Origin of the sequence: Streptomyces sp. NPDC048504, from assembly GCF_043200035.1 — a bacterium.
Classification (GTDB): domain Bacteria; phylum Actinomycetota; class Actinomycetes; order Streptomycetales; family Streptomycetaceae; genus Streptomyces.
The window spans coordinates 136,140-192,973 of record NZ_JBICXA010000011.1; the positions used below are offsets into that span (position 1 = coordinate 136,140).

Sequence of the window (56,834 nt, forward strand, 5' to 3'; positions counted from 1 at the left end):
AGGTCGTCGGTGATCTGCTGGACGCGCGGCCGCAGTTCCTCGACCCGGCGTGCGGTGAACGAGCGGCTGATCAGGCCGCGCAGCCGGGTGTGCTGCGGTGGGTCGGCGGACAGCAGGTGTTTGCCGATCAGCTCTTCGTCGAGGAACGTCACCCCGATCCTGCTGCCGTCCTTGGCCAACCGCGGGTCGGTGAGCGCCGAGCGTGCCTCCTCGTGCCCCACGATCAGCCAGGTCTCGTGGCCCTGGTCCGACGCCGGCATCCGCACGCGGTGCACCGGGCCCCGCTCCCGCAGCATGGCGTACACCGGATACGGGTCCCGCCGGAACTCCTCGCCGAACTCCCCCAGATCGACCACTTCGGCCATGCCTGCCCCTCCCGGACGATCCCCCGAGGTCTCCCAGTGCAGTGAGAACGCGCGGCACCGCCGGCTAGTGCCCGCTCTCCCCGTCCCCTTCGAGCAGACCCGCGTCGTACGCCAACAGGGCGATCTGCACACGGTTGTTGAGGTCGAGCTTGGCCAGGATGCGGGAGACGTGGGTCTTGACGGTGGCGACGCTCATGAAGAGGCCGGTGGCGATCTCGGCGTTGGCGAGGCCCTGGCCGACGGCCACGGCGACCTCGCGTTCGCGGTCCCCCAGGGCGGCGATGCGTTCACGCGCGCGTGCCCGACGGGTGTCCGTGGCGGTGCCCGCCGCGTGCTCCATCAACTGGCGGGTGACCACGGGCGACAGCACGGGATCGCCGGCCGCGACCCGGCGTACGGCGTCGAGGATCTCGGCGGGCGGGGTGTCCTTGAGGACGAAGCCGGCGGCGCCCGCGCGGAGGGCCCGTAGCACCTGTTCGTCGGCGTGGAAGGTGGTGAGGACGACGATCTGGGGCGCGTCGCCCCGGGCACGCAACCGCTCCGTCGCCGTCAGCCCGTCGACCGACGGCATACGGATGTCCATGAGGACGACGTCCGGGTGGACGCGGTCGACGAGTTCCTCGACCTCGCTGCCGTCGGCGGCCTCGCCGACGATCTCGATGTCGGCGGCGCCGCCCAGCATGAAGGACAGCCCGGCCCGCACCAGCGGGTCGTCGTCGACAAGGAGCAGTCTGATCGCAGTCATGGGGCTACGTAACCACGGCTCCGGGGCGGGTGGTGGCGCGGTCCGCGGTGCCGGGTCGGGTGGCGCCCAAGGCCCGAGCGGACCGGGCCACGCGGCGCGCACTCCCTCACCGCACTCCCCCCGTCACACCCCCTGTTCGCAGGCCGCCGACGTACACAGGAGCGGTGGCTTCCGGGAGCGACTCCCATCCTCCTTGCGCAGTAAGGGAGTTACCCGTGGCGCCGAACGGGACTCACCCCCAGGGCAGCCACGCCCGCACCCGGAATCCGCCGCTCTCCTCCGGCCCGTGTTCCAGTCGTCCGCCCGCCAGCGTCGCCCGCTCGGTCAGCCCGATCAACCCCTGGCCGGAGCCGGGAACATGGGGCACCTCGCCCTCCGGGGGCGGGTTACGCACGGCGATCACCAGGCCGTCGCCCGGGGTGCCGGTGACCGTCACGGTGACCTCCGTGCCCGGGGCGTGTTTGCGGGCGTTGGTGAGGGCCTCCTGGGCGATGCGGTAGGCGGTGCGGCCGACCGAGGCCGGGACCGCGGCGGGGTCGGTGACCCGGTTGGCGAGGGTGACCTTCATGCCGGCCTCGCGGGACTCGGTGACCAGCGCGTCCAGGGCGCCGAGCGTGGGCTGCGGACGGCCCGTGTCGTCGGGCTCGCCCGCGCGCAGGACGCCGATGATCTCGCGCAGGTCCTGCAGCGCCTCGTGGGCGCTCTCGCGGATGACTCCGGCCGCCCGCGCGACCTCCTCGCGGGGCGCGTCAGGACGGAACTCCAGCGCGCCCGCGTGCACGCTCAGCAGGGTCAGCCGGTGCGCGAGCACGTCGTGCATCTCGCGCGCGATGGCCTCACGGGCGAGCCGCTGGGCCTGCTCGGCCCGCAGCTCCGCCTCCGTCTCGGCGCGCCGGGCGCGGTCGCGCAGGCTCAGCATGAGCTGCCGCTTGGAGCGGACGAACATGCCCCAGCCGATGACGGTGAGGGTGAGCAGTTCGGTGAACACGACCGCGCCGGCGTACGGCAGGTCGGGGTCCGGGCGCAGCCAGAAGAACAGCGGGGCCAGGGCGAGTTGGACGCCGCCGATCCAGGCGACGTAGCGGAAGGGGCGGTGCACGGCGAGGGTGAACACGGCGACCATGGCGGCGCCGCCCGCCGTGTTCGACACGAAGCCGACGGGGACCATCGCGACCGCGAGGCCGAGCGGCCAGCGGCGGCGCAGCCACACCGCGCCGCAGGCGAGGACCCCGAAGAACTGGTCCACGACGGCGAGGGAGTGCGGGGTCCCGGTGTCGCTGTCGAGGGTCTGCGCGGCGGCGAGTCCGATGCCGACGGCCAGCAGGAAGCAGCAGGTGTCGACGACCCAGTCGCGTGCGGTACGGCGGGGCCGTCCGCGCCGTTCGACGGCGGGATCGAGTTCGTCGGCCACCGCGGACGGCAGCAGCCATCGGCGCCCCACGAACGCCTGCGGTACCTGCGCGGTCCTGTCACCTGTCACAGTCGACAAATCTATGCGGCACCGGGTCCGGTCACCCACCCCGTGCGGGGGAACGGCGACCAAAGTCGCGCGATCACAGACTTTCGGCGGACACGGCGCGGACCTGCCTCGGCCCGTAGATGTGGAGGAGGTGGGGCAAGGGGCGGCCCGACGTTAACTTCACGAAAACTCATCGGACTTGACGGGAAAATCTTCAGAGTTGTCATTGACATGCCACTGTCTACGCGCGTCATCATATGGCCATGAGATTCCCCCCACGCGCAACACGAATCGGCACCACGGTCGCCCTCCTGTCCGCCCTCGCCGTGGGCGGCACCGTCACGGCGACCACGGCGAACGCCGCCGTCGGCAGCATCTGCTACACCAAGCTGCCCTCGCAGGCGTACGACACGCTCGACCTGATCGAGTCCGACGGCCCCTTCCCGTACTCGCAGGACGGAGTCGTCTTCCAGAACCGGGAAGGCGTCCTGCCCAGTCAGTCCACGGGCTACTACCACGAGTACACGGTCATCACCCCGGGCTCCTCGACACGTGGCGCCAAGCGCATCGTCACCGGCGAGAAGACCGACGAGGACTACTACACCGCGGACCACTACGTCACCTTCAACCTGATCAACTTCGGCTGCTGATCCGAAGGTGATCCCGTCCAGGTAGCCGAGTCACCGCACGAACCCCCACCCGTGCGGCCGATCGGCGAGTTGACCACAACGGCGCGACCTCGCCCCGCAGTCCCCCCACGTTCACCGGCTGCGGGGCGAGCCACCTGACCCGGCGCATTAAAATGGAATGGCGCATTCCGCCGATACGGCAGGGCAATTCCGAGAATTCACGCGACATCGTCGCCCCGGAAAAAATCAGCCCCCATCCTGTTCAGCCGTTTTCAGAACCCATTCCGCGAAACCATTCGGCGCGGTACCCTCTGACGCATGTCAACGCGGATTCCGTCCGGCGGGCGGGGACAGAACCCCTGGCTGGGACGCCTTTCCCGGGGTATGCAGGTGCTCCTTCTCGTGTGTTCCCTCCTGGTTTCCCTGGTGACCATCTGGGGCGGTACTCGGCTGCCGGGCGGATGGCGTGACGGCGCCAACGCGATCGGCCTCGGAATCCTGGTGTCCGCGGTGTTCGGAATGGCGCAATCGGTGATCACGGACCCCATTTCGAAGGAGATCCTGCGCCAGTCGATCACCGAGGAGGTCCGGGCGGCCCTGACGGATCTGCACACCTCGTACATCCCCACGAACGAGTTCCCCGCGAGCGACCAGCCCGGCATCGGCTTCAACGCGCTCATGTCGCAGGACATGCAGAACTCCGACACCTACTGGTTCCGCGGTATCCACACCAAGTTCTGCGCGGCCCGGTTCTCCATGATGCGCAGTTCGAATGTCCAGGCATATCTGATCCTGCCGGATCCGACCGTCCCGCATTCGCTGGACGCCCGGCTGGAATACCGTGCGACCCAGGCGGCCGGCGACCGGACGTCGATCCCCGAACTGCGGGAGAAGACCCTCCGCTCCATCCACGCCGGGCTCGTCGGGCTTTTTCTCGCGCGGAACAAGTGCGGTTCGATCGAGGTCCTGCTCGTCTCGACGCCCGCCCTGGACCGGTTCGAGATATTCCAGCACAGTGTGTGGATCTCGCTCTTCAGCGATATGGACCAGGGCACTCTCTTTCCCCGGGCCATGCGGTTCTCCAAGGCCTCGCTGCTCCACCGCATGCAGGGAGCGGAGTGTCTGGCCATCCGTCGCTCGCCAGCGACCAGGAGGTTCGAGATCAGCCGGACGACCACCGAGGAGGATTTCGTCGCACTGTTCCGCGACATGACCGGGAAGGAGCTGACACCGGAGCTCCTCACCGACCTGACAGCGGACGTCGAGGGCACCGCCGGCCGGTTCCGGACCGCGATCCGGGCGGACGGTCCGGCCTGGCGGCGCTGATCCGCGGCCCGTGGCCCGCGCGCACGGGTGCGACCCCCCTCGCCCCTCCCTCACCGCCGCTCCCACCTCATTCCGCCCGGTACCAGGCAGCCGCGGCCGGGTCCAGAGCCACGGTGGACCGGCCCGAGCCGCCGCCGGCGGAGGACACGACACCGGCCGCCGCGGCCGAGAGCACCCGGACCGTGGTCCCGTGCAGGTCGAGCCCGCTGCGCCGGCCGTCCGCGGCCAGGAAGTCCCGGAAGATCTCCTCCCTGGCCCGGTTGTTGAGGCTGTCGCCGCGCGGCTCGGCCCCGTCGTCCGCCGGACGCACCCGGACGCGGCTGACCCGCTCGCCCCCGATGAGTCCGTTGTTGCGGTAGACCACCACGTCGAAGGGGCTCTCCCGGTCGGGCCCGCCGTCCTGGTAGGAGTGGACCTGGATCGTCATGAGCGGCCCCACCTGGAGCGTCACCCGCTCGTGCCGCACCCGCCCGTTCCCCCGGTAGGTGTCCTCCGGGAGCTCCAGCCAGGACCGGCCGGAGAAAGAGGACTGGAGGAGCGACAGCACGGCCGTGGTGACCACGTCCCGGCCGCTCAGCGACCGCACCAGCAGCACCACGTCCGTCTCGCCCCACGCCTGGTCCGGGACCGAGGCCGGCCGGGGCAGCGCACCGAACCGGCGCCAGCGTTCGGCACCGAACAGCCGTTCGTACGCCACGTCGGTCAACTGGGCGTCGATCCGCCGGGCGTCCACCGCGCTCACCTCGATGCCGAACCGGTCCGGTGGCCGCGCGGAGGCCCGGTTCACCTCGCTCAGCCAGCAGAAGAGATCGACGAAGTGATAGCCGGAGTGCAGCAGCTTTCCATAGCCGTACTTGTACGGGTGCCCCTCGCGCGAGACGAATTCCCATGGCATGTTCCAGGTGCCGTCGGAATGGTGAACATCCACATAGGTGACGGGAATTCCGTATTCGGCCACGACGTCACCGAGGATGTCCTTTACCAGGCGATAGCCAGGATGCGCCCGGCGTTGTGCCTGGACGACCACGGTGACGCCCTTCGCCGCGGCGAGTTCGGTCAGGAACCGATGATCGTCCACCAGTCGTAACGCCTCGGCCGCACCTTCACCGCGCAAGTCTCGTGCCGTCACCGGCTTTTCCAGGAGTACGTTCATCCCCTGCCGGATCGCCCATTCCGCATAGGCGCGATGGGCTCGCGGTTCGGTCGCGACGACACAGCCCCAGGCTGGTTCGTCCCGAAGGGGATCATCTCTCGCGAGAGCTGCTTTCAGGCCGCCCTGGTCGAGGCCTTTCTCCAGAAATACCGTACGGCGGGGCTGAATCGATCGGCCCGCCAGATACTTTTCCGTCAACGTCCTTTGCGAGGCCAGCTCGACAACCGTGTCTATGGTGAGAGCGCCGGTCGACTGGTACCTTTCGAGGAGCGGATAGTACAGCGTCCGGGCATAGGGCCCGAGCCCGGCCAGCACAATTCTCGGGGCGAGCACATCGGGCATGACTCTCTTCCTTCGCGCATGACAGGAACACGAATCCGTACGAGTCCTGGGCCGTATGAGACGGAAAGGGATCGAATTCATGGAGCGCAATCCCGGCCGGCCTCCCGCCGAGTTGTCCGTCATGCCGATCACCGGATATTTCGGGGCAGAGGTCCTCGGTGTCCGGCTGGCCGCGCCCCTGGCACCCGGAGTGCTCACGGCCCTGCGCCGGGCCCTTCAGGAGTACCGGGTGCTCATCTTCCGTCGTCAGTTCCTGACGCACGGTCAGCAGACCCGGCTGGCACGGCGGTTCGGCCCGCTGGCACCGCCCCACCCCTGGCGGCCGCCCGCCCCGCGGTACCCGTTCGTGCACACCCTCAGCACCGGAGGAGCCGGTGCGGGAAGGAAGCCCGAGACCGCGGAGGAGCGCCACCGGGCCGCATGGCGCTCCCCCGACTACCTCTCCGGCTGGCACGCCGACGTCACCGCCGCGGTGAACCCGCCGTCCATGAGCGTGCTCCGGGCCGCCCGGGTGACGTCCCGGGGCGGCGACACGACCTGGGCCGACCTCGTCACCGCGTACGCCCGTCTGTCCGCTCCGTTGCGCCGCTTCCTCGACGAACTCACCGCGGAGCACCGCTACTTGGTGGGTTACGTGCCGTTCGGTGTCGAGGACCGCGCCTCCCGCGAGGCTCTGGGGGCCGGGCTCGTCGCGCACCATCCGGTGGTCCGGGTGCTGCCGGAGAGCGGACTGCGGGCCCTCTTCGTGAACCCGGCCTTCACCAGCCACATCAACGAACTGTCCCCGCCGGAGAGCAGGAACGTCCTCGGCCTGCTCTTCGCCCACATGGTCCGCCCGGAGTTCTGCGTCCGGCATCGCTGGGAGGCCGGTGACGTGGCGATCTGGGACAACCGCGCCACCGTGCACATCGCACCGGAGGACCATGAACACCTGGGCGAGGAACGGGAGATGCACCGCGTCTTCGTCGCCGGACCACTCCCGGTGGGCCCCGGCGGACGGGAGTCGGTCGCCGTCTCCGGGGCGCCCTACCAGGCGGCGGACCAGCCGGACGAGGACTGACGAGCGCCGGTCCGCCGCTGGCGCGGTGCCCCTCACCGCGGCAGCTGTACCGGCCGCACCGGCCAGTCCGGGCCGTACGACGGGATGAGCAGCAGGTGTCCGATGTCCGCCGGTGCCGGACGGGCCGTGAACTCGACCGTGTCCCCGTCACGGCAGAAGCCGAACGCCTTGGAGTGACTCACGACGGTCGCCGTCCCGTACCGCGCACCCGACTCGCCCACCACGTCCGTCACCTGGAACACCGCGGGCAGGTCGAGGTGTCCGGGCGGCCCTTCCTCGACGAAGACCCCGCGCATCCGGTCCCTGGGCCCGGGCTCCCGCAGCGGCACCGGGGCCGTCGGGAAGCGTTCGGCCCGGCTCCGCGAGTGGTAGGAGATCGAGACGCGCACCCCCCGGTAGCGCAGATTGAACCGGTTCCGCCGGCCCGCTTCGAAGGCGGTGAACATCGCGTGCGGCGGCGTGGTCGCGTAGGCCGCCCGCCATACGTAGTACAGGTTGGTCTGCTCGTCCGGCGGCCAGCGTCTGGTCCAGCCGGAGCGGGGCGCGGTCAGCAGCCGGGGGATCGCGCGGCTCGTCGCGGCCACCGCGTCCGCGCCGTAGACGTCGAGGTCGACGTCCGAGCCGTCGCGGGACAGACCGCAGGCGTACGAGCCGTTGAGCCCGATGTGCGCCAGGTCCGTGCCCGCGGCCTCGGTGAGCGAGCCGATCAGCTTCGCGACCAGGCGTTCGCGGCCGGAGCCGGGGTGTGCGACCACCCGGCGGGCGGCCTCCTCCGGCACGATCGCGGCGGCCACGTCCGCGGGCCGGAGCAGTTCGAAGCGCCGTGCGTACAGCGGCACGTCGACGAAAGGGTGACGTCGTCGCACAGGTGTGCCGTCCGGCCAGCGGTGGTCGCGGACCTTGACGTGTCCGTCGCGTTGTTCGCAGTCGTCGCGCGGGGCGTCGCACAGGGGCGCCCAGTCCGGCACGGCCAGAACGCCGTTCTCCGGGTGCAGGTCGCCCACCGCCTTGTACACCCAGCCGTCACGGGTCCAGAACTTGTCGGCGTACCGCACTCCCCGGTCGGCGTACCCGCCGAGGGCGGCCACCGGTGCCTCCTGCTCCCAGACGGGCATGTCAACGGTCCACGGCTCGGCCATCGGACACCTCCAGAAGCGCGGGCAGGTCCACGAAGACCAGGCGGGAATTGTCGAAGTCGCTGAGCACGACGGTCCGTTCGTCGGCGTCGACGGCGACATGGCGGGGGAAGAACAGGCTGCCGACCAGCCGGTCCAGCACGGGTGACAGTGAGCGGACCCGGCCGTCCGGGCGGACGAGGAGGACGCGGTGTCCACCCGTGTCGACGACGAGCAGGGCACCGCTCTTCAGCCGGGCCATCGCGCGGGGCTGCCGCATCGGTGTCCCGGTGTGGGCGCGGACCCGTTCGGCGTCCAGCCGGACGGTGTGCCGTCCGTCGCGGGATATGCGCAGCAGACGGTCTGCGCCCGTGTCACAGACCAGTACGCCGCCGTCGGGCAGGGGCAACGCCATGTGCGGGTCGGACAGGCCGGTGTGCCACCAGGTCGCCAGCCCGCTGCGGTCGATGCGGCAGACCGTGCCGGCCCCGCTGTCGGTCACCAGCAGTTCGAGGGGTGCCTCGGAGGTCACCACGGCGTGGTGCGGGTCGACGAAGGGCCGCCGCTCGTCCCGGGTCCGCCAGGCCGTCAGCTGCCGACGGGAGGTTCCTGTCGCGTCCAGGAACAGCAGGCGCCCCCGCCTGCCGTCCGCGACGAGGGTGCCGTCGGGGAGGGCCAGGGCGAATCTCGGCCAGTCCAGCGTGCCGTCGGCCGTCGCACCGCCGGGGAGCACCCGGGTCACCTTCCCGGTCGGCGTCACCTCCAGCACCCGGTCGTTGTGACAGTCGGCCACCAGGACCCGGCCGGGTCCGGTGAAGTGGGCGCCCCGGGGCTGGATCAGTTCGGTGGCGGCCATGTCGCACCGGCCCCGCAGCACGGTGAGGGTGCCGGGGTCCCCGAGGCTCAGCACCCGGTTCCCGCGGCCTTCGGCCACCAGCACGCTCCCGTCCGGCCGTTGCGTCGCGGTATGGGGATGCCAGAGCCTGGGCGTCGACTCCGTGTGCGCGTCGGTCCGTCCCCAGGTCCGTACGACAGTGCCGCCCGCCAGGTCGAGGACGCGGTTGTTCTTGGTGTCCGCGACGAGCACGCTGCCCGAGCGGGTGAAGGAGGCGTACCGGGGAGCGTTGAGCAGGCGTGGCCCCTTGCCCGCCCGTCCCGGTTGACCGTGGACACGGCGTACGGACGGCGGGTGCGCTCCGGCGGACGCGTGCAGTACGACGTGTGCGCGGGCGTCGGCGATCAGGAAGCCCGTCCCGTCCGGGTCCACGCACACGCCCACGGGTTCGTCGAGCCCGTGCTCGGCGCCCAGTCTGCTCAGAACGCGGCCTTCCGGTGTCACGACGACGACCTCGCCGAGGTGCGGCAGGGCCAGGACGAGGTCCCCCGAGGCCAGCAGTCCGGCCGAGGACGGAGGCCGGAGCGGGTCCGGCAGGTCGTCGGCGGCGAGCAGCGGTGTCCGGGTGCCGTCGGGGCGTCGTAGTTCGATGCCTGCCGGGGTCGTCAGGAGCATGCCGTCGGGGGTGGCGGTGGCCCACCGTACGTCCGGGGCACGCGCAGCCGGCGTGCCGCGGTGCGCGAGGATCTCCAGTCCGCGCTCGCCGTGCACGGCCGCGACGGCGCCACGCGCGGTGACGAACGCGCAGCGGAATCCCGAGCCGTCCAGCGGACCGCGGCGGACCCGGCCGGGGACCGTCAGCCGTCGGCCGAGTTCCCAGGCCGGGATCCGTCCGGTGGCCAGCGTCTCCATGGGCAGGACGGTCGGGCCCGGCGTCAGAAGGCGGAGCGGGTCACCAAGGATGCGGATCACCTGCTCTCTCCACGAACGGCGGAAGTCTCCGCCAGGGCTCGGTCAGCACGAGCCGGACGAGTTCGGCGGCGGCGGTCGCCGGCTCGTCCCGGGCGTCCGGGGCGCCCATCGCGCCGCGCAGCGCGCCCGGGTGGACCGCCAGCACCCGGATGCCGGACGCGGCGAACTCCTGGTGCAGGCTGAGGCTCAGCATGTTCTGGGCGGCCTTGCCGATCCGGTAGGCGTAGTGCCGGGCGCCCGGGCCGTCGTCCTTCTCCGCGACGGCGAACGAGCCCCGGCGGGACGACACATGGACGACGGTCGCCCGCGGGGCGCGGCCCAGCGCGGGCAGCAGCGCCTGGGTCAGGCGCAGGGGCCCGAGGCAGTGGGTGAGGAACGAGTCCAGTACGTCGTCCGGCCCCAACTGTGCGAGGGTGCGCGGCGGATGGGCCACTCCGGCGTTGTGGACCAGGAGGTGCAGGGCATCGTCCCCGACGATCTCCGCGACGTCCGGGCCGACGGCCGGGTCGCGCACATCGCCCACGACGGGCCGTACGTTCTCGCCCCGGGTGGCGAGGCGCACGGCGTCGACGGGGTCGCGGACGACGCAGACGGTGCGGTGACCGAGCCGGTCCAGTTCGCGGACGAGACAGCGGCCTAGGCCACGGCCCGCTCCGGTGACGACGGCGAGGGGCGGCACGGCGCCACCGGTCGCGGTCACCGGGTCACGCCGGGGTCGTCGGCGCCGGCCAGCGCCTGTTCGCGCGGCGCTGACAGCGCGGTGGCCGCCCGCGGCCGCGGGCCTGAACTCCGGTCGCCGCCATGGTCGTTGCCCCGGTCGTTCCCCCGGTAGAGATGGCCGCCGCTCACCAGGATCTGCCGGCTGCGGTCGGGATTCCGGTCGAGTTCGTCGGCGCTGCGGAATCCCAGCACCAGGCTCATTCTGCTGCTGTCGCTCGTGTTGGCGCTCACCGTGTGGAAGGAGAGCGCGTCGAAGAGCAGCACACCGCCGGTCGGCATGGGAATCGGCAGCGCCTGGTCCAGCAAGTCGGTGAACTCGGCGTGTTCGTCCATCCAGGTGCCTCCGCCGTCGGGCTGTGGCACACCGACGAAGGGCAGGTACTGGGATCCGGGTACGAGGTGCGTGCAGCCGTTGGCGACCGTCGACTCCTCCAGGTAGACGACGGCCGTGACCAGGCCCCGCGACCACTGGAGGACATCGCGGTGCAGACGCGGGGCGGCCGTGCCGGGGCGGTTCACGGCCGCCTGGTTGTGGCGGTTGAGGAGGTAGACGACGTTGGGGCCGAGCAGGGACCGCAGCGGGCCGACGAGCCCCGGAGACACGAGGAGTTCGCGCAGGAGCCGGGGGTCGCGTTCGTAGAGCCGGTACAGCTTGGGCTGCTCGCCGGGCGCGACGGCGGTCGGGGCGGACCGGGCCGTCTCGTCGCGCACCAGTGTGCGCAGCGCGGACAGCAGCGGGTCCCGGACGACGGCGGGCAGCCGGAGGTAGCCGCAGTCCCTGAAGTGCCGTGTCTGCTGGGCGGTGAGGCTCATCGGGCCCTCCGTCCGGTGCGTGGGGAACGGTCGGCGCCGGCCCGGCGCTTCCCGGCCGCCGGGTGCGGTGTGCGCCGGGGCAGTCGGTGGCGGACGCGCCGGGCCAGGTACCAGGCGCACAGCCGGAACCGGTGCCACCAGCCGTACTGGAGCGTGGCCAGGGCGAAGAGGTACTCGTGTATCCGGAACATCCGGTACGCCCCGGGCAGCAGGGCGGTACGCCAGGCGCCGGCCCGTGAGCCCAGGAAGAGGTTGGCGGCGATGAGCCGCTCGTAGCGTTCCCGCAGTGCCCGGTCGCCGCTCGGGGAGTCGTCGGCCGTGGGAGGGCGGTCGCGCAGGGCGCGGTGCCGGTAGCTCAGCATGCCCTGGAGATCGCCGGTCTCCTGGAACCATGTCGTCGACGCGTCGGCGTGGGTCTCGTCGGCCCGCGGTGTGCCGCCGCGCAACGCTTCGAGGCTGTCCCGGACGTCCTGGAGCGCCCGGAAGGCGGCCACGAACCGTGCCCGGTCCTCGGCGAGTCGAGGTTCCTCAGGGCCATCGGCGCTGTCGGGGCCGTCCGGCACGGGCATGGAGGCGTCCGGTGGCGCGGGCATCCGGGCGAGCAGTCTGCGGGCGAGCGGGCGCAGGTCCGGGGTGCGGTGCATGTGCTCGACCACCCGGTTCAGCGTCTCCTCCAGGGCGTACGCCTCCTCGGTGCCGTCGCAGACATGGCGGCGCTGCCGGCGCAGCCAGAGCCAGGCCGGCAGCAGACGGCCCTGCGCCCACAGACACGCGCCGATGCGCTCGGCCCGCACATGCCGGTCGGATCCGTCGGCCGGGGCGTGCCACCACGTCCGGCGCAGGGTGTTCCAGGCGCCGTCCTCCCAGAGCAACTCCGAGCGGACCGCGCGGAGTTCGACGGGATCGTCGGTTCCGGTGCCGTGTGCGTCCAGGAGGCGGCGGACCTCCCGGTGCAGGCCGAGCGAGCGGTAGAGGAGGAAGGTCGCCCGGTGGCGTTCGGCGTCGGTGACCGGCACCGCCGGTGTCGCGGGGGTGCGGCCGGGCGGCGGGTCGAGGGGCGGCAGGCCCCAGTTCCGGGCGACCTCCGTCACCAGCAGGTCGGTGCGTCCGCACAGGACGTGGACGTCGGCACCCGCCTCGCGCAGCAGGGTTTGCAGCGGAACGGTGTCCCGGTCCGGGGTGTGCGGTTCGTGGTGGGCGTGCATGACCCACAGCACGCGCAGACCGTCCAGGGCGTCCGGCGGGAGCGCGGCGACGAACCGGTCGATGTCGAAGTAGTCGCTGCCGCTGTAGCCGAGGACGAGCACGGCCCGGTGACGGCCCAGCAGTTCGAGGAGCAGCCGACGCTCCGTCGCGGGAAACCCCGTGCGGATCAGGCTGAGGGTGGCACCGAGGTCCTTGCCGTCGGGCGAGTCGGCGAAGGAGCCGTGGAAATGGTGGACCGCGTCGTGTGGCACGGGCCGCCCCTGCCGGGCCTCGTAGGCCCGCTCGACGCAGGTGTCGAAGTTCGCGGTGAGGTGCCGGCCGCCGCGCGCGAGATGGCCGGCGGCGAAGGTGTGCAGTCGGTTGGGCGGCGCCTCACGGACGTCGTCCAGGATGTCGAAGGTGCCCGGGACCGCGTCCGGCCGGGCCCGGGCGGCGGCGTCCAGCGCGGTCTCCAGCCGGGGCAGGCGGGCGGCGGGCAGGCTGGTGTCGTAGGCGCACGACGGGCTGGTGCGGAGGCCGACGACCTGGTGGTACGTCAACGCCCGGGACAGCGCGGACGGTTCGAAGAACGTGTCGAAGACCCGGCGGGTCAGTTCAGGTCCGCCGGGCAGGCTCGTCGGGCCTTCGACGGAGATGCCCGCTCCGGACCACACCAGTACCTGGTCGGGCCTCAGGTCCGCCAGCAGCGCCGCCGCCTCGGCGACGGCGGGGGCCGCGTTCACCGGGCCGTCACCGCAGGTCGCCGTCGTCGGCCGGGGGCAGGCCGGTGCCGGCCTCGGCCGCGTCCCAGAGTGCGTCGAAGCGGCGCAGCCAGTACTCGTACCAGTGCGGTGACGACCGGCGGTCGAGGGACAGATGCATCCGTTCGTTGATCGTGCCGTCGCCGAATCCATGGAATTCCACGACGAGTTGTCCGTCGGGGCTGTCGCCGTCGACGATGAGCAGGCTGAAGCCCGGATTGAACGGCAGCCTCCGGCAGTCGAACCCGGGCTCCCCCTCCAGTCGGCGCAGGGCGCTCAGCGAACTGCGCAGCGCGGCTCCGAGGTCGAGGTTGTCGTCGAGTTGTACGGCGGCCTGGGCGACGGCCTCGGGCGACGGGTCGAGGAGGACGAATCTGACGGTGCCGCCCCGGCGGAGTATCCGCCGCCGCAGATCCTCCGCGCCGGCCAGCACGTTGATCGCCGTGGGGCCGTAGACCCTGAGGTCGCGGGCGTCGTCGAGGAGTGCGCGCAGCGGGCCCAGGTCCTCCCGCCGGCGCAGCACCTCGTCGGGCGAGGCCGGCGGGAGCGCGGGTGGCACGGCTGTGCGAAAGACCAGCAACGCCAGCGCGCCCACGGTGAATTGGGTCAGGACGTGGGTTCCCACCCGGTCGGCCAGACCGAGGGCCACGAGGGCCGCGCCCAGGAGGAAGAAGACGTACGCCTCGATGTGCCGGCCGTGCCGGATGTCGTCCACGACGCGGCCGAACTGTCGACGCAGGGTGTCCACTCGCGTGTTCTCTTTTCCTTGTGCCGTACCGATGCCGGACGTCCCGACTGAAGCGGTCCGCGTCGAGTCGCGGCAAGGCGCGTTCGTGTCCGATCCGGGGCTCGCTGTGTCGGCGGCGCAGCGGCGGGCGGGTCCTGGGCCGTCGGGCCCGGGCGGGCCAGGGGTGATGTCGCCGACACCGGGATCATTCGCCCGGTTCACGGCTAGTCTCCGGACGACGGCCTTGGACCGAGGAGGCGTTGATGGTGACCTGGCAGCCCGGATCGGGCCCTCCGGCCGGCATTGACCTGTGCCTGAACACCCTGCACCGGCGCGGTGTCATGGGGACGGTGGCGGTCGTGAACGCCTTCCGTGCGGCGAATCCGGAGTACGAGCGGTCCGCCTCCCTGATCAGGGCGATGCTCAACGGCAACCGGGAGCCCAAGCCGGACTTCGTGCGGCGGCTGGCCCGGCTGGCCGACGTGCCGGTGGCCCAGGTGTTCGCGCAGCTGGGCTGGTTGCCGCCCGAGGAGGTGGCCGCGCCGAGCGTCCCGCATCTGATGCGGCAGCTGCGCACGGGCATCACGGCGGCCGGGCAGCTCGCCCGGGACGTGGAGGAGCCCTGGTTCGACCGCGCCCCGGCGGCGGCCGCGGCGGCGGTGCTCGCGAGCGAGCACGGTGCCCGCAGGTTCGACGTGTCCCTCTCGGCGATCGAGGCGGGCGGTCGCTATCCGGCCGCCGTCATGGACGTGGCGGAGTTCCGGCTGCGCCCCGGGGCCGAGCCGCTGGCGCTGGAGCGGGCCGTCGCCCTCGCGGACGGCGGCCCGTTGCGCGAGGCGCTGTCCATGGCGCGCCGCGCGGAGGCGGACGGGCATCCCGGCTACTGGGCGGTGCGCGTGGAGCTGGCCGCGCTGGCCCATCGCGCGCTGCGTCACCGCGGCGAGTGCAGCTGGCAGGGACAGCCCGGCAGCCGGGGCTGGCTGGACGCCGGGAACGGGTACCGGCCCCGTCATGTGCTGGTGCAGGACCGGATCGCGGGACTCCGCAGGGAGCCGGTGCCGGCCGCCGCCGAGCGGTGGGCGGAGCGCGGTGTCGTACCGGTCGTCGTCATCGGTCACCGTCCGCTGGCCGGCGGGGCGGCCGCTCTGCTCGCCGAGGCACTGGGCCTTCAGTACGTCCTGCCGCGCTCGGGAGAGGAGCTCGTCTCCGAGGGGCTGTTCGTGCCGGTCCTCCGCGCACCGGCCCAGGGCCGTGTCGACGCGTGGCTGTCCGTCATGGGACACCTGCGCGGCCTGGCGGCGGCCGGGACCGCCTGGCCCGCGGTCGTACTGACACGTCCGTATGTCTTCGCCGAGCCGGAGCACGACGGCGACCTCGCCCTGCGGGAGCTGGTGCGGCTGCCGGCGCATGTCGTGTGCGTACGGCCCGCCGAGGCGATGCTGCGCTGGTGGGCGGCGCGCCGAGCGGGCGCGGGACCGGCCGACGGGTTCGACGCGGCGGCCTGGGTGGAGCGTGAGCTGAGGGTCTACGACCGGCTGGAGAGCGCGCTGGCCGCGCGGTCCGGGGCGCGGACGCTGCTCGTCCGGGTACCCGAGCCGGACGGCGGTCCGCTGCCGGTGGACGGGTGGGTGTGGCCCGACGCGGTGTCCGATCTGCAACCGCGGCTGGCCTGGGCGGTGCTCGACTGGCTGAACATGACCGCCAACCGGCGGGGACCGAGGCTCTCCGGGCTGCTGCGGCCCGGTCTGCTGGCGGAGTGGGCGCCCACTCTCGCCGAGGACCCCGAGGTGGCGGGGCTGCTTCCGCGCTGAGCCGACGGCCGGCTCAGCGGATGTCGTCGGGCTCCTCCGGATCGGCGGCGCCGAGAGCGCGAGCGGTCCGCATGGGTTCACCTCCGTTCCCTACCGTGTCCGCGTCCTTCGCGGGCCGGTGCCGTGTGCCGCCCGGCGCAGACTCCCCCAAGGCCGGGCGGCACCTCGGCCCCCGTCCGAGGAAGCCACCCCGCGGGGGCCAAAAACAACCTGTTGCCCCGAGCCCGGACGAGCCCCGACAGTGGTCGGACAAAGCCGGACGGGGCGCACGGCCCGTGTCACCGGCTCCCATTCCGCCGGGGGGACGAATGCCCGAGGGGCAGAGCAGACATCACCGACGCCGGGACGAGTCCGACCCGAAGGCGATCGGCTCGGTCTCCGACTTCGCCCACCAGCTGACGCAGGCTCGGCTGCGGGCCGGGCTGACCGTCCGCCAGGTGGCCCGGGCGGTCCGGGTCGCGCCCAGCACCGCCGGTGACTACTTCTCGGGGCGGCACCTGCCACCGGTACGGGCACCGCACCTGCTCACCGCCATCCTGACGGTGTGCGGGATCGACGCGCCGGAGTCACTGGCCCAGTGGCACGAGGCGCTCGTGCGGGTGCGGATGGCGCCGGGGCGGCCGCCGGCCGGCGCCCCTGCCCCGTACCGGGGGCTGGAGGTGTTCGAGGAGGAGCACTCCGACTGGTTCTTCGGCCGGGAGGAGCTGACGGAGACGCTGATCGGGCGGCTGCGGACCCTCGCCGCGGCCGGCGGAGGGCTGCTCGCGGTCGTCGGTCCCTCCGGCTCCGGTAAGTCGTCCCTGTTACGGGCCGGGCTGATCCCGGCCGTGCGCGGCGGTGCGCTGAGGACGAAGGGCGCCGCCGACGGACCGCCACCGGTTCTCCTGCTGACTCCGGGCCGCGGCCCGGAGAACGAACTCGCCGCACGTATCGACGAGTTGGGCGGCACACCGCCGCTGGTGGTGGTCGACCAGTTCGAGGCGCTGTTCACCATGGGCGCCCAGCAGTCCGCGCGCGTCCGCTTCGTGGAACTGCTCGACGGGCTGCGGCCCGGCCTGGTGGTCATCGGGCTGCGGGCCGACTTCTACGCGCAGGCCCTGCGGTTCCCGCCACTGGCCGACGCCCTGGAGAACCACCAGCTGGTCGTGGGACCGCTGACCCTCCACGAGATGCAGCGGGCCATCACCGGTCCGGCCCGCAAGGCGGGTCTGGAGATCGAGAGCGGCCTGGTGGAACTGCTGTTACGGGACCTGGCGCCGCGCGCCGTGTCCGGCGGCGGCGACGGGGACTCCCCGGCGCACGATCCCGGCGCCCTTCCCCTGCTGTCCCACGCGCTGCACGCCACCTGGCAGCGGGCCGACCGCGGCCGGCTGACCGTCACGGCCTATCTGGACAGCGGCGGAATCCGCAATGCCGTGGCGCACACCGCCGAGGCCGTCTTCGCCGAACTCTCCGACGTACAGCGGGACATCGCGCGGTTGATCTTCCTCCGGCTGGTACAGGTCACCGACGACGCCCTGGTCTCCCGGCGCCGGGTGCCGCTCGGCGAGTTGCTGGACCGCGCGGACGGCGCGCAGGCCGCCGAGCCGACGGCGGTGCTGGCCTCCTACGTGGAGCAGCGCCTGATCACGACCGACAGCGACAGCGTGGAGATCTCACACGAGTCACTCCTCATCGCCTGGCCCCGGCTGCGGGAGTGGATCGCCGCCGACCGCGACGGACTGCGGATCCTGCGGCGGCTGACCGAGTCGGCCCGCGACTGGCGGGACTCGGGGCGCGACGACGGGCTGCTGCTGCGCGGCACCGCCCTCGCGCTGACCAGCGAGTGGGCCGGTGACGCGGCGCACCGCGACGCCGTCAACGTCGACGAACGCGCCTTCGTCGAGGCCTCGTTGCTGCACGAGGAACAGGAGCGGCGGGCCGCCCGGACCCGGACTCGCAGGCTGTATCAACTCCTGTGCGCCGCCGTGGCGTTGCTTCTCGTCGCGGGTGGTCTGGCGGTGTACGCGCAGGGTCAGCGCAACCGGGCCGACCGGGCGCGCACCGAGGCGGTGTCGCGTCAGCTGGCCGCCGAGGCAGGGCGGATCGGCGCCCAGGACCCGTCCGTGAGCGCCGAGTTGGCCCTGGCCGCGTATCGGACGGCGCGTACCCAGGAGGCTCGTGCGCGCCTGATGGACTCCTCGGCGGCCCCGTCGGCCACACGGCTGACGGGTTTCACGGGGCTCGTCCAGTCGGTGGCGCTGGACAGCGGGCGTCAGGTGCTGGCCGCGGGCTCCTCCGACGGCTCGGTCCGGCTGTGGAGCACCACGGACCGTACCCGGCCCCGGCGCCTGGCCCGATTACGGGTCTCCTCCCAACTGTCCGTGTTCGCCGTGGCGTTGAGCCCGGACGGCCGCACCCTCGTGGCGGGCGGCGGCGGTGGGCTGCTGCACCGCTGGGACATCTCCGACCCCCGGCGGCCCAACCCGCTGCCCGACCTGCCCGGGAGTCCGGACGCCACCGTGTACTCGCTGGCGTTCGCACCGGACGGACGCGGCCTGGCCGAAGCGGGTGCGGACGGCACCGTACGGCTGTGGGCGGACGGGCGTTCGGCGGGCCCGGTGTCGGCCCCGGTGGTGTTCCGCGGTGGTGCCGACTTCCAGCAGGCGGTGGCCTTCAGCCCCGACGGTTCACTGATCGCGGCGGCGGGGCATGACGGGCGGGCCCGGCTGTGGCGGACGCGGGGCGCACACCGGGAGACGCCGGTGGCGACGCTGGGGTCGTTCGAGGGGCCCGCGCTGGGGGTGGCGTTCAGCCCCGACGGCAGGTTCCTCGCGGTGTGCAGCCAGGACCGCACGACACGGCTGTGGGACATCTCGGCCCCCGCCCGTCCGCGCGCCGCCCGCTCCCCCGCGGGCAAGGCGACCAGTTGGCTGAACTCGGTCGCCTTCGGCCCGGACGGCGGCACACTCGCCATCGGGGGCAGCGACGACACCGTCCGGCTCTGGGACCGCGGGAGCGGTGACGAGACGGCGTCCCTCCCGCACCCGGGGGCGGTCACCTCCATGGTCTGGTTCGACCAGCGGACGCTGGTGACGGGCTGCGCGGACGGTGTGCTGCGCCTGTGGTCACTGCCCTCCCCGGTACTGACATCGGCCCAGGGCGTCAACGCCCTGGCCTACAGTCCCGACGGCCGGCTGCTCGCCGTGGGCACCCTGGACCTGCAGTTGTGGGACCTCGCCCAGCACGCGCCGGTCGGCAGACCCTGGGAGCCCGGGGCGGACACGTTCGTCCAGTCGGTGACCTTCTCGCCGCGCGGCCGGGTCCTCGCGGTCGGGTACAGCGACGCGATGGTGCGGCTCTTCTCGTACACGCTCACCGGCGATCTGACGCCGCTCGGCGCACCGTTCCGGGTGGCGAAGAGCGGCACGGTGGAGTCGCTGGTCTTTGACCGCTCCGGCACGGTCCTGGCCTCGGGCGCCGACGACGCCACCGTCCGGCTGTGGGACACCGGCGACCCCCACCGGGTCCGCGCGCTGCGTACGCTCACCGGCGCGACCGACGCGGTGCTGTCCGTGTCCTTCACCCCGGACGGACGGTATGTCGCGGCGGGCAGCATCGACCGTGCCGTGCGTCTGTGGACCGTGGCCGGGAAGGGGACGAAGCCGCTGGTGACGCTGCACGGTCCGACCGGATACGTGTGGTCGGTGGCCTTCAGCCCCGACGGGCACCTGCTGGCCGCGGGCAGCGCGGACCGGACGGTGCGGTTGTGGGACGTCCGCGACATGCGCCGTCCGGTACGGACGGGCCCGGACCTGATGGGGTTCACCAGCTATGTGTACTCGGTCGCGTTCAGCCCGGACGGCACGACGCTGGCCGCCGGCAGCACCGACACGACCGTGTGGCTCTTCGACGTCACCGCACCCCGCGCGCCGACGGTACGGGCGGTGCTGACGGCAGCCTCCGGCCATGTGTACGCGGTGGCCTTCAGCCCGGACGGCACGACCCTGGCCGCCGGCGGCGAGGACCACACCGTCCGGCTGTGGATCACGGACACGGACGCCATCGCCCGTCGGTTGTGCGCGAGCCGCGGCGACCCGCTCACGAAGTCGGAGTGGCGCCGTTTCCTGCCGTCGCTGACGGGCGCGCCGACCTGCCTCTGAGGGGAGTCCCGCGGCACGGACCCCCGCATCAGGGTCCGCTCCCGCGCCCCCACGCGGTCCCCACGAGCACCAGCGCACCGCCGGCCAGCCCGAACGCGCCGAGCCGTTCGCCGCCGAGCGCGATACCGGCCGCGGCGGCCCACAGCGGCTCGGTGCCGAGCAGCAGGCTGACCCGGGAGGGCGAGGTCCGGCGTACGGCCCACATCTGCACGAAGAAGGCGAACAGGGTGCAGAACGCGGACAGGAACAGCAGCCCGGCCCACTCGCGTGGCCCGAAGCCGGCGGCCGCTTCCCACGGTGTGGTGTCGGCGCCGGTCGACAGGATCGCGAACACCGCGACGGCGGTGGCGAGTTGGACGGCGGTCAGGGGCAGCGCGTCGGCGCCCTGGACCGACCTGGTGCGGGACATGGCGAGTACGTGCAGGGTGCGGGCCAGCGCCGCGAGCAGCATGAGGAGGTCGCCGAGGGAGGGGCGGGAGAAGCCGGCGCCCTGGGTCAGCAGCAGCACGCCGAGTACGGAGAGGGCTGCCGCGCCGAGGAAGGCGCGGGAGGGCCGGGTTCGGGTGACGGCGGCCTCGGCGAGCGGGGTGAAGATCATGGTGAGGCTGATGATGAGGCCCGCGTTGGTCGCTGAGGTGTGGACGACGCCGTAGGTCTCCAGGAGGAAGATCCCGGCGAGGATCAGCCCGAGCAGACCCGCGCCGCGCCACTGGGCGGCCGTGAGGGCGCGCAGCGAGCGGTGGCCCACGACCGCGAGGACGGGCAGCACGAGGGCGAAGCGCAGGACCAGGACGGCGAGGACCGTGCGCGCCGTGGTGATGTCCTTGGACGCGAGATAGCTGGCGCCCCAGACCACCGCGACCAGCAGGACGGGCAGGTCGGTGAGCCAGGCCCGGCGGGGCAGGGCGGTGCGCGGTACGGCGATCGAGGACATGGGGGCGGCTCTCCCGGTCTCCAGCGAAGGGGTGGAGACATCGGCGGCTGCCACACGGAACGATCACCGTACCGGCGCGACCCCTGGCTGACTAGGCGTTTTCCGCATCGACGTCCACGTACGAGCCGTAGGTCGGGCGGCCCGCGAGGTCGTACGACTGGATGGAGACGCCGGTGCTGGTGACGCGCCCGCCCGTGTGCCGGAAGGCCATGGGTTCGGTGCCCTCGGGGAACAGGCGCAGGCCGCTGCCGAGCACGACCGGGAAGGTCACCAGGTGGAGCGTGTCGACGAGGCCGAGCGCGAGGAGGGACCGGACGAGGGCGCCGCTGCCGTGCACCTGGAGCTCGCCCTCGGTGCGCTCCTTGAGGTCGGTGACCTCCTTGGCGAGATCGCCGCTGAGGACGGTAGTGCCGGCCCAGGAGGGGTCTGTGACGGTCGACGAGGCGACGTACTTCGGCAGCGCGTTCAGCTTGGAGGCGATCGGGTCGGCGGGGTCGGTCTTGTCCGGCCAGTACCCGGCGAAGATGTCGTACGTACGGCGGCCGAGCAGATAGGCGCCGGAGCGGTCGAAGACCTCGACCACGAACCGGCCGAAGTCGTCGTCGCCGTAGACGAAACTCCAGCCGCCGTGCTCGAAGCCGCCGCGGGTGTCCTCCTCGGGGCCGCCCGGGCCCTGGTAGACGCCGTCGAGGGTGACGAAGAGAGTGGAGACGAGCTTGCCCATGTCGGGTGCCTGCTTCCTGCTGCGGGAGCGGATGGTGTCATCAGCTCAGACCCCGCGGGCCCCCGCAACTCATCGGTCCCCGCTACGGCATCTCTCGGTCCTCGCTACGGCTTCTCACCCGGCGTGGGTCGAGAACATGCCGCCCGTCGGGCCCTGCTTGTCGCCGCCCTGGGCCTTCTTCAGGGCGTTGGCGAGGCTCTCGATGGTGAGGGACTGGAGGATGACGCGGCCGTTGCCCTCCAGGGTGGCCAGGGACAGGCCCTCGCCGCCGAACACGGCGTTCATCAGGCCCTGCCGGTTGAGGCCGCCGATGCGCTGGACGCCGTACTGGACGCCCTCCTCGAAGGCGACGAGGCAGCCGGTGTCGACCTCGATGCGGCCGCCGAAGTCGGCCGGGTTCAGGTCGATGAAGTTGCCCGCGCCGGCGATGATCACCGTGCCGTGCCCGGTGAACTTCTCCAGGACGAAGCCCTCGCCGCCGCTCATGCCGGTGCGGCCGCCCTGAAAGGCGATGCCGAACTGGACGGTGGACTCGGCGGCCACGAAGGCGTCCTTCTCCGCGAACCACGCGCGCGTGCCGTTCAGCTCCAGGGCGCGCATCTCGCCGGGGAGCACGCCCGCGAAGCCGACGGTGCCCTCGCCGCCCTGGGAGGTGAAGTACTGGAACGCCAGCGACTCACCGGCGAGCGCGCGCTGGCCGACCTGCATGGCCGTCCCCATGGCCTGGCGGAGCATGCCGCCCATGCCTCCGCCTGAGCCGCCGCCCTGTTGCTGGCCGCCGCTCGACGGGCCGCTCAGGCGGGTCTCCATGGTCACGTTCGTCGTCTTGAAGAGGAACTTTCCGGCCTCGCAGTACACGGTCTGGCCGGGGTTCAGGTTGACGACCGCCATCTGCATGGCGTTGCCGACGATTTCTTGCTGAAGGGTCACGAGAGGAGAACGCGGAAGGTGAAGAAAAGAGTTCCGCCCGCCCGACATCGGTGTCCGCTCGCCGCCAGCACCCGGGTGCCGTGCCCGCTGGGATGGACGCATGACGACTCAGGAAACCCTTTTGGGCAAGGTGGCTCTCGTGACCGGCGGCAGCCGCGGCATCGGTGCGGCGACGGCGCTGCGGCTCGCGCGGGACGGGGCGGATGTGGCCATCACCTATGTGGACGGCAAGGAGGCGGCCGAGAACGTCGTAGGGCGGATGGAAGCGCTGGGACGACGGGCCGTGGCCCTGCGTGCGGACTCCGCGGACGCGGTCGAGGCGGCAGGGGCGGTGGAGCGTACGGCGGAGGCGTTGGGCGGACTCGATGTGCTGGTGAACAACGTGGGAGTGGGGTTGCTCGGGCCGTTGGACGGTCTGTCTCTCGCCGACGTGGACCGCGTCCTGGCGGTGAACGTCCGCGGAGTGTTCCTCACCTCGCAGACGGCTGCCGCGCGGATGGCGTCCGGAGGTCGCATCATCACGATCGGCACGTGCATGACGCAGCGGGTGCCGGGGCCGGGCGGGACCCTCTATGCGACGAGCAAGTCGGCGCTGGTCGGGCTGACCAAGGCGTTGGCCCGCGAGCTGGGCGGGCGCGGTATCACGGCGAACATCGTGCACCCGGGTCCGACGGACACCGACATGAACCCGGCGGACGGGCCGTACGCGGCGGGTCAGGCTGCGACGACGGCGTTGGGACGGTTCGGGACGGCGGACGAGGTGGCGTCGATGGTCGCGTACCTGGCGGGGGCGGACTACGTCACCGGGGCGGAGTTCGCGGTGGACGGCGGCCATTCCGCGTGAAGCACACATGGGGCGCACCGGTCCTGTCGGGCTGGTGCGCCCCTACGCGCGTGCGTCAGCCGCCCAGTTCCTGATGCCTCGCCGCCAACCCCGCCGCCCCCTGCTCCGTCAGCGAGCCGAACAACCGCAACCGCGAGATCCCACCATCGGGATAGATGTCCACGCGCGCGTGCGTCCCGATCGCCGGAGTGGGGAGCACGAAGCGGTGGTTGGTGTCGGGCTGGAGGCGGGTGCGCGGAAGGATTTCCGTCCAGTCGCCGGTCTCGCCGTCCCGTACCGATACCGATGCCCAGCCCGCGCTGTTGCCCTTCAGGTACGCCGTGTCGATCTCGACGGCGCGGATCTGGGACTGGGCGGCCAGGCGGTAGCGGATCCAGTCGTTGCCCTGGTCGCGGCGGCGGCGGGTTTCCCAGCCGTCGTCCATCTTGCGGGAGCGGCCGGGCTGGATGGTGTTGCGGGCCGGCGAGTAGAAGAGGTTGGAGGCGTCCTCGGCGGAGCCGCCGTTCTCCAGGGCGACCACGTCGAACGTGCCCAGCGCCGCTAGCCAGTTGGGGTCGGGGACGACCTCGCCGTAGACCCGGAGGCGGGCGATGCCGCCGTCGGGGTGCTGGTTGACACGGAGGTGGGTGAAGCGCTGTTCGGCCGAGATGGAGAAACCATTCGCCGCGTGGCCGCCAACTGCCGTGCGGGGAACCAGGGTTGTCCACTTCACGTCGTCGGAGAGCAGGTCCTCGGGGGACGGGGAACCCGGGAACGAGACGCCCTCCACCGACACCGCCTGCGGGTAGTTGCCGCGGAAGTGGGCCGTGTCGACCACGATGCCCCTGATGACTCCCGGTGCGCCCAGGCGGACCAGTGCCCAGTCGTGGTCCTCCGCCGTCGGCCAGGGGTGCTCCGCCGAGGCACCGCGGCGGCGGCGGGTCTCCCAGCCGTCCATGATCTTGCCCTTGTGGCCGAAGTGCTCGGGGTCGAACTCGGCGGGCCCGGGCACGAGGAGGTTCTCGCGCTGGGCGAAGAACTCGTCGTTGGCGGCGATGACACCGGCGCCGAGCTGCCGGTCGGCGAGGTTGGCGTACTGGGTGAAGGGGAAGTCGGCCGTGCGGTAGTCCGCGTACGGGTCACCGCCTCCGTAGGGGTTCGCGTCGCCGGTGAAGGTGGGAATCGCCGTCACTAATCTGCCTTTCAGAAGGAGGCCGCTGCGGGTGCGGTGGATCGGATCAGGGGGTACGGACCAGGAGTTGTCCCTTCGGATCGGTGAACTCGCCGTCCAGCACGATGCGTTCGCCGCGCAGCCAGGTCGACTTCACGACGCCGCTGAGGGTCTTGCCGGCGTACGCCGTGACGCGGTTGCGGTGCTGGAGGGCCGCCGGGTCCACGGTGAACGTCTCGTCGGGGGCGAGGACCGCGAAGTCGGCGTCGCGGCCCGCCTCGATGGCGCCCTTCTGGTCAAGTCCCGCCAGCTGTGCGGTCCTTGACGACATCCAGCGGACGACGTCCGTGAGGTCGTGGCCGCGCTTGCGTGCCTCCGTCCACACGGCGGCGAGGCTCAACTGGAGGCCGGAGATGCCGCCCCACGCGGTGGCGAAGTCGTCGGTCTTCAGGTCGGCCGTTGATGGGGAGTGGTCCGTCACCACGCAGTCGATCGTGCCGTCGGCCAGTGCCTGCCACAGGAGGTCCTGGTTGGCGGACTCGCGGATGGGCGGGCAGCACTTGAACTCGCTTGCACCGTCCGGGACTTCCTCCGCCGTGAGGGTCAGGTAGTGGGGGCACGTCTCCACCGTGATGCGGACGCCCTCGGCCTTCGCGGCGGCGATGAGCGGGAGCGCGTCGGACGAGGACAGGTGCAGGACGTGCACGCGCGCGTTGAGCCGCTTCGCCTGCGCGATCAGCCCCGCGATGGCCGTGTCCTCGGCGTCGCGCGGGCGGCTGGCGAGGAAGTCGGCGTACCTGGGGCCGCCCTGTTGCGGGGCCGCTGCGAGGTGGTGCGGGTCCTCCGCGTGGACGATGAGCAGACCGTCGAATCCCGCGATCTCGGCCAGGGACAGGGCGAGTTGGTCCTGGTCCAGGTGCGGGAACTCGTCCACGCCGGACGGGGACAGGAACGCCTTGAAGCCGAAGACGCCGGCGTCGTGCAGCGGGCGCAGGTCCTTGACATTGTCGGGCAGGGCGCCGCCCCAGAAGCCGACGTCCATGTGGGCCTTCTCCGCGGCGACTTGCTGCTTCGTACGGAGGTTGTCGACCGTCGTCGTCGGCGGGAGGGAGTTGAGCGGCATGTCGATCAGGGTGGTGATGCCGCCCGCCGCCGCCGCGCGCGTGGCGGTCCAGAAGCCCTCCCAGTGGGTGCGGCCGGGGTCGTTCACATGCACATGGGTGTCGACCAGACCGGGCAGCAGGACGTCGTCGCCGAAGTCCTCGAACCGTGCACCGGACGGGACTTGGGCGTCGTACGGGAGGACGGCCGTGATCTTCCCCCCGGCGACCGCGACCGCCGCCGCGCGTGTCCCCTCGGGAGTGATGACACGTGTGGAGCGCACCACCAGTTCAGCGTCGGACACCCGGACCCCTCTCTCTGCCGCCGTTGTCCCTTCCGTTACTTCCGGGAAACCGGATTTACGTCCACGTAACGGAATTCAACGTTCTGTTGAAGGAGTCTTCACTCCCGCTCCCGTACCGTCAAGGGCACACATCTCCACGATGGGCCTCAGGCGCACACTCTGGACGTTTCCACAAAGCGGAATTAAACTTCCGGCAAGCAGAACGTAGCTACGCACAGGCGGGGAGTCAACCGACCCCCGGGTAGGCTTCAGCCCTTCCCGCCCGTGCCGAAAGGAACGCGCCGTGCCGCCGTCCAGCGTGAGCAGCACCGACTCCACCAAGTCCGCCACGGGTGGTGTCCAGTCCCTTGAGCGCGCCTTCGACCTGCTGGAGCGGATGGCCGACGCGGGCGGCGAGGTCGGCCTGAGCGAGCTCTCCGCGAGCAGCGGCCTGCCGCTCCCCACCATCCACCGCCTGATGCGCACGCTCGTGGTCTGCGGCTACGTCCGCCAGCAGGCGAACCGCCGGTACGCGCTCGGCCCGCGCCTGATCCGCCTCGGCGAGTCCGCGTCCCGGCTGCTCGGCACCTGGGCCCGCCCCTATCTGGCCCGGCTGGTCGAGGAGACCGGCGAGACGGCGAACATGGCACTGCTCGACGGCGACGAGATCGTGTATGTCGCGCAGGTGCCGTCCAAGCACTCGATGCGCATGTTCACCGAGGTCGGCCGGCGCGTCCTGCCGCACTCCACCGGCGTCGGCAAGGCCCTGCTCGCCAACACCCCGGACAACGAGGTGCGCGCACTGCTCGCCCGTACCGGCATGCCCGCCGCGACCGAGAAGACGATCACCACGCCCGACGGTTTCCTCGCGGCGCTGGAGGACGTGCGCCGTCTCGGCTACGCGATCGACGACAACGAGCAGGAGATCGGCGTGCGCTGCCTCGCCGTCTCGGTCCCCAACTCCCCCACCGCCGCCGCGATTTCGATCTCGGGCCCGGCGGGCCGGGTCACCGAGTCGGCGACCGACAAGATCGTGCCGGTGCTCCAGCAGGTGGCCGGCGAACTGTCGGAGGCACTGGCCAGCCAGAACCCGGCGTGAGCGCTGCGCGCGGTCAGGCGGTCGTGTTCATGCCCGAGGGCATGGGGCAGATCCGCAGGACCATCCGGGGCGTCCCCTTCCAGGGCGACGAAATGAACGATCTGGGCGCGCTCGGCGGTGAGCCGCCGGAGAAGACGTTCACCTTCTCCGGCAGGGGATGGTGCGCCCGCCTCCTGGAGTAGAAGGTTCCGCTGTACAACGAGTTCGAGGGACAGGCCGTCACAGGACGGCACTGCGCCGCGAGTCACGCCTCGCCCCCGGCCAGACCCCGAGCGGCCTGAACGAGGAGACGCCGACCATCGCCGTGCACCTCGACGGCCGCGCGTACCGCAACTACGGCGACGCCGATTTCGAGGTCACGCCGAACCAACTCCAGCGGCGACCACCCAACAGGACACGGCTGCGGGCCCGCGCCGTGTACGCGTAGTCCGACTACCGTCCCGTGCGCATGGGTCCGACGAGCGGGGCCGACCTGCTTCAGCGGCGCCGAGGACGCCTGCCGGCCGTTCCAGAGCAGGCGCGGCCCGAAGAACATCGTTCGACACCTGGAACGCACGCTCCGGGTTCGCGCACCGGAGCAGCACGCACACGGGCTACCGGGGAACCGTTCCCGGCGCCCGTGTGGCCGTGAACTAGCCCTGCCCGCCCCGGGGTTGACCGAACAGGTCCACCGCGTTGCGTACGTCCGTCAGGCCCCTCGTGAGCGCGCTCACCGAGCCGATCGCACCGGCGATGAGGAGCAACGAGCGGCGCAGGCGCGGGATTTCGGGGATGCCGTCGATGGTCATCGCGGCCAGCGCCGCGAGTTCGTCCTCGGCGATGACACGGTCGGGGAACTCGGCCGGATGCGCGGCGAGTTCGCGACGCAACCGGGACACCGCGGTCCGCAGTTCCGCCACCCTCGGATCCTCGTCGCTGCCGGTCACTGACCTCTGCCCCAAGCTCCGCAACACAGCTCTCCCCCCTCGCACGTCTTCGTGCGCAAGAACTTTGTGGTCCTGCCGCGCACCCCGCAACACTGGTCGGGCACCGAGGGACGCGGGCAAGTAAACGCCACCCGGTGCGGGGCGCGCCACTCCATGGACCGAAATTAAGTAGGAGGATTCCGTCCGGTCGCCGCCGCGTCAGGTATGCAGGAGGCATGACGCGAAACGAAGACCAGGTCGCCGGGCTGCTGCTCGCCGCGGGCGGCGGCCGACGGCTCGGCGGGCGGCCCAAGGCACTCCTGCGGCACCGGGGGCGGCCCCTCGTGGAGCACGCGGTCGGGGTGCTGCGCGCGGCCGGCCTCACCCGCGTCCATGTGGTCCTGGGGGCGCGCGCGGACGCCGTAAGAGAGCAGGCGGAGCTGACCGGGTGCGTGGTCGTGGAGAACCCGGAGTGGGAGCAGGGAATGGGGTCCTCGCTGCGTGCCGGGCTCGACTCGCTCGCGCGTACGGGTGCGCGGGCGGCGCTCGTGTCGCTCGTCGACCAGCCCGGGATCGGCGCGGAGGCGGTCGCGCGGGTGCTGGCCGGCTTCACGGACGCGGACTCGCTCGTCTCGGCCGCCTACGACGGGGTACGCGGGCATCCGGTGCTGTTCGGTGCCGCGCACTGGGCCGGGATCGCCGGGAGCGCGACCGGGGACCGGGGGGCACGGGCATACCTCAAGGCGCACGCGGACGCGGTCACGCTCGTCGAGTGCGGAGATGCGGCGGAGCCGTACGACATCGACACTGAGGCGGATCTCGTCCACCTTGAGTGAGTGGAGTGGCACTGAGCGCCACTTTGGCTCGATCCGGAGAATCTCGACGTCAACAAACCATTGAACTTCCACGATGAGGAAACTAGTATCCACTGTTCAGAAGCGCCCGACGGCCCCTCGGGTGCCCCCAGCCCTACCCGGGTCACCTGGCACCCGGTGCCACGCTGAAGGAAGTGACAGTTCATGTCCGCACCAGCGCCGTCCTCGCCGGTCATCGTCGACGCCGAGCCCCTGCCCCGGCGGGACGAGGTCCTCACAGCTGAGGCCCTCGCCTTCGTGGCCGAGCTGCACCGCCGGTTCACGCCCCGCAGGGCCGGACTCCTCGCCCGCCGGGCCGAGCGCCGCGCGGAGATCGCCCGCACCTCCACCCTCGACTTCCTCCCGGAGACCGCCGCGATCCGCGCGGACGACTCCTGGAAGGTGGCCCCCTCCCCCGCCGCGCTGAACGACCGGCGCGTCGAGATCACCGGCCCGACCGACCGCAAGATGACGATCAACGCCCTCAATTCGGGCGCGAGGATCTGGCTCGCGGACTTCGAGGACGCCTCGGCGCCGACCTGGGAGAACGTCGTCACGGGCCAGCTCAACCTGATCGACGCCTACACCCGCGCGATCGACTTCACCGACCCCGACTCCGGTAAGTCGTACGCCCTGAAGGCCGAGGACGAGCTGGCGACGGTCGTGATGCGGCCGCGCGGCTGGCACCTCAACGAGCGTCACCTCCTGGTCGACGGTGAGCAGGTCCCGGGCGCCTTCGTGGACTTCGGGCTGTACTTCTTCCACAACGCGCGGCGGCTGCTCGACCTGGGCAAGGGCCCGTACTTCTACCTCCCGAAGACCGAGTCGCACCTCGAAGCCCGGCTGTGGAACGACGTGTTCGTCTTCGCGCAGGACTACGTCGGCGTCCCGCAGGGCACCGTCCGCGCCACCGTGCTGATCGAGACCATCACGGCCGCGTACGAGATGGAGGAGATCCTCTACGAACTCCGCGACCACGCCTCGGGGTTGAACGCGGGCCGCTGGGACTACCTGTTCTCCATCGTGAAGAACTTCCGTGACGGCGGGCCCAAGTTCGTCCTCCCGGACCGCAACGCGGTGACGATGACGGCCCCGTTCATGCGGGCGTACACCGAACTCCTCGTCCGCACCTGCCACAAGCGCGGGGCGCACGCGATCGGCGGCATGGCCGCGTTCATCCCGTCGCGCCGGGACGAGGCGGTCAACAAGGTCGCGTTCGAGAAGGTCAAGGCGGACAAGGACCGTGAGGCCGGGGACGGTTTCGACGGGTCCTGGGTGGCCCACCCGGACCTCGTGCCGATCGCCATGGCCTCCTTCGACGCGGTACTCGGCGACAAGCCGAACCAGAAGGACCGGCTGCGCGAGGACGTCGACGTCAAGGCGGCCGACCTGATCGCCGTGGACTCGCTGCACGCGAAGCCGACGTACCCCGGACTCGTCAACGCCGTTCAGGTGGGCATCCGTTACATCGAGGCGTGGCTGCGCGGGCTCGGCGCGGTCGCCATCTTCAACCTGATGGAGGACGCGGCCACCGCCGAGATCTCGCGCTCGCAGATCTGGCAGTGGATCAACGCGGGCGTCGAGTTCGAGAACGGCGAGAAGGCAACTCCCGAGCTGGCGCGGAAGGTTGCCGCCGAGGAACTGGAGAACATCCGCGCCGAGATCGGCGCGGACGCCTTCGCCGCGGGCCACTGGCAGCAGGCCCACGACCTCCTCCTGGAGGTGGCGCTGGACGACGACTACGCGGACTTCCTGACGCTGCCGGCGTACGAGCAGCTCAAGGGCTGATCCTCAACCACCGTCAGGAACAGCTCACTTGTCCGAGTGGCCCAGGGACTTGTCCGGGGCCACTCGGTCGCGTACGAGCTGCTTCACGGCCGTGGGTTCCGGGAAGCCCTGCTCGCGGCGGTCCCACACGACCTCGTCGTTGACGCGGACGACGAAGACGCCGCCGGTGCCGGGCTTCAGGGACAGTTCCGTCAACTCGGTCTCGAAGGTGGTGAGGAGTTCCTGCGCCAGCCAGGCCGCGCGGGGCAGCCAACGGCACTGGGTGCAGTACTCGATCTGGACGCGGTGCTCCGGCTGTACGGGGTTGTCCGTAAGGGCGTCTGTCATCCGAGGTGTACCGACCAATCCTGTTCCGCCGCCGGTTTGCCGTGCAGGTCGGGGACCCGCTTGAGCCAACTCGGGCGGCCCTGCTGTGTCTTCGCCGCGCGGAGGGCCTCCTCGGCGGCGCGTTCCTCCCGGCTGGGGAAGTCGGTGGGGAGCCAGGCCGCGGAGGCCTCCACGCGCGCGTGGAGGTAGGCGACGTACGCCTCCCGTACGGCGTCGGGTGTCGCGAAGCCCGGTTCGCCGGCCAGCCAGGCGTCCGGCACCTCGGCCGCGATGCGGCGCAGCAGCTCCTCGGTCACCTTGGGGGCCAACTCGGCGTCGGCGGCACGGGTGTCGGGGCCGTAGTGGCCGAGGGCGTGATGGCGGAAGTCGTAGGACTTCGCGGGGTCGGCGCCGTCCCAGCGGTGGTGGAAGACGAGGGCGGCGCCGTGGTCGATGAGCCACAGGCGCGGGGGCGCGATGCCGAGCGTGGGCCAGATCATCAGGTTCGAACTGTGCACCGTACGGTCGACGTTGACGGTCAACGCGTCGAGCCAGACGATCTTCCCGGCCTCCAGCGGGTCGACCGTGCAGCGCGCGGCGACCTCCGGGGTGAAGTCCTGGGCGCCCGGCAGGAAGTCCATGCCCAGGTTCAGGCCGGCGCTCGCGCTGTGCAGGTCCCGTACTTCCTGGTGGGGTTCCTCGTCGGCGATCGCCGGGTCGAAGTGCACGAGCACCAGCTCGGGGAAGCGCAGGCCGAGGGCGCGGGCCAGCTCCCCGACGATCACCTCGGCGACCAGCGCCTTGCGGCCCTGCGCGGAGCCGGTGAACTTGACGACGTAGGTGCCGAGGTCGTCGGCCTCGACGACTCCGGGGACGGAGCCGCCGGAGCGCAGGGGCTCGACGTAGCGGGTCGCGGTGACCTCTCTCAGCACTTTCTCAGGCCACCTCACTCTTCAGCCTTGCAATCCATAGTCGGCCTTGGGAGTGCCGAGGAGTGGATATTGCCCGTCATCAGCCCTGGGGAGAATCTGGGGAGTTTCGACTGCCATGCAGATCTCCCTGCCTCCCCAACAGTCCGTCAAGGGCCGTCCGGCCCTTGCTTCCGGTCTCCGGCATGAAGTGAGCATAGTAACCGAGGGTGATCGCCGGCGAGGAGTGCCCGAGCCACCGAGCCACGGTCACGACGGACTCTCCCGCCTCCAGCATGATGGAGGCGTAGGTGTGCCGCAGCACGTGGAAGCCGTCCTTCGGCGCCGCTTCCCACTGCCACTTCTTCGCGCCCTTGGCGCGTGGCGGGATGATTCCGGCCTTGGCCAACGCGGGCTTCCACGTGTAGGTGTTCCACGTGTTCACCGCAATGGCGTTGCCGAATCGCGTCGTGAGCAACAGGGAGAACTTCCTCCGCTGCCCCTCCGGCCTCCCCCACGGGAGTTCCACCTCCACCGGCGGAAACACTCCGACATGACGCTTGATCTCCTCGGCCACCGAGGGGGGCATATCGACGACACGGGTCTTCTTCCCCTTCGGCAAGGCGAAGTACAGCCTCCCCTTGATCGCCTGGACTTGGCGGCGGACATGGAGGACCCCCCTCGCGTAGTCGATGTCGTCCGGGCTCAAGCCGAATACCTCGCCCTGGCGAAGTCCGCACCCCAGACCGAGGACGACGGTTATCCGGTTGCGCGGGCTGATGACGTCGCGGACTCGCAGCGCTGTCCCCAGCAGCCAAGCCTCACGGCGCTCCTGAGTCGCCTTGGGCCACCGCACGGACTTCGCGTGCATCGGGTTGCTCGCGAGCCGCTTGTCGTCGACGGCCGCCTCCAGAATGGAGGAGAGCTCGGACAGGATGCCGCGCAGGAGGTCGTCGGGGCGTGCGCGGTCCACGGTCGCGTCGGCGGGTGGGGTGTCGGTGAGGGGCACGCCACGCCCGATGAACCGTGACAGGTGATCGTCGGTGTCGGAGTCGGTGGAGTGCCAGGTCGTGCCGTCCGGCGCGGTGATCTGGACTGCCGCGTCGCTGAGTTCGGCGGTCAGGAGCAGTAACCGGCGCCGCAGGCGGGGGTGTTTGGCGCTGGCGACCTTGCCGGTCTCCGTGTCGAGCAGGGCGAACCGCCGGTCGTGGACCAGACCTTGTGCGGTGACCTCCGTTGCCGTGACCGGCTCGCCCAGCAGGGACTTGACCGGGTAGCAGTAGAGCCGGTCCAGCGTTCCGATCATGGTTGTTCCGTCTCGGCGGGCAGCAGCGGGAAGAGCCGGGCGACGGCAGCTACGGGGAGTGCGTCGGCGGGGCGGGCGGCGGGGTTGTGGTCCCGGTCTTGATAGCGGCTGAGGAGTTGGCGGATGGCCTCGGCCGTCTCCTGTATCTCCTGTGGAGTCAGGTAAGCGATGGCGCTGAATGCCTCGTCGGCCTCGCGCCACTCGTTCGGGGCCTGGTCGCGGCGGCCCAGCCAGCGCTGGTAGCTCTCGTCCTCCAGCCCTCGGGCCGGCGTGTCGAATCCGGTATCAGCGGCGTCGCCAGCCGTGACGGGTGCCTTCGGGGTCTGCCGGCGCAGTTGCCACGGGCGGGCGCGGCCACCGCTGTGCGGGGCCTCCTCTATCCGTCCGTAGCGGGCGAGTCGGCGCAGGTGGAAGGAGCACAGCCCGGAGCTGTAGCCGAGGCGGGCGGCGGCCTCAGTTGAGGTCAGGGTGCCCGTCTCGGCCAGGAGCGCGAGCAGGGCCGTACGCACCTCGTGCTTGGCGAGCCCGACCGATGGTGTTCGCGCGTCGGTCTCTGGCGAGGTCTCATGATCCGCCACTTTGCAAAGCGCGGTGCTTTGCAAAGGAGTTGGCAAGGGTCTGGCCCCTGAAGAGACAAGGCTGGACAGGCGGTCCGTGCACCGGTCGCGCGGTCCGACGACCAAGCGGGACCAGACCTCGGCGTGGTCGCGGATGTAGTCGATGTCCCTTACGTACAGGCCGAGATGGCCCTCCTCGACGTGCCGCTGGAAGTTCTCGTCGCCGGCGGCGGCCATCTCTCGCAGGTGGTCGGCGAGGTCCCGAACATCTCGTTCGCCAGGTCGCGGATGTGGTCGCTCACCTCGCGGTCGCCCCGGCCCGCGGCGACCGGGCCCCGGACCTCGATCTCGGCGAACAGTTCGGCGGCCTTGGCCTGGGCATCGAGCAGCCGCGCCGCGCGAATGGATTCGTCCGTCGTGCCGCCGACCGTACGTACCCCGTTCCGGCACCTGCAAGCGAGTTGCGCCCTCCGGGCCCGATGTTTCATCGATGTGACCTGCGTAAACGTCTGGTTGCCAAGTACTTGGAGGGCTTCCCCTCGCGCCGGACCGGTCCTTACGGTTCACATCATCAGTTGGTCAGACCAGCTGACCGTAGGAGGATCGGGGAGGGAATTTCTTGGACGGGTTCGACGCGTTCGTGCGTCGGTCGCTGAGTGTGAGCTCCGAGATCGTCGCTCACATAGAGACGCTGATCAGCAGCGGTTCTCTGGAGCCGGGCACCAAGCTGCCGCCGGAGCGTGAGCTGGCGCAGGCGCTGAAGGTCTCGCGGGTGTCGCTGCGCGAGGCGATGCACGAGCTGGAGGCCAAGCGGATGATCGAGCGCCGGCCGGGCCGGGGCACGATCGTGCTGGAGGTGCCCTCTCACGCGCAGGCGCTGTACGGGGAGATGTCGGAGTCCGAGCGGACGCTGCGCGATGTCGCGGAACTGCGCGAGACGATCGAGCCGAAGTTCGCGCAACTGGCCGCCGAACGTGCGACGACAGCGACGTTGTACGCCCTTGAGCAGGTGCTGGAGACGAGTGGCCGCGAGTTGTCGCCGGAGGAGTCGCTGAAGGCCGACATCACCTTTCACATGCTGCTGGCCCAGGCGTCGCAGAACCCGTTGATGGTGGCCCTCAACTCCCTGGCCAACAGCTGGACGGAGTCCGTGCGTTCCTTCTCGCACGAGACCGCCGAGGCCCGCCGGTCCTCGCACCACGGGCATCAGCTGATCTTCGACGCAGTACGGAGCGGCAATGGCGCCGCGGCCCGCGACGCGATGCTGGCGCATCTCGCCGACGTCGCGAATCTGACGAGGGGCAGCTACCCCTCGTTCTGAACCGGCTCCACCAGCCACTTCCGCGAAATGAGCAACCCATGAGATCCGCATCCCCGTTCATACGGCTGCGCCTGTTCCGTAAGACATCAGTCATGAAGACATCCGTCATGAGTGCCACGGCGCTGGCCCTGGTCGCGGTGTCGGCGTGCGGCAGCAGCGCGTCGTCCTCGGCCTCCTCCTCGGGCGGCGGGGCGAAGGCGTTCAAGCTCGTACTTCCCTGGTATGCCGATCCCGAGGGCGGCGGTTTCTTCGCGGCGAAGGCGGAGGGGCTGTACAAGACCAAGAACCTCGATGTCACCCTGCAGTCCGGCGGCCCGCAGGTGTCGGCCACCCAGCTCGTCGCGGCGGGCCGCGCCCAGGTCGGGTTCACCGACGCCGCCGGTCTCATCCAGGCACGCGAGCAGGGCATCCCGGTCGTCGCGATCGGCGCCCTCTACCAGGACAACCCGGTGGGCGTGATGGTGCACGCCAGCACCGGTATCACGTCCTTCGCCGGCATGGGCGGCAAGACCTGGGTGGTGCAGACCGGTCAACTCGGCCCGGAGTGGGTCAAGAAGAAGACCGGCATCACGTTCTCGACCCAGGCGTACCAGGGCTCCATCGCCAACTTCCTGAAGAAGGACAGCCTGGTCCAGCAGGGCTGGCCCACGAACGAGGCGTACACGGCCCAGAAGGCCGGGGTGAAGGTCAACTTCATCCCGTTCTCCACCTCCGGGTTCAACCCGTACAACGACATCTTCTTCACCTCCGAGTCCTACCTGAAGAGCCACCGCAAGGAGCTGACCGACTTCCTCGCGGCGAGCATGCAGGGCTGGCAGGACTACATGGGCAAGGTGTCGGTCGCCAAGACGGCCAACACCGCCATCACCAAGGCGAACAGTCAACTGACCTCGCAGGCCGCCTGGTACGCCTGGGACAAGCAGCGCAAGTACGTGATCGCCGGCGAGGGCAAGCAGCAGCTCGGCGCCATGACGCCGCAGCGCTGGACGACCTTCATCGACCAGATGAAGCAGCTCGGCCAGCTCAAGAGCACGCCGAAGGCGAGCGACCTCTACGACGCCTCACTGCTGCCCAAGGTCGCCGCACCCGCGTCCCTGCCCGCGGCGCCGGCCGGTTCCTACTGATTCCGTGAGTGCCCGGAAGGAGCGACGCAGTATGAGTGCAGTCCGTGTGGAGAACCGTGTCGAGGAGCAGGCGGTCGGTCCCGGTCCGCTGGTCTCGTTCGACGGGGCGGACAAGGTCTACAGCAGCGGCTTCCGGGCGCTGGCCCCCATCGAGCTGCGCCTGCCACGGGCGGAGATCACCGCGCTGGTCGGCCCGTCGGGGTGCGGCAAGTCCACGCTGCTGCGAATGGCGGCCGGCCTGACCGCACCGAGCAACGGCAGCCTGATCCGGCGCACCGAGCGGATGTCGTACGTGTTCCAGGACCCGACCCTGCTGGCCTGGCGGTCGGTCAGGGCCAACGTCGAACTGGTCGCCAAACTGCAGGGCGTGCCCCGGCCGGAGCGCCGGCAACGGGCGCAGGACGCCATCGACCTGGTCGGCCTGCGCGGGTTCGAGAAGGCGTATCCCCGCGAGTTGTCCGGGGGCATGAAGATGCGCGCGTCGCTGGCCCGGTCACTGACCAGCGAGCCCGAACTGATGCTGATGGACGAGCCGTTCGCGGCGCTGGACGAGTTCAACCGGGAGAAGATGGGCGCCGAACTGATCAGTCTGTGGCGCACCCGCCAGGTCACCGTCATGTTCGTCACGCACTCCATCCCCGAGGCGGTCCGGCTCGGGCATCAGATCGCGGTGATGGGGACCGGGCCCGGCCATCTCAAGCAGGTCTTCCGCTCCCCCAGCCCGCCCACGCCCGACCCCGAGACCGCGCGGGACGACAAGGCGCTGCGCGAGCTGCGTACCGAGATCTCGACGATGCTGGGAGGTACCGGGATATGACGGTGATCGACGCCCCGGAACTACCGAAGACGGCCCCCGCACAGCAATCGCCGCGCCGGTGGCGGTCGTTGGCACTGAAGACCGTGCTGCCTCCGGTCGGCGCGTTCGCGGTCGGGGTCGGCCTGTGGCAGCTGGTGATCGTCGCCTTCGGCGTTCCCGGCTACATGCTGCCCTCACCGGCGACGATGGCGAGCACCATCACCGATGAGTTCAACACCCTCGGCGAACCGACCTGGGTGACACTGCGCGAGTCCGTGATGGGCTTTGTGATCGCGGCCTTCGCGGGCGTGCTCAGTGCGCTGGTGATGGCGCGCTGGCGGCTGATGGAACGCAGCCTCTACCCCTATCTGATCCTGCTCCAGACGATCCCGATCGTGGCGGTGGCACCGCTGTTCGTAGTCTGGCTCGGCCCGGGGATAGCGACGAACACCCTGGTGGCGGCCATGATCGCGCTGTTCCCGGTGGCGGCCAACACCCTCCAGGGTCTCAAGTCCATCGACCGCAATCTGGTGCAGCTGTACACGATGGCCGGGGCGCCGCCCCGGGTGCAGCTGCTGTTCCTGCGGCTGCCCGGAGCGCTGCCGGCGATCCTGACCGGCCTGCGGGTGGCCGCCGGCGCGTCGGTGATCGGCGCGATCGTCGGTGAGTTCGTGGCGGGCGTCGGCGGCGGCGCGGGCGGCCTCGGATACGTCATCACCGAGAGCGCGGTGCAACTGCGTACCCCCCAGCTGTTCCTGGCGGTCATCGGCGCGAGCGTCGTGTCGCTGCTGCTGTTCGGAGTCGTCGTCCTGGTCGAGAGGTACCTGCTCGGCAAGTGGCACGAGTCCGCGCTGCCGACCGACGAATAGCGAGGAGTCATCATCGTGAGCAAGTACCCATATCTGTGGGCCGAGTTGACCACCGAGGACGTCCGGGGCCTCGCCAAGGACAGTGCCGTGGTGATCCAGCCGATCGGCGCGGTGGAGCAGCACGGGCCCCATCTGCCGCTGGTCACCGACGCGTTGGTGGCCGAGGTCATCGCCCGTACGGCCGTGGAGCGGCTCGGCGAGGCAGCGAACATGTGGGTCCTGCCGACCCTGCACTACGGAAAGTCCACCGAACACCTCGGCCGGGCGGGCACGATCGCGATGTCTACGGCGACGTTGCAGGCGATGTGCATGGACCTCGGCGAGTCTCTGGCCAGGAGCGGGGTGCGCAAGCTCGTCTTCGTCAACGGGCACGGCGGCCAGCCGAGCCTGCTCGACGTGGTCGCCCGCGACATCCGCCACCACTTCGGCCTGGAGGTGTTCCCGGTCATGCCGTCGCGGTTCCCGCTGCCCGACGGGGTCGAGGACCCGGACCCGTTCGGCATCCACGGCGGGTTCGTCGAGACGTCGCTGATGCTGGCCCTGGCACCCGAACTCGTACGTCTGGACAAGGCAGTTGCCGACGGGCTGCGAGTCGGTGAGCTGTACGCGGCACAGCGGCACCTCACGCTGGAGGGCGCGGTGCCCACCGCGTGGCTGATCGACGACGTCTCCGCCTCGGGCGTCGTCGGCGACCCCACCGGAGCCGCCGCGGACACCGGCAAGCGGATCGTCGGGCACTGGACGGAGCTGCTGGCCGAAGCACTGCTGGAGGTCCAGGCGTTCGCGTTCCCGGCCTTGGACGGAACCGCCCGGTGAGCACGCCGCTCGCCCCGGCAAGCCCGTCAAGACAGCTGAAAGTGAAAGCACTTGGAGGAACGATGACGACCGCGGCACGCCAGCACCTCGGTGCCACGGTGTCGACGACGTTGTGGGGCCGTCTGCCCTGCGCCGAAGACGCACCCGTACTCACCGTCGACCCGGGCGAACAGGTCTCCATCGACACCGTCAGCCACGAAGGCATCCTGGAGGACCAGGGCCGGGACCCGGTCACCTTCTTCGGCAACCACGGCGTCCCGGGCCACGACGTCCTGGCCGACACCGTCGCGATCGCCACCAACGGCACCCACACCCCGGCAGACGGGCCGCATGTCGTCACCGGCCCGATCGAGGTGCGCGGCGCGGCGGTCGGCGACTATCTCGCCGTACAGGTGGACGAGTTGGTGCCACGCACCGCCTACGGCGTGATCTCCAGCAGGCACAACAAGGGCCTGCTACCAGGTGTCTTCCCCACCGACGGACCGCTGACGAGCATCTTCTGCCCGGTACTCGACGCGGTCGACGGCATCTCCGCCCCGCAGGCCACCCTGCCGCTGACGACCGGCTCCACCGATCGCGTCGTACGTTTCCCGATCGCGCCGTTCCTCGGTCTGATGGGCGTGGCCACCCCCGGATCCGCGAGACTGCACTCAACCCCGCCCGGCGAACACGGCGGGAACATCGACATCTCGCTGCTCCAAGCGGGCAGCACCCTGTACCTGCCGGTCCAGGTACCCGGCGCCGGTTTCTACGTCGGCGACCCGCACTTCGCCCAGGGCAACGGCGAGATCTCGCTGACGGCGCTGGAGGCACCGCTGCGCGCCACCCTGACGATCGACGTGATCCCCCGGCAGCGCGCCGCCGAACTGTTCGGTGACGCACGCGGCCCGATAGCGCGGACCGCGGACCTTCTCGTACCGACCGGCCTGGACACCGACCTCGACGAGGCGGTCGCCAAGTGCGCGCGTAACGCGCTGGAACTCCTCCGGGCATCCTTCGGAATGGATCACGAGCTGGCGTACGCCTACCTCAGCGCGGCGACCGACTTCGACATCTCCCAGGTCGTCGACGTGGTCAAGGGCGTGCACGCTCGGATCAGACTCTCCGATTTCGCACGGGTGGAAGGACGGGCATGGCGATGAGCGCGCCCGAGAAGAACGAAGAGTGCCAGCTGATCGCGCCCGTCGGGACACCGCCGGGTCTGCTGGAGGCGTTCTGGCGCTACGACAGTGCCCTGCTGGCCAACGACCGGGACACGCTCGACGAGTTGTTCATGCCGGGCCCGCACACCCTCAGGGGCGACGGGCAGGCGCTGCTCGTCGGCCATGAGGCGATCGCGGGATTCCGGTCCGCGCGCGCCAGGATCCCCACGCGGCGAGTCGCCCAGTTGCACGTACAGGTCATCGCCGACGACGCCGTACTGGTGATGGCACGCACCGAAGACGGCGAGGCCACCGGCCTGCAGACACAACTGTGGCGCCTGACCGGGGACCGTTGGACGGTCGCTGCCGCCCATGTGAGCCTGCCTGCTGTACCGAAGTCGGCCGGCCCGGCGGCTCCCTTCGACACGACGGTCTGGCGGGCGATCGGCGATCCACTGGTGTCCGCCGACACGCAGGGCCCGCTGGACGGCATCGGCGTCGCCGTGAAGGATCTGTTCGCGGTCGCCGGGCAGCCCATCGGCGCCGGGGTTCCCGCATGGCTGGCCGAGCAGCGCCCGCAGGCCGAATCGGCGCCCGCAGTAAGCGCGTTGCTGGCTGCCGGGGCACACGTGGTGGGCATCGCACGCACCGACGAGTTCGCCTACAGCCTCGCCGGCACCAACGCGCACTACGGAACCCCACCGAACCCGGCCGCGCCCGGCCGCGTCAGCGGCGGGTCCAGCAGCGGCCCGGCGAGCGCGGTGGCCCTCGGCCAGGCGGCGGTCGGGCTCGGCACCGACACCGCCGGGTCCATCCGGGTCCCCGCCTCGTACCAGGGCCTGGTCGGTCTGCGCACCACGCACGGCGCGATCAGCACCGCCGGCGTCCTGCCCCTGGCCCGATCCTTCGACACCGTCGGCTGGCTGACCCGGGACGTACGTACCTCCGCCACCGTCGCCCGGACCCTGCTCCCCGACGACGGCGACAGGGCCGTGCCCGTAGCCCGTACCGTCCGTCTGCCCGAGGTCGAAGCCCTGGCCAGAGCGGATGTGCGGGAGGCATTCACGACCACCGTCGAGAACCTGACCGCCGCCGGAAAGCTCCCGCCGGCCGAAACCGTGGACCTTCCGCACGACGTGCTGGAACGCTGGTTCACCGCGTTCCGCACCGTACAGGCGTGGGAGGCATGGCAGGCCCACGGCGGATGGATCACCGCGCACCCGGGTGCGCTCGGCGCCGACGTGGCCACCCGCTTCGCCCAGGCATCCGAGATCACTGACGAACAGGCGGCAGCAGCACGGGAGTTGACGGCTGAAGCACGCAAGCAGCTCGGGGAATGGCTCTCGGGCAGCATCCTGGCCATCCCCTCGGCCTCCGGCCCAGCCCCGGCCCGCAACTCGTCGGGCGATCAGATCGAGGCCGAGCGCGCGGCGACGCTCCGGATGACCTGCCTCGCGGGACTCGCCAGCGCACCCGCCCTCTCACTGCCCCTGCTGCGCTCCGCCGAGGGCCGCCCGGCGGGCCTGTGCCTGCTCGGCGCACCAGGAACCGACCACGGCCTGTTCACCCTCGCCGCCGCACTGGAGACCCCCGCATGACCGCCTCTCTGCCCCGCCACCGCAACCGCTGGCAGTTCCCCGGCCCGCACATCGACCTGCACCGGCCCCAACTCCCGTCCCGCTCAGCGGAGTTGCGCGCCGAACCCACCCCGCTCGTCCTCGATCCGTCCCACACCGCCCTGATCGTCGTAGACCTCCAGAACGACTTCTGCACACCGGGCGGCTGGCTGGCCGGCATCGGCGTAGACGTATCGGTGCTCGCGACGGCGGTCGAACTGAGCGCGCAGGCCGTGTCATCCGCCCGCACCGCCGACATCCCCGTGATCTGGCTGAACTGGGGCAACCGCCCCGACCAGGCAAACCTCCCACCGGGCGTGACACACGTCTACGACCCCTCAGGCACCGGCGAGGGCATCGGCTCCCGCACGCCCGGCACCGATTCCCGCGTGCTCACGAAGGGCAGTTGGGGCGCCGCCCTCGTCGACGGCCTGGTCACCGAGGAGCAGGACATCCACGTCGACAAGTACCGCATGAGCGGCTTCTGGGACACACCCCTCGACAGCATCCTGCGCAACCTCCGCGTGGACACGCTGATCTTCGCCGGGGTCAACTCCGACCAGTGCGTGTACGCCACCCTCATCGACGCCGCCTGCCTCGGCTACGACGTCGTCATGCTCACCGACGCATCCGCCACGACCTCACCGTCGTACTGCCACGACGCGACGATCTACAACACCCGCCAGTGCTACGGCTTCACCGCCTCCACACCCGACCTGCTCGACGCGCTGAACACCGCCGCCGACCGCTTCGAGGAGAACTCCGCATGGCCACCGCCCCGACCCTGCGCCACCTCGACCAGGTCGTACCGCAGCTGATCTCTCCGGCCGACACCGTCCGGCTCGCCCTCCTGGCCGGCCCCGCCGACGGATCACCGGCCAGCGTCTTCTACGAAGTCTGGGAACCCGGCGGCGCGCAGCCCGACAACTCCCATCCCGACTCCACCGAAATCTTCGTGGTCCTCACCGGACACGGCATCGCCCACAGCGACGAACACTCCGTACCCATCGGCCCCGGCGACGTCCTCGTCCTGCCGCCCGGCTCGGTGCACCGCATCGAGAACACCTCCGCCACCGAGCGCCTCTACACCGTCACCATCATGGCCGAGGACGGCGGCGCCATGCCCGGCGGCTTCGCCGCACTCGTCAGCGCCGGCACCCCGGCCCAGTGGGACGACACCGACCGGGCCGCACTGCGGGGGCACTGACAGGGACCGCCACTTCGACGCGAGCCTGGTGCCGGGGCTCGCCTCATCCCGCCGGCGAGATCACGGGCACCGGGGTGCAGGGCTGCCAGTCCGGCGGTACGGCGGCCAACGCGTCCGCGAGGGCCGCGCCGCGCAGGAACGCCGACCTGTGACCACCCACGGCACGAGCGGTGACGCCGTCCCAGATCACCGGGACCAGGCGGGTACGCCCCGGGGCGATACGGGTGTCTCCGGCCAGCGGGATGCGGGGCAGGGCGGGCAGCGGGCGTCCGGCGAGACCGGTCAGCAGCGGGGCGAGCAGGGTGTGGGCGGCGGCCAGGGCGGCGTACGGATTGCCGGGCAGACCCAAGATCCAGCGGCCGTCCGGGAGTTGGGCGAGGAGCTGGGGATGTCCTGGGCGGCAGGCGACCGCGTCCACGACCCACCGGGCGTCGCCGTCCCCGTCCAGAAAGGCGCGCAGCTGGTCGGTGACGCCGACCGACGTGGAGCCGGTCACGACGATCACGCCCGAGTCGTATGGTGTGCGGCGCACAGCGTCGGCGAGTGAGTCTGCGGGGCGGTCCGGCACGTGGTGCAGGTCGGCGACCACGCCGCCGAGCGTGTGGACAAGCGACGGCAGCAGCGGGCCGAGGGCGTCGCGGACCTGACCGGAGCCGGGACGGCCGGTGTGGGTGAGTTCGTCGCCGGTGACCAGGACGCGGACGCGGGGGCGCGGTCGTATCGACAGGGTGTCGTGGCCGCAGGCGGCGGCCAGGCCGAGCAGCACGGGGTCGATCCGGGTACCGGCCGGGGCCAGCGCCGCGCCCGGCAGGCCGCTTGCGCCGGCGGACCGCCGACGACGGCGGGCTACCACCCTCCTCCTCGGCGATCGTCTCGCCCTACGACACCACGGCCCGCTACGTCCGACAGCGTCAATGTTGGAGCTTCAGAGTCAAGAGCCAATGAATGTCGCCCGGATTCTCGCGCCTCGGGCGCAACCGCGCTCTTCGGGGACCGGTGATCGTCCGGTGGCGTTGGGCGTATCAGGCGCGGTCGTGGAGAGTGACCTGGTAGCCGTCGGGGTCGGCGAAGGTGAATGTCCGACCGAAGGGGCCGTCGATCGGCGCGGAGACGATGGTGTGACCGTCGGCGACGAGAGCATCGTGAATGGCCTGGACGTCTGTGGCGTGGAACCAGATCGCGGCACCGATGCCGGGCTGAGCAACGGATGCGAGATCGGTGCCGGGAACGACGTCGCGGAGTGCGAACGCGATCGGCTTCGTCTCGAAGACGACGGCGTGCGGAGGTCCGGCCTGCGAGCGGACGAGGCCGAGGTACTGCTCGTAGAACGCCTGCGAAGCGTCGAGGTCGCGCGCCTGGAGCGAGATGAAGTCGGGGCCGGTGGCGGGCATGATGATGCTCCTTCTTTTCGTGTCAGCTTTCTGACACAGGTCAATCTATGTCAGAATGCTGACATGCATCAAGATGGTGTCGACCTGGAGACGTCACTGGGCTACCTGCTGAAAGAGGCGTCGAGCGTCCTCCGCACAGCCATGGAGGAGGTACTGCGGCCACTCGGGATGAGCGTGACGCACTACTCCTGCCTCGAACTGCTGGCTCAACGACCGGGCTTGTCGAACTCCGAGCTCGCGCGTGGCGCGTTCGTGACACGGCAGTCGATGAACGTGCTGCTCCAGACCCTGGAACGAGAGGGCTACGTGACCAGGCCCGCGGAGGCACCCGTCGGGAAGGTTCTTCCCACGCGGCTCACGCCTCGCGGCCGACGGAGCCTCGAGAAGGCGACCGTAGCGGTCCGGTCCGTCGAGGTCAGAATGCTGGCCGGCATGACCGAGACCGAGCAGTCAGGCGCGTTCCGGATCCTGCAGAGCATGATCCATTCCCTGCGCGATGGCAGCGCCGGTGCGTAGCTCGTTCCCCGGCGCACGTCTCGTCGCGCCCGGACAGGAGTGCAGCCGAGCGTGGAAATCCGTGCAGGCGACCTCGAAAACCGACAGCCCCCGACTACACCCTCTTCTGCGATGAGCCCCTGAACTGCGCTTCTGTGCAGGTCAGGGGCCATTGCCCGAGGGAACCCTCTGAACCACCTCGAACGGCACGAGCCGCACCCTCCCGGCGCGGACCATGGCAGACATGACCTCAGACGTCACCATCCTCGGGCCCATGGTCGGCGCCGCGTCACGTCCGTCTACGCGCTGCGGTCCGCTCATCTCAGCTCCCGAACGGCCGTGCACAGCTCCTACGCTGACCAGAGGCTGGAAACTGCGGGTGTCTTCCTGGACGCTGTCGACGCCTGCCGCAAGGCCGGGACCGCGAAGCAGCAGCGCAAGGCTCAAGAGGAGCTCGCCCACCGCGCCATGGCGGTGCTGTACAACCCCGTCGCGCCCTAGACAAGCGATGAAAAGATCATGGACTGCCTCCGGGAAAGCGCGGAGCGATTTGAGGCGCTCGCCGCGGAGTTGGGCATTGAGCACGTGGACGATGACCGCGAAGCCCCAAACTTCCTTGAGGCCGTCCGCCGGGAGCAGGACGAGGCCCTGAAAGCAGGGAAGCCAGAGCCAGACATCCGCGAGTTCCATGCCGAGGCCGACCACCGTTCACAGCGGTTCGGGATCCTGGAACTTCGGGAAGCCTTGGTGTCAGGAGCAGTGCGCCGGGCACGGCAGGAGCGGCGGGACGCGCGCCGGAAAGCACTTGCTGCACTGCGCGAGCCCACAGGCGAGTTCGTGGACGCGGTCAACCTGTCCATGGCATCCGTACCGGCGGCCCGTGGGCGCCTTCGGCCAACAGCGCTGCGCGTGCCGCCCCGCGGCCGTCGGCGCCCTGCTTGATGAGGGCGGCCTTCCGCCGTCAGCGTACGGACCCCCCGCTGCCGAGTCATCCGGCGACCGTAAGCCCGTACCGCGCCGATGGTTCGGGGGTGGTCGGTCATGCCGGGGCACGCTTGCCGGCGGATCTTGCCGATGCCACCGGGCTGACCGCCGCGTACTCCGCCGCCCTCAGGCAGCTTCGGCCGCGCGGGACCGGGCATGATCCGGGCCGGATCGCCAGCGACCTGGCGGTGATGCTCGCCGACGGCGACGAGGCCATCGTGGACAACCGAGACGGCGAGGCTAAGCTCCAAGTCGCCGATGGGTGGAGGCGCGAACGACGAGTTCGGTCGGCAGGATCACTTCGCGGGCCTCGGTCCGTCCCGACAGGACGTCGAGGAACTCGGTGGCGGCCCGTCGGCCCAGTTCGCGCGCGGGCAGCCGGACACAGGTCAGCGAAGGCTCGAGCAGGGCGGCAGTGGGCAGGTCGTCGAAGGACGCCAGCGCGGCCCTGCCGGGTACGGCGACCTGGAGTGTTCGGAGCGCCTGGAGCGCGCCGTAAGCCATGACATCGCTGGCGCATACGATCGCCGTTACACCCAGGGCATCCCACTCGCCCCACAGCTTGAGCAAGCGCTCAGAAGCAGCCTCGATGGTGTTGCCCGACGAAGCCTTCGAAAGAACCCCGCCACCGGCGTGGATTCGTGCCTCGAACGCCTCGTATCGGAGGGCGAATGTGTCGGTCTGCTGGTCGGACTGAAGGTAGCCGATCCGCTGGTGCCCGCGCTCCAGCAGGTGTGCCGCCAGCGCCTCCGCGCCTGACACGAGGTCGAAGTTGACCCGCACCAGGCCGGAAGGACCTCTGGGCGAGTCGAGCAGCACGGCCGGGACGGACGGCTGTTCGCCGAGTGCCTCCAGCGCGCTCGCGTCGATGATGATGCCGTCAACACCGATGGCGAACAGCGCGGCAACATTCCGCCGCGCGGTCGTGTGTCCGATCTCCGTGGCGATCGACAGGAGTTGGAGCCGGTCGTCGAACTCCTCCAGCAGCCCCATCTGGACGGCGGCGAAGAACGGGTTCGACAGGCCGGTCGAGACGAAGCCGACGATCCCGGACCGGCCCGTGGCCAGGCTCCTGGCCCGTCGGTCGACCTCATAGCCGAGCCGGTGGGCCTCTTCCAGGACTCGCTGCCGGGTCTCGGGAAGGACGCGGCCCGCGTCCTTCCCGTTGACCACCAGCGAAACGGTCGCCGTCGAGACTCCGGCGGCACTCGCCACGTCCGCCGCGGTCACCCTTCGTACGCCCTTGGTTCGCCCGCCCATTGGTCGTCAGGGACGCGGTGTCCGTGCGGACCCGTTTCCCCGTCCCCCCTTTCGATTTCTACTCAGTATTTTTGGATACAGCTTATGTGCAGTTCCGTACGATCTCCACTGGCGCATTTTACCATGCATGCGATGCAATTCGCACCCACTGAAATGATCGCCAATTACTTCATTCCGACACGTGACCTGGCCAAGCCTTCATTCATCCAGCTACAGGGGTGATGGAGTCCTCTCTTTGGAATTAATTTTCATGGACACACGCCGCCCGTCGGGTCCTTTATTGCCCATTTCAGAAGATGGTTTCGTAATTCTGATCCTCATGAATATCAAGGCTAATTGACGGCGCATTTTCTGGCGGGCAATCAATTCTTCCGGTTGGTGTTCGCAGTTTTCGGTCCCGCATGGCTCGGACCGTACCCGCCCCGCGCTGCCCGCAAGCCCGCGTCACGATCCCCGGTGTCGCGTCGGCATGTCCCGGACCGTGAGACGAGTGCAGTTAAGCGCTTGACTGGACGTGCCGGACAGGGTTATCTCTTCTCCCATCCACCCTGACGACCGCCTCTTCGCTGCAGCAACCTCGAGGCCGAACAAGGACACGCCAATGCCGATCCAGGACCAGGAACACCCCGATCTCGACGTGATCATCGACTGCGACACGGGGACGGACGACGCGGTCGAGCTGCTCACGGCCTTCGGGATCCCCGGGGTCCGGGTCCTGGCGGTGACATGCGTGGACGGCAACGTCGGCGTGGACGCGGTGGTACGCAACACCCTCGGTGTCCTGGACGCCGCCGACGCGCCGGATGTGCCCGTCGCTCGGGGCTGCCCCGTACCGCTCGCCCAGCCGACCCCCGACGCGTCCTGGGTGCACGGCGACAACGGGCTGGGCGGGATAGCGCTGCCGGAGACCTCGCGGGCGGCCGTGCCGCTCCACGCGGTGGAATTGCTCCGGACCACGCTCACCGCCGCCGACCGTCCGGTGACCGTGGTGGCGACCGGCCCCCTGACGAACCTCGCCGTGCTCTTCACCTGCTATCCCGAGGTCAAGGAAAAGATCGGGCGGATCGTGGTGATGGGCGGATCCGCGGCCGTGGGCGGCAACTCCGACGCTACGGCCGAGTTCAACTTCTTCCACGATCCCGAGGCCGCGGAGATCGTCCTGCGGACCGGGCCGAACGTCTGGTTGTACGGGCTGGACGTGTTCAACAGCGTGACCGTCCCCGCCGAACAGGTCCGAAAGCTCGTCGAGCACACCGAACCGGCCGCCCGGCTCGCCGGCAACCTGCTGACCGGGATGGGAAAGACCTGGAACCGGGTGGACCCCGTACTCGGCGACACCGGTGCGTTCCTCGTCGCGGTCTGGCCCGAGCTGGCCCAGGTCTCCGCACACCGCACGACGGTCGAACTCCATGGCGCGTACACCCGGGGCATGAGCGTCGTGGATCGCCGGGCCGACGAGGATCTGCCGCCCTACACCGACACCTCGTGGTCGGCCGTCACAGTCGTCTGGTCGGTGGACGAGGACGCGCTGCGCGGACGTCTGATGGATGCGCTCCTTCGGCCGAGGACACGTCGATGACCCGGATCAGCACTGTGAGCAGCGTCAACGTCGGCCTCGTGATCGGCCGCGACCGGGTGCCTACTGCCCGGTTCGCCACCCGTTCCCTCACCGACGCCCTCGTCGCCGCCTGCCGGCCCGCGGCCCCGGCCGTCACCAAGCCAGGCGCCCAAGCCGCCGTAACCATCGCAGCACACCTGCAACCCGAGGGACTTACCACCATGCAACCGACATCCACGAAGGCCATCGGCATCGCGAGCCTCGTACTCACGCTCGCGGCCTGCGGCACCAAGCAGACCACCACCCAGGCCGGATCGACCGGCAGCACCTCGGGATACAAGGCGTGCATGGTCACCGACACCGGCGGTGTCGACGACAAGTCGTTCAACCAGTCGGTGTGGCAGGGACTGCAGAAGGCGGGCACCGCCGACGTCCAGTACCTGTCCTCGGCCACCTCCAGCGACTTCGCCAGGAACATCACCGCGCTTGAGTCCGTCAAGTGCGACCTGATCTTCACCGTCGGTTTCGCGATGGCCGACGCGACGACCGGCGCGGCCAAGGCGTCGCCGAAGCAGCACTTCGCGATCATCGACAACACCGGGGACAAGAAGAACGTCCAGGGGCTGCTGTTCAACACCGCACAGTCCGCGTTCATGGCGGGTTACCTCGCCGCCGGATACTCCAAGACCGGCGAGGTCGCCACCTACGGCGGGCAGGATCTGGCCCCGGTGACCGCGTACATGGACGGCTTCTGGGAGGGCGTCCACTACTACAACAACGCGCACCACAAGAGCGTGCACGTGCTCGGCTGGGACGAGAAGACGCGCAAGGGCAGCTTCGCCGGGACGTTCACCGACCAGACCAAGGGCTCGCAGCTGGCCAAGAACTTCATCCAGGCAGGCGCTGACGTGATCTACCCGGTCGCCGGCGGGACCGGCCTCGGTACGGCTGCCGCCGCCCAGGCGTCCGGCGGCAAGGCGGCCGTGATCTGGGTCGACACCGACGGCTGTGTCGCCGCGCCCCAGTACTGCGATGTCTTTCTGACCACCACCTACAAGGGCATCTCACAGGCCGTGCAGACCGCGGTGAAGGGGGGCGCCGCGGGCAACTACGGCACCGGCGACTACGTCGGCACGCTCGCCAACGGCGGCACCGGCCTGTCGCCGTACCACGACTTCGCCTCGAAGGTCCCGCAAGCGCTCCAGGACGAGGTGGCCAAGGTCGGCAAGGACATCCGCTCCGGGGCGATCACGATCACGTCCAAGTCGCAGCCGTGAAGCTCGAACTCCGCGGCGTCACCAAGCGGTTCGGCCCGCTCGCCGCCAACGACGCGATCGACCTGACGGTGGAACCGGGTGAGATCCACGCCCTGCTCGGCGAGAACGGGGCCGGGAAGTCCACCCTGATGAACGTCCTCTACGGGCTGTACGAGCCGGACGAGGGCGAGATCCTCATCGACGGCGTTGCCCGGACCTTCCACGGCCCCTCGGATGCCATCGCCGCCGGGATCGGAATGGTCCACCAGCACTTCATGCTGATCCCGGTCTTCACCGTCGCCGAGAACGTGATGCTCGGGCACGAGGAGACTTCGGGCCCCTTCGGGCGGCTGTCCCGCGCCGAGGCCGCCACGAAGGTCCGCGAACTCTCCGACCGGTACGGCCTGGACGTCGACCCGGACAGCCTGGTGGAGGACCTGCCGGTCGGTGTGCAGCAGCGGGTGGAGATCCTCAAGGCCCTCATGCGAGACGCCCGGGTGCTGATCCTGGACGAGCCGACGGCGGTGCTCACCCCACGCGAGATCGATGACCTGATCCGGATCATGCGGACGCTGCGTGCGCAGGGCACGTCGGTGGTGTTCATCACCCACAAACTGCGCGAAGTCCGCGCGGTGGCCGACCGGATCACGGTCATCCGCCGGGGCAGGGTGATCGGCGAAGCGCCGGTCACCGCGTCCGAACAGGATGTGGCCGCGATGATGGTCGGCCGGGACGTCCGGCTGACGGTGTCCAAGGCGCAGGCCGCGCCGGGCGGGAACGCGTTGCGCATCGCCGGGTTGTCGGTGCGGGACGACCGGGGCCGCGTCAGCGTGGACGGCGTCGACCTGGACGTCCGGGCGGGCGAGATCGTCGCACTCGCCGGTGTCCAGGGCAACGGCCAGGAGGAACTGGTCGAGGCGCTGCTGGGCCTGCGTACGCCGACCGAGGGCTCGGTCCTGCTGGACGGCGACGAACTGGTGGGGCGCACCCCGCACGAGGTGCTCGCCTCGGGGATCGGATTCGTCCCGGAGGACCGTCAGCACGACGGACTGGTCGGGTCGTTCACGATCGCGGAGAACCTGGTCCTGGACCTCACCGACTCCGCCGCGTACGCGCGCGGGCCGCGCCTGAAGCTGGGCGCCGTCCGCGCCAACGCCGAAGCGCGGATCGCCGAGTACGACATCCGGCCCGCCGACGCGACGGCGCCGGCGAGCACCCTGTCCGGCGGCAACCAGCAGAAGGTCGTCCTGGCACGCGAGATGTCCAGGCCCCTGCGGCTGCTGGTCGTCTCGCAGCCCACCCGGGGCGTGGACGTCGGCGCCCAGGAGTTCATTCACCGGCGGATCGTCGCCGAACGGGACCGGGGCACCCCGGTAGTGATCGTTTCCACCGAGCTCGACGAGGTCCGTGCGCTCGCCGACCGGATCGCCGTCATGTACCGCGGCCGGATCATCGGGGAGTTCGGGGCCGGCGCCTCGTCCGACGAGATCGGTCTGATGATGGCCGGCGGCACGGCCGAACAGGAGAATCCCCGATGACGACCGAGACGACGCCCGAGACGACGACCGACCTCGCGGTCCGGCCCCGGCGGATCCGCGCCCGGCTGCCACGGATGCCACGAGGCGACGGCTGGCTGGTGACCGTGCTCGCGGTCGTGCTGGCCCTGCTCATCGGGGGGCTGTTCATCGCGCTCTCCGCCCCCGTCGTGCGGACCGACCTCGGCTACTTCTTCCAGCATCCCACCGACACCTTCCAGGACGCCTGGTACACCGTCCGCGACACCTACTCGGCGCTGTTCCAGGGCGCCGTATACGACGGGACCGGTTCGTTCGCGCCGATCGCGGGCACGGTCTACACGGCGGCCCCCTTGATCTGCGCGGGCCTGGGCATCTCGCTCGCCTTCCGGGCCGGGCTGTTCAACATCGGTGGCCAGGGCCAGGTGATCGCCGGTGCCATGGCCGCCGGATACGTCGGGTTCGCCTGGCACCTGCCCGTCGGCCTGCACCTGGTCGTCGCGCTGGCCGCCGGGATTTCGGCCGGTGCGCTGTGGGGCTTCCTCGCCGGATTCCTCAAGGCCCGCACCGGAGCGCACGAGGTCATCACGACCATCATGCTCAACTACGTCGCGCTCTTCGGCCTGGCCTTCCTGATACAGACAAGCACGGTCCAGTCCCCGGACAATCCGCAGACCAGCAAACTCATCCTCGGGTCGGCTCGGTTGCCACGTCTTCTCGGCTCCGGCCTCCCGGTCGACCTCGGCATCATTCTCGCCCTCGCCGCCACGGCGGGCGTGTGGTGGCTGCTCGCCCACAGCGGACTGGGCTTCAGGCTGCGGGCGGTCGGGGCCAACCCGGCGGCCGCACGGACCGCGGGCATGAACGTCCCCCGGACGACGATGACGGCGATGGCCCTGGCAGGATCCCTCACCGGCCTCGCCGGAACCCTGCTGGCGCTCGGCGGCGCCGCCCAGTACACGGTCACACCGCAGATCGACAACAACGTCGGCTTCGACGCGATCACGGTCGCGCTGCTCGGGCGGAATTCCCCGGCCGGGACGGTCGCGGCCGGGCTCCTGCTCGGCGCGTTGCGTCAGGGCGCGCCCACCGTGCAGGCCCAGGCGGGCGTCTCGGGCGACATCGTCACCGTCATCCAGGCGCTCATCGTCATCTTCGTCGCCGCGCCCCGGCTCACCCGGGCGATCTTCCGGCTCAAGGACCGCGGGCGTTCCGCATGGTCAGGTCTGTCCAACGGCCTCGCCGTCACGGCGACCACCGTACGCCGGGCGCGCTACCCGCGGCATGTGGCCGCCGGCGTGACGATCGTCGTACTCGGTCTACTCGCACTGCTGGGCTTCGCACTGAGCGGCCGTACGGCACGACCCGCGCTGTTCCACTTCTCTCTCTCCGGAGACGGCGCCGTCTGGTCGGCCCCGTCCCGGCCGCTGGTGATCGTGCTCTGCGCCGTCGTCCTGGCCGCCGGGGTGCTCTGTCTCACCGAGCGGCTGCCGGCGCGGTGGTGCACGGCCGTCGCGGTCTTCTGTCTGCTGCTGTCGTTCATCACCTGGTCGATCGCCGGGGACCCCACCGGCATGAACATCGTCTCCCTGCTGCAGGGCACGCTGTTCCCCTCCGCCGTCCCGCTGATCCTCGGCGCGCTGGCCGGCGTCATCGGTGAACGCTCCGGCGTGGTCAACGTCGCCCTCGAAGGGCAGTTGCTCCTCGGTGCCTTCGCCGCCGCGTTCGTCGGCTCCCTCACCCACAGCGTCTGGGGCGGGCTGATCGGCGGAGCCGCCGCCGGGGTGCTGGTCGCCGTCCTGCTGTCGGTGCTTGCGATCCGCTATCTCGTGGACCAGGTCATCGTGGGCGTGGTGCTCAATGTGCTCGCCCTGGGCATGACCAACTTCCTGTTCAAGCAGATCATCGCTCCCGCCTCCGACCGATACAACGCCGCCCCGTTCTTCCACGTCTGGAAGGTTCCACTGCTGGGTGACATCCCTCTGGTCGGCCCGGTGCTGTTCGAGGGGACCTTCTTCCTCTACCTCACCTACGCTCTTGTCGTGGTCGTGCACTTCGCGCTCTTCCACACCCGCTGGGGTCTACGCCTGCGTTCCGTCGGGGAACATCCCCGCGCGGCGGACACCGTCGGCATCAAGGTGAACCGCACCCGTGGTCTTGCCGTCCTTCTCGCGGGAGTGATCGCCGGTCTCGCGGGAGCGATGCTGGTGATCGGAGTGGGGCAACAGGGCGTGTTCTCACCGAACATGTCGGCCGGCAACGGCTTCATCGCGCTGGCCGCCGTCATCTTCGGCCGCTGGACCCCGCGTGGCGCCGTCCTGACCGCCCTGCTGTTCGGCTTCGCCACCGAACTCCAGTATCTGCTGGCGCAGGCCGGTCCCCCGATCGACCCCAACCTCCTGCTGATGGCGCCCTATCTCGCCACCATCGTCGCCGTCGCGAGCTTCGTCGGCCGGGTCCGTCCACCCGCCGCCGTCGGCCGGCCCTACCGGACCGGATGACATGGCGGGCGGCGGGCTCCCCACCCACTCCTCAGGCGTCTTCGGCCGGCTCTTCGATCCTCAACGAGTGCATGAACTTCACGTGGTCCTCGACTGCCCTGATCGCCGACGCCGGGTCGCGGTTCTCGATCGCTTCGAGGATCGCCATGTGCTGGTCGATGGCGTGCAGCCGGTGCTCCGGCTCGAACGCGGCCTCCGTCAGGGTGGAGTCGGCGAAACCGCGGGCGATGTGCACCGCCGTCATCGCGATGTCCAGGATTTCGTTCCTGGCCGCCGTGGCGACCGCGGAGTGGAACATGGTGTCCAGCTCCAGGCGTTCGGCTTTGCTGATCGACAGGTCCCGGGATCGGTCGATGCACTCCCGCATGCGCTCGAGATCCTCGTCGGTGCGGCGGGCGGCCGCGAGTGCCACGCAGGATCTCTCCAGGTGGAGGCGGGCCTCGTCGATCTCGGAGACCGTGATCGGGCCGGACGCCTGACGCATCCGGATGCTCTCGCTCAACGTCTCGGTGAGCCGGGCGACAGTGGGCAGGGAGACGAAGGTCCCGCCGGTGTTGCCGCGGACGGAACGCACCATCCCGGCGGCGCTGAGGTTCTTGAGTGCTTCGCGGACCGTCCCGCGGGCGACGGAGAAACCGGCGGCGAGTTCGGCTTCGGAAGGCAGCCTCTCGCCGGGCTGCCAGACCCCGCTCGAAATCAGGTGCCGCAGATGGGTGGCGATCTGACCGGCCGCGTCATGGTGCCGAAGGACGAAGGAGGCGCTGGCCGCCTTCCAGTCCGCTGTCATGTACGTCCCCCACGCCGTAATGAGTACGAAAAGCATCCGCTCATCGCCGGTAACACAGAACTTCTAATGTCCAACATTAGACGTTCGGTTCCACCCTCAAAGTACATCTGACTGAGCGGACCACGCACATGAGACACAGACACTCTCCCACCCTTCTCGCCGCGCTGACGGCGCTGCTCCTGGCCGGCTGCTCCGCCCCGTCCGCGAGCACGTCCACCGCCGAGTCGTCCACGTCCGCACAGGCATCCGACGACGCGATGACCCAGACCGTCGGCTACGCGACGAAGGGCTCGGCGGCGAAGAACAAGCCGAAGATCGCATACATCGCCGAGTGCGCCTCGGCGTTCGCCTACTGCCAGGCACGTCTGAAGGGCGCCCGTAAAGCCGCTTCCCACTTCGGCGCAGATCTGCAGCTGTTCGACGCGAACTTCGACTCGGCTGCGCAGCTTCGGCAGGTGCAGGACGCCATCCAGCAGGGATACGACGGGTACGTCTTCTCCCCCGTGACCGACGCCTCGGGGTGCTCGGACTGGCAGCTCCTCAAGGCGACCGGAAAGCCGGTCGCCACGATCAACAGCCCCATGTGCGGGAACCCCGACTACACGACCGGCACGGTCGGTTTCGTCGGGATGCAGACGACCGACTACTTCAAGCAGACGTTCCGGAACGCGTTCAAGACCTGCGACGGCTCCTGCACGGTCGTCGCGGTCGGCGGCTATCTCGGATCCGATCTCTACGGACGCTGGAAGAAGGCGCTCGACGCCGTCAAGGCCGAATTCCCCAAGGTGACCATCGCTGATGCCCAGCCGGCGAGTTTCAACCCCAGCCAGGCACTGAGCGTGGTGCAGGACGCCCTGCGCGCGACGCCGTCGGTCAACATGATTCTCTCCGCGAACGACGACATGACCTTCGGGGCGGAACAGGCCGTCAAGGAAGCCGGACTCACCCCGGGCGACCAAGTGAAGATCTACAGCGTCGGAGGTTCGGCCAAGGCGGTCAAGCGGGTCGCCTCGGGCACCTGGAACGGCACTTCCGCACTGCTGCCGTACGACGAGTCGTACTACGGCGTGACGCAGTTGATGCGCAAGCTCGACACCGGCAAGGACACCCCCGGCTTCGCGTACCTGGCGAAGGCCCCGGCGATCGTCGACGGCCCCGGAACGGTGTTCATCACCTCCGACAAGGTGTCGCGGTTCACGCCGCAGTGGTGACGAAGGAGAACGGACACCCCATGACCACCGCCGCAGCACTCTCCTTCGTGGACATCACCAAGGACTATGCGGGAGCCCGAGCCCTCGCCGGGGTGACCGTCTCGATCGGGCGGGGGACCGTGCACGCGTTCGTCGGAGAGAACGGCGCGGGAAAGTCCACCCTGATGAAGGTCGCCTCGGGCGCCGTCCAGGCGACTACGGGCCGGCTCTTCATCGGGGGGACCGAGGCCACCGCCCACAACCCACGCCAGGCTGCCGCCGCGGGCATCGCGATGATCTACCAGGAGTTGACGATCGTCCCCGAGCGATCAGCCCTGGAGAACGTTCTGCTGGGCAATCTCCCCACCCGGGCGGGCGTGGTGCGACGCCGGGCAGCGCTCGACGCCTACCGGCGCGCCACGGAACTCATCGGATGCACCGTTCCCGCCGACGCCCGATGCAGTCGGCTCTCGGTGGCGCACCAGCAACTGCTCGAAATCGCGAGGTCCCTGGCCCGGGGAAGTGACGTCATCATCATGGACGAGCCCACCGCCTCGCTGGGCCCCCGCGACCGGGAAAACCTGCACGGGGCGATCGGCCGGCTCCGCGAGGCCGGCAGGACCGTCGTGATCATCTCGCACGATCTCGCCGAAGTCCTCCAACTGGCCGACCAGGTCACGGTGATGCGGGAAGGAGCGGTACAGCGCACCGCCGAGGTGTCGGACTGGACGAACGGTTCGCTGGTCGACGCCATGCTGGGTCCCGCCGCCCAGACGCGGCGATATCGGCGTCGCCTCCCCGCCTACCAGGGCGAGGAGATCGCCCTCAGCGTCTCCGGCGTGCGATCGGGCACGGTGGACGTACCCCGCTTCGACCTGGGCAAGGGCGAGATCGTCGGCATCGCGGGACTGGTCGGGTCCGGGCGGTCGGAGTTCCTCCGTGCGCTCGCCGGCGCGGATCCGGTCAGTAGCGGCGAGATGCGGTTGAACGGCAGCCCGGTGAGGTGGCCGGCTTCGCCTCGCGCGGCGAAGCGGCTGGGTTTCGGATTCGCGCCGGAGGAACGGAAGACGGAAGGACTGGTCCTGGGCCGGTCCGCGGCGTGGAACATCGTGCTGCCGTCGCTCGGCCGCGGAGTGGTGAGCGCCCGCCACCTGTTGA

The 56,834-nt window shown here is 70.5% G+C and carries 52 protein-coding genes and 2 pseudogenes (2 of these 54 cut by a window edge); 28 read left to right on the top strand and 26 right to left on the bottom strand.

Going from position 1 to position 56,834, the window contains the following annotated elements:
* The 3 genes from ACGFY9_RS26805 to ACGFY9_RS26815 form a co-directional block, all read right to left on the bottom strand.
* Window positions 1–365: the 5' end (the start) of a cytochrome P450 gene (locus ACGFY9_RS26805; protein WP_393758190.1), read on the bottom strand. The gene continues 820 nt to the left of window position 1, outside the view; 365 of the gene's 1,185 nt are visible here — the first part of the coding sequence; its start codon is at window positions 363–365; its stop codon lies off the left edge, out of view.
* Window positions 366–429: 64 nt separating this feature from the next.
* The gene (locus ACGFY9_RS26810; protein ID WP_393758192.1) at window positions 430–1,110 is read right to left on the bottom strand and encodes a response regulator; all 681 of its coding nucleotides are present in this window, start codon (window positions 1,108–1,110) and stop codon (window positions 430–432) included.
* A gap of 232 nt (window positions 1,111–1,342) precedes the next feature.
* Window positions 1,343–2,599 (bottom strand): histidine kinase, encoded by a 1,257-nt coding sequence (locus ACGFY9_RS26815; protein WP_393758194.1) that lies wholly within the window; start codon window positions 2,597–2,599, stop codon window positions 1,343–1,345.
* Between the two features lie 233 nt (window positions 2,600–2,832).
* On the opposite strand from ACGFY9_RS26815, the gene ACGFY9_RS26820 reads away from it, so the two are divergent.
* Window positions 2,833–3,219 carry a ribonuclease domain-containing protein gene (locus tag ACGFY9_RS26820; protein ID WP_393758196.1) on the top strand — a complete coding sequence of 129 codons (387 nt, stop codon included), beginning with the start codon at window positions 2,833–2,835 and terminating at the stop codon, window positions 3,217–3,219.
* A 297-nt stretch (window positions 3,220–3,516) separates the two neighbouring features.
* Window positions 3,517–4,524, top strand: coding sequence for a hypothetical protein (locus ACGFY9_RS26825; RefSeq protein WP_393758198.1), 1,008 nt, complete (start codon window positions 3,517–3,519; stop codon window positions 4,522–4,524).
* Between the two features lie 67 nt (window positions 4,525–4,591).
* Here ACGFY9_RS26825 and ACGFY9_RS26830 read toward each other — a convergent pair whose 3' ends face one another.
* Entirely contained in the window at window positions 4,592–5,653 is a 1,062-nt protein-coding gene (locus ACGFY9_RS26830; protein ID WP_393758200.1) for a hypothetical protein, read from the bottom strand.
* Between the two features lie 445 nt (window positions 5,654–6,098).
* Between ACGFY9_RS26830 and ACGFY9_RS26835 the strand changes: the two genes are divergently transcribed.
* Window positions 6,099–7,079, top strand: a complete 981-nt coding sequence (locus ACGFY9_RS26835) for a TauD/TfdA dioxygenase family protein (RefSeq protein ID WP_393758202.1) — start codon at window positions 6,099–6,101, stop codon at window positions 7,077–7,079.
* Window positions 7,080–7,111: 32 nt separating this feature from the next.
* Here ACGFY9_RS26835 and ACGFY9_RS26840 read toward each other — a convergent pair whose 3' ends face one another.
* From ACGFY9_RS26840 to ACGFY9_RS26865, 6 genes are read right to left on the bottom strand one after another with little or no spacing between them, the layout of a single operon-like run.
* Entirely contained in the window at window positions 7,112–8,194 is a 1,083-nt protein-coding gene (locus tag ACGFY9_RS26840; protein WP_393758203.1) for a hypothetical protein, read from the bottom strand.
* A 1-nt stretch (window position 8,195) separates the two neighbouring features.
* Entirely contained in the window at window positions 8,196–10,001 is a 1,806-nt protein-coding gene (locus tag ACGFY9_RS26845; protein WP_393758205.1) for an NHL repeat-containing protein, read from the bottom strand.
* Window positions 9,982–10,701 carry an SDR family NAD(P)-dependent oxidoreductase gene (locus tag ACGFY9_RS26850; protein WP_393758207.1) on the bottom strand — a complete coding sequence of 240 codons (720 nt, stop codon included), beginning with the start codon at window positions 10,699–10,701 and terminating at the stop codon, window positions 9,982–9,984. Before ACGFY9_RS26850 ends, ACGFY9_RS26845 begins: the two co-directional genes overlap by 20 nt.
* Entirely contained in the window at window positions 10,698–11,534 is an 837-nt protein-coding gene (locus ACGFY9_RS26855) for a phytanoyl-CoA dioxygenase family protein (protein WP_393758209.1), read from the bottom strand. The genes ACGFY9_RS26850 and ACGFY9_RS26855 overlap by 4 nt, the downstream gene beginning before the upstream one ends.
* Window positions 11,531–13,462, bottom strand: coding sequence for a hypothetical protein (locus tag ACGFY9_RS26860; protein WP_393758211.1), 1,932 nt, complete (start codon window positions 13,460–13,462; stop codon window positions 11,531–11,533). Before ACGFY9_RS26860 ends, ACGFY9_RS26855 begins: the two co-directional genes overlap by 4 nt.
* 7 nt (window positions 13,463–13,469) lie before the next feature.
* A complete protein-coding gene (locus tag ACGFY9_RS26865; protein ID WP_393758213.1) occupies window positions 13,470–14,228 on the bottom strand; it encodes a hypothetical protein in 759 nt (252 codons plus the stop codon).
* Between the two features lie 242 nt (window positions 14,229–14,470).
* Between ACGFY9_RS26865 and ACGFY9_RS26870 the strand changes: the two genes are divergently transcribed.
* Window positions 14,471–16,018 carry a hypothetical protein gene (locus tag ACGFY9_RS26870; RefSeq protein WP_393758214.1) on the top strand — a complete coding sequence of 516 codons (1,548 nt, stop codon included), beginning with the start codon at window positions 14,471–14,473 and terminating at the stop codon, window positions 16,016–16,018.
* 308 nt (window positions 16,019–16,326) lie between these two features.
* Window positions 16,327–20,160: a helix-turn-helix domain-containing protein gene (locus ACGFY9_RS26875; protein ID WP_393758215.1), complete on the top strand. Its 3,834-nt coding sequence runs from the start codon at window positions 16,327–16,329 to the stop codon at window positions 20,158–20,160.
* 28 nt (window positions 20,161–20,188) lie between these two features.
* On the opposite strand, the gene ACGFY9_RS26880 is transcribed toward ACGFY9_RS26875, so the two are convergent.
* The 3 genes from ACGFY9_RS26880 to ACGFY9_RS26890 form a co-directional block, all read right to left on the bottom strand.
* Window positions 20,189–21,094: a DMT family transporter gene (locus ACGFY9_RS26880; RefSeq protein ID WP_393758501.1), complete on the bottom strand. Its 906-nt coding sequence runs from the start codon at window positions 21,092–21,094 to the stop codon at window positions 20,189–20,191.
* Window positions 21,095–21,185: 91 nt separating this feature from the next.
* Window positions 21,186–21,818, bottom strand: a complete 633-nt coding sequence (locus tag ACGFY9_RS26885; RefSeq protein ID WP_393758217.1) for a dihydrofolate reductase family protein — start codon at window positions 21,816–21,818, stop codon at window positions 21,186–21,188.
* Window positions 21,819–21,932: 114 nt separating this feature from the next.
* Window positions 21,933–22,748, bottom strand: a complete 816-nt coding sequence (locus tag ACGFY9_RS26890) for an AIM24 family protein (RefSeq protein ID WP_393758219.1) — start codon at window positions 22,746–22,748, stop codon at window positions 21,933–21,935.
* 100 nt (window positions 22,749–22,848) lie between these two features.
* On the opposite strand from ACGFY9_RS26890, the gene ACGFY9_RS26895 reads away from it, so the two are divergent.
* The gene (locus tag ACGFY9_RS26895) at window positions 22,849–23,592 is read left to right on the top strand and encodes an SDR family oxidoreductase (protein WP_393758220.1); all 744 of its coding nucleotides are present in this window, start codon (window positions 22,849–22,851) and stop codon (window positions 23,590–23,592) included.
* Window positions 23,593–23,647: 55 nt separating this feature from the next.
* On the opposite strand, the gene alc is transcribed toward ACGFY9_RS26895, so the two are convergent.
* Both alc and allB read right to left on the bottom strand, forming a co-directional pair.
* Window positions 23,648–24,763 carry an allantoicase gene (gene alc, locus ACGFY9_RS26900; RefSeq protein WP_393758222.1) on the bottom strand — a complete coding sequence of 372 codons (1,116 nt, stop codon included), beginning with the start codon at window positions 24,761–24,763 and terminating at the stop codon, window positions 23,648–23,650.
* Between the two features lie 46 nt (window positions 24,764–24,809).
* Window positions 24,810–26,147, bottom strand: a complete 1,338-nt coding sequence (gene allB / locus ACGFY9_RS26905; RefSeq protein WP_393758224.1) for an allantoinase AllB — start codon at window positions 26,145–26,147, stop codon at window positions 24,810–24,812.
* Between the two features lie 283 nt (window positions 26,148–26,430).
* Here allB and ACGFY9_RS26910 point away from each other — a divergent pair, with 283 nt between their 5' ends.
* The 3 genes from ACGFY9_RS26910 (at window position 26,431) to ACGFY9_RS26920 (ending at window position 27,652) form a co-directional block, all read left to right on the top strand.
* Window positions 26,431–27,225, top strand: a complete 795-nt coding sequence (locus ACGFY9_RS26910) for an IclR family transcriptional regulator (protein WP_033279461.1) — start codon at window positions 26,431–26,433, stop codon at window positions 27,223–27,225.
* Window positions 27,222–27,407, top strand: a complete 186-nt coding sequence (locus tag ACGFY9_RS26915) for a hypothetical protein (protein WP_393758226.1) — start codon at window positions 27,222–27,224, stop codon at window positions 27,405–27,407. The genes ACGFY9_RS26910 and ACGFY9_RS26915 overlap by 4 nt, the downstream gene beginning before the upstream one ends.
* A gap of 122 nt (window positions 27,408–27,529) precedes the next feature.
* Complete coding sequence (locus tag ACGFY9_RS26920; protein ID WP_393758228.1) at window positions 27,530–27,652, top strand: hypothetical protein; 123 nt, start codon at window positions 27,530–27,532, stop codon at window positions 27,650–27,652.
* A 205-nt stretch (window positions 27,653–27,857) separates the two neighbouring features.
* Here the strand turns inward: ACGFY9_RS26920 and ACGFY9_RS26925 are convergent, their stop codons facing one another.
* Window positions 27,858–28,178 (bottom strand): DUF5955 family protein, encoded by a 321-nt coding sequence (locus tag ACGFY9_RS26925; protein WP_329260676.1) that lies wholly within the window; start codon window positions 28,176–28,178, stop codon window positions 27,858–27,860.
* Window positions 28,179–28,366: 188 nt separating this feature from the next.
* Between ACGFY9_RS26925 and ACGFY9_RS26930 the strand changes: the two genes are divergently transcribed.
* Complete coding sequence (locus ACGFY9_RS26930; RefSeq protein ID WP_393758230.1) at window positions 28,367–28,966, top strand: NTP transferase domain-containing protein; 600 nt, start codon at window positions 28,367–28,369, stop codon at window positions 28,964–28,966.
* A 183-nt stretch (window positions 28,967–29,149) separates the two neighbouring features.
* Window positions 29,150–30,772 carry a malate synthase A gene (gene aceB / locus ACGFY9_RS26935; RefSeq protein WP_393758232.1) on the top strand — a complete coding sequence of 541 codons (1,623 nt, stop codon included), beginning with the start codon at window positions 29,150–29,152 and terminating at the stop codon, window positions 30,770–30,772.
* A gap of 24 nt (window positions 30,773–30,796) precedes the next feature.
* On the opposite strand, the gene ACGFY9_RS26940 is transcribed toward aceB, so the two are convergent.
* From ACGFY9_RS26940 to ACGFY9_RS26960, 5 genes and pseudogenes are all read right to left on the bottom strand, one after another.
* Window positions 30,797–31,099 carry a SelT/SelW/SelH family protein gene (locus ACGFY9_RS26940; RefSeq protein WP_393758234.1) on the bottom strand — a complete coding sequence of 101 codons (303 nt, stop codon included), beginning with the start codon at window positions 31,097–31,099 and terminating at the stop codon, window positions 30,797–30,799.
* A complete protein-coding gene (locus tag ACGFY9_RS26945) occupies window positions 31,096–32,010 on the bottom strand; it encodes a HipA family kinase (protein ID WP_393758236.1) in 915 nt (304 codons plus the stop codon). Before ACGFY9_RS26945 ends, ACGFY9_RS26940 begins: the two co-directional genes overlap by 4 nt.
* Before the next feature lie 79 nt (window positions 32,011–32,089).
* Window positions 32,090–33,292 (bottom strand): tyrosine-type recombinase/integrase, encoded by a 1,203-nt coding sequence (locus ACGFY9_RS26950; protein ID WP_393758238.1) that lies wholly within the window; start codon window positions 33,290–33,292, stop codon window positions 32,090–32,092.
* The gene (locus tag ACGFY9_RS26955) at window positions 33,289–33,870 is read right to left on the bottom strand and encodes a winged helix-turn-helix domain-containing protein (RefSeq protein WP_393758240.1); all 582 of its coding nucleotides are present in this window, start codon (window positions 33,868–33,870) and stop codon (window positions 33,289–33,291) included. Before ACGFY9_RS26955 ends, ACGFY9_RS26950 begins: the two co-directional genes overlap by 4 nt.
* A gap of 233 nt (window positions 33,871–34,103) precedes the next feature.
* Window positions 34,104–34,253 (bottom strand): annotated as a pseudogene (locus tag ACGFY9_RS26960) (aminopeptidase); the annotation flags it as partial.
* Window positions 34,254–34,468: 215 nt separating this feature from the next.
* Between ACGFY9_RS26960 and ACGFY9_RS26965 the strand changes: the two are divergent.
* From ACGFY9_RS26965 to ACGFY9_RS27005, 9 genes are all read left to right on the top strand, one after another.
* Complete coding sequence (locus ACGFY9_RS26965; protein WP_365989194.1) at window positions 34,469–35,170, top strand: FadR/GntR family transcriptional regulator; 702 nt, start codon at window positions 34,469–34,471, stop codon at window positions 35,168–35,170.
* Between the two features lie 92 nt (window positions 35,171–35,262).
* Entirely contained in the window at window positions 35,263–36,294 is a 1,032-nt protein-coding gene (locus ACGFY9_RS26970) for an ABC transporter substrate-binding protein (protein WP_393758242.1), read from the top strand.
* A 31-nt stretch (window positions 36,295–36,325) separates the two neighbouring features.
* Window positions 36,326–37,111, top strand: coding sequence for an ABC transporter ATP-binding protein (locus ACGFY9_RS26975; RefSeq protein WP_365989192.1), 786 nt, complete (start codon window positions 36,326–36,328; stop codon window positions 37,109–37,111).
* Window positions 37,108–37,959, top strand: a complete 852-nt coding sequence (locus ACGFY9_RS26980; RefSeq protein ID WP_393758244.1) for an ABC transporter permease — start codon at window positions 37,108–37,110, stop codon at window positions 37,957–37,959. The genes ACGFY9_RS26975 and ACGFY9_RS26980 overlap by 4 nt, the downstream gene beginning before the upstream one ends.
* 15 nt (window positions 37,960–37,974) lie before the next feature.
* A complete protein-coding gene (locus ACGFY9_RS26985; RefSeq protein WP_365989190.1) occupies window positions 37,975–38,775 on the top strand; it encodes a creatininase family protein in 801 nt (266 codons plus the stop codon).
* Window positions 38,776–38,837: 62 nt separating this feature from the next.
* Window positions 38,838–39,917 carry an acetamidase/formamidase family protein gene (locus ACGFY9_RS26990; RefSeq protein WP_365989189.1) on the top strand — a complete coding sequence of 360 codons (1,080 nt, stop codon included), beginning with the start codon at window positions 38,838–38,840 and terminating at the stop codon, window positions 39,915–39,917.
* Window positions 39,914–41,515 (top strand): amidase, encoded by a 1,602-nt coding sequence (locus tag ACGFY9_RS26995; protein ID WP_393758246.1) that lies wholly within the window; start codon window positions 39,914–39,916, stop codon window positions 41,513–41,515. Before ACGFY9_RS26990 ends, ACGFY9_RS26995 begins: the two co-directional genes overlap by 4 nt.
* On the top strand, window positions 41,512–42,351 hold the full coding sequence (locus tag ACGFY9_RS27000) for a cysteine hydrolase family protein (protein WP_393758248.1): 840 nt from the start codon (window positions 41,512–41,514) through the stop codon (window positions 42,349–42,351). The genes ACGFY9_RS26995 and ACGFY9_RS27000 overlap by 4 nt, the downstream gene beginning before the upstream one ends.
* Window positions 42,300–42,740 (top strand): cupin domain-containing protein, encoded by a 441-nt coding sequence (locus ACGFY9_RS27005; protein ID WP_393758250.1) that lies wholly within the window; start codon window positions 42,300–42,302, stop codon window positions 42,738–42,740. Before ACGFY9_RS27000 ends, ACGFY9_RS27005 begins: the two co-directional genes overlap by 52 nt.
* Window positions 42,741–42,783: 43 nt before the next feature.
* On the opposite strand, the gene ACGFY9_RS27010 is transcribed toward ACGFY9_RS27005, so the two are convergent.
* Both ACGFY9_RS27010 and ACGFY9_RS27015 read right to left on the bottom strand, forming a co-directional pair.
* Window positions 42,784–43,593, bottom strand: a complete 810-nt coding sequence (locus ACGFY9_RS27010) for a molybdopterin-binding protein (protein ID WP_393758252.1) — start codon at window positions 43,591–43,593, stop codon at window positions 42,784–42,786.
* A gap of 169 nt (window positions 43,594–43,762) precedes the next feature.
* Window positions 43,763–44,131: a VOC family protein gene (locus ACGFY9_RS27015; protein ID WP_365989184.1), complete on the bottom strand. Its 369-nt coding sequence runs from the start codon at window positions 44,129–44,131 to the stop codon at window positions 43,763–43,765.
* Window positions 44,132–44,194: 63 nt separating this feature from the next.
* Here ACGFY9_RS27015 and ACGFY9_RS27020 point away from each other — a divergent pair, with 63 nt between their 5' ends.
* Window positions 44,195–44,647: a MarR family transcriptional regulator gene (locus ACGFY9_RS27020; RefSeq protein ID WP_365989183.1), complete on the top strand. Its 453-nt coding sequence runs from the start codon at window positions 44,195–44,197 to the stop codon at window positions 44,645–44,647.
* 141 nt (window positions 44,648–44,788) lie between these two features.
* Here the strand turns inward: ACGFY9_RS27020 and ACGFY9_RS27025 are convergent, their stop codons facing one another.
* Window positions 44,789–45,316, bottom strand: a complete 528-nt coding sequence (locus ACGFY9_RS27025; RefSeq protein ID WP_393758255.1) for a hypothetical protein — start codon at window positions 45,314–45,316, stop codon at window positions 44,789–44,791.
* Window positions 45,317–45,648: 332 nt separating this feature from the next.
* Here ACGFY9_RS27025 and ACGFY9_RS27030 point away from each other — a divergent pair.
* A pseudogene (locus ACGFY9_RS27030) lies at window positions 45,649–45,834 on the top strand (IS1380 family transposase); the annotation flags it as partial.
* Window positions 45,835–45,850: 16 nt separating this feature from the next.
* On the opposite strand, the gene ACGFY9_RS27035 reads toward ACGFY9_RS27030, so the two are convergent.
* Window positions 45,851–46,840, bottom strand: a complete 990-nt coding sequence (locus ACGFY9_RS27035) for a LacI family DNA-binding transcriptional regulator (RefSeq protein ID WP_365989181.1) — start codon at window positions 46,838–46,840, stop codon at window positions 45,851–45,853.
* 631 nt (window positions 46,841–47,471) lie between these two features.
* Here ACGFY9_RS27035 and ACGFY9_RS27040 point away from each other — a divergent pair.
* The 4 genes from ACGFY9_RS27040 to ACGFY9_RS27055 are packed head-to-tail and all read left to right on the top strand — an operon-like array spanning window position 47,472 to window position 53,699.
* Window positions 47,472–48,449, top strand: coding sequence for a nucleoside hydrolase (locus ACGFY9_RS27040; protein WP_393758257.1), 978 nt, complete (start codon window positions 47,472–47,474; stop codon window positions 48,447–48,449).
* Window positions 48,446–49,705, top strand: coding sequence for a BMP family protein (locus ACGFY9_RS27045; protein WP_393758259.1), 1,260 nt, complete (start codon window positions 48,446–48,448; stop codon window positions 49,703–49,705). Before ACGFY9_RS27040 ends, ACGFY9_RS27045 begins: the two co-directional genes overlap by 4 nt.
* Entirely contained in the window at window positions 49,702–51,222 is a 1,521-nt protein-coding gene (locus ACGFY9_RS27050) for an ABC transporter ATP-binding protein (RefSeq protein WP_393758261.1), read from the top strand. Before ACGFY9_RS27045 ends, ACGFY9_RS27050 begins: the two co-directional genes overlap by 4 nt.
* Window positions 51,219–53,699, top strand: coding sequence for a hypothetical protein (locus ACGFY9_RS27055; RefSeq protein WP_393758263.1), 2,481 nt, complete (start codon window positions 51,219–51,221; stop codon window positions 53,697–53,699). Before ACGFY9_RS27050 ends, ACGFY9_RS27055 begins: the two co-directional genes overlap by 4 nt.
* Window positions 53,700–53,730: 31 nt before the next feature.
* Here ACGFY9_RS27055 and ACGFY9_RS27060 read toward each other — a convergent pair whose 3' ends face one another.
* A complete protein-coding gene (locus ACGFY9_RS27060) occupies window positions 53,731–54,486 on the bottom strand; it encodes an FCD domain-containing protein (RefSeq protein ID WP_365989176.1) in 756 nt (251 codons plus the stop codon).
* Window positions 54,487–54,614: 128 nt separating this feature from the next.
* Here ACGFY9_RS27060 and ACGFY9_RS27065 point away from each other — a divergent pair, with 128 nt between their 5' ends.
* Both ACGFY9_RS27065 and ACGFY9_RS27070 read left to right on the top strand, forming a co-directional pair.
* Window positions 54,615–55,697 (top strand): sugar ABC transporter substrate-binding protein, encoded by a 1,083-nt coding sequence (locus ACGFY9_RS27065; RefSeq protein ID WP_393758265.1) that lies wholly within the window; start codon window positions 54,615–54,617, stop codon window positions 55,695–55,697.
* 20 nt (window positions 55,698–55,717) lie between these two features.
* On the top strand, window positions 55,718–56,834 hold the 5' portion of the coding sequence (locus tag ACGFY9_RS27070) for a sugar ABC transporter ATP-binding protein (protein ID WP_393758267.1). The gene runs 395 nt beyond the window's last position; the window shows 1,117 of its 1,512 coding nt (coding positions 1–1,117); the start codon lies at window positions 55,718–55,720; its stop codon lies off the right edge, out of view.

Bases quoted from the DNA above. Each gene is read 5' to 3' on its own strand.
- ACGFY9_RS26810 (WP_393758192.1), bottom strand. From the start codon at position 1,110: ATGACTGCGATCAGACTGCTCCTTGTCGACGACGACCCGCTGGTGCGG.
- ACGFY9_RS26820 (WP_393758196.1), top strand. From the start codon at position 2,833: ATGAGATTCCCCCCACGCGCAACACGAATCGGCACCACGGTCGCCCTC.
- ACGFY9_RS26825 (WP_393758198.1), top strand. From the start codon at position 3,517: ATGTCAACGCGGATTCCGTCCGGCGGGCGGGGACAGAACCCCTGGCTG.
- ACGFY9_RS26835 (WP_393758202.1), top strand. From the start codon at position 6,099: ATGGAGCGCAATCCCGGCCGGCCTCCCGCCGAGTTGTCCGTCATGCCG.
- ACGFY9_RS26840 (WP_393758203.1), bottom strand. From the start codon at position 8,194: ATGCCCGTCTGGGAGCAGGAGGCACCGGTGGCCGCCCTCGGCGGGTAC.
- ACGFY9_RS26855 (WP_393758209.1), bottom strand. From the start codon at position 11,534: ATGAGCCTCACCGCCCAGCAGACACGGCACTTCAGGGACTGCGGCTAC.
- ACGFY9_RS26870 (WP_393758214.1), top strand. From the start codon at position 14,471: ATGGTGACCTGGCAGCCCGGATCGGGCCCTCCGGCCGGCATTGACCTG.
- ACGFY9_RS26875 (WP_393758215.1), top strand. From the start codon at position 16,327: ATGCCCGAGGGGCAGAGCAGACATCACCGACGCCGGGACGAGTCCGAC.
- ACGFY9_RS26880 (WP_393758501.1), bottom strand. From the start codon at position 21,094: ATGTCCTCGATCGCCGTACCGCGCACCGCCCTGCCCCGCCGGGCCTGG.
- ACGFY9_RS26885 (WP_393758217.1), bottom strand. From the start codon at position 21,818: ATGGGCAAGCTCGTCTCCACTCTCTTCGTCACCCTCGACGGCGTCTAC.
- ACGFY9_RS26895 (WP_393758220.1), top strand. From the start codon at position 22,849: ATGACGACTCAGGAAACCCTTTTGGGCAAGGTGGCTCTCGTGACCGGC.
- ACGFY9_RS26930 (WP_393758230.1), top strand. From the start codon at position 28,367: ATGACGCGAAACGAAGACCAGGTCGCCGGGCTGCTGCTCGCCGCGGGC.
- aceB (WP_393758232.1), top strand. From the start codon at position 29,150: ATGTCCGCACCAGCGCCGTCCTCGCCGGTCATCGTCGACGCCGAGCCC.
- ACGFY9_RS26940 (WP_393758234.1), bottom strand. From the start codon at position 31,099: ATGACAGACGCCCTTACGGACAACCCCGTACAGCCGGAGCACCGCGTC.
- ACGFY9_RS26950 (WP_393758238.1), bottom strand. From the start codon at position 33,292: ATGATCGGAACGCTGGACCGGCTCTACTGCTACCCGGTCAAGTCCCTG.
- ACGFY9_RS26970 (WP_393758242.1), top strand. From the start codon at position 35,263: ATGAAGACATCCGTCATGAGTGCCACGGCGCTGGCCCTGGTCGCGGTG.
- ACGFY9_RS26975 (WP_365989192.1), top strand. From the start codon at position 36,326: ATGAGTGCAGTCCGTGTGGAGAACCGTGTCGAGGAGCAGGCGGTCGGT.
- ACGFY9_RS26980 (WP_393758244.1), top strand. From the start codon at position 37,108: ATGACGGTGATCGACGCCCCGGAACTACCGAAGACGGCCCCCGCACAG.
- ACGFY9_RS26990 (WP_365989189.1), top strand. From the start codon at position 38,838: ATGACGACCGCGGCACGCCAGCACCTCGGTGCCACGGTGTCGACGACG.
- ACGFY9_RS26995 (WP_393758246.1), top strand. From the start codon at position 39,914: ATGAGCGCGCCCGAGAAGAACGAAGAGTGCCAGCTGATCGCGCCCGTC.
- ACGFY9_RS27000 (WP_393758248.1), top strand. From the start codon at position 41,512: ATGACCGCCTCTCTGCCCCGCCACCGCAACCGCTGGCAGTTCCCCGGC.
- ACGFY9_RS27005 (WP_393758250.1), top strand. From the start codon at position 42,300: ATGGCCACCGCCCCGACCCTGCGCCACCTCGACCAGGTCGTACCGCAG.
- ACGFY9_RS27015 (WP_365989184.1), bottom strand. From the start codon at position 44,131: ATGCCCGCCACCGGCCCCGACTTCATCTCGCTCCAGGCGCGCGACCTC.
- ACGFY9_RS27020 (WP_365989183.1), top strand. From the start codon at position 44,195: ATGCATCAAGATGGTGTCGACCTGGAGACGTCACTGGGCTACCTGCTG.
- ACGFY9_RS27025 (WP_393758255.1), bottom strand. From the start codon at position 45,316: ATGGAACTCGCGGATGTCTGGCTCTGGCTTCCCTGCTTTCAGGGCCTC.
- ACGFY9_RS27040 (WP_393758257.1), top strand. From the start codon at position 47,472: ATGCCGATCCAGGACCAGGAACACCCCGATCTCGACGTGATCATCGAC.
- ACGFY9_RS27045 (WP_393758259.1), top strand. From the start codon at position 48,446: ATGACCCGGATCAGCACTGTGAGCAGCGTCAACGTCGGCCTCGTGATC.
- ACGFY9_RS27055 (WP_393758263.1), top strand. From the start codon at position 51,219: ATGACGACCGAGACGACGCCCGAGACGACGACCGACCTCGCGGTCCGG.
- ACGFY9_RS27060 (WP_365989176.1), bottom strand. From the start codon at position 54,486: ATGACAGCGGACTGGAAGGCGGCCAGCGCCTCCTTCGTCCTTCGGCAC.
- ACGFY9_RS27065 (WP_393758265.1), top strand. From the start codon at position 54,615: ATGAGACACAGACACTCTCCCACCCTTCTCGCCGCGCTGACGGCGCTG.